The following is a 57671-nucleotide window of genomic DNA, read 5'->3' on the forward strand; positions in this document are numbered from 1 at the left end:
GCGCCCAGGATTCATAGACCTCATCGAGCAGGTGCTCGATCAATTTTGTGTCGCCTGCTGTCAGAAAGGTTGAGGACATCGAGTCCTCCCCGGTCAGGGCCAGAGCGTGAACGCCCTCAGCCGACAGCGCCCTGATAAGAGACTGCCGATAAGGGCATCATAGGCCGCCCTTAAAAGAAAACAAAATAGTAAAATCAAAAGACCATCGATATCTCTAAATAAAATGATGAAAATGGACTTTTCAATGCCCAGGTGTTATTGTCCAAAAACGCCTCATATGACCGTTCTTATTATTTGAAGGTCATTTTGATGACTCGGCAGGCTTTCTGCCCTGGGCCCAGGATTTGGAGCCCGATATGACAGCGATCTCAATACGTTGGTATTTCTATCGCGTCTGGATAGCTGCGCGATATCTCGGCTGGATGGCCCATCTGGGCTTGATCGCGGCCTTCGCTCTCGCCTTCGCTATCGTGCTGCTTTGACGAGGTTTCGAGCGGCGCAAGAATGACGCCCCGGAAGTCGACGATGAGGGGCTCCCTTGGCATCTCGCCGCTCGATGTCGGGCTGGGGCACGAGCCGCTGCAAAGCGGAAAAGCTGTCAAATTCGGGCCTGCCGAGCGGAATTGGATCGACAACCCGCAGTTCATGCCGGCCCAAGGAGAGAAGCGAAAAGAGCGAGACGCCTTTCACTCATCTCGCATCGCATGGACCCGCAATCTCGACGGCGTTGCATGGCCGAAATGGACCGTGTTGCGCGCGATGTTCCTGGCGCGCCCCTTGCCCTCAGGCGCGCCTGTATTCGGATTCACGTCGAACTTCGGAAAGTTCGAAGACGAAACGTCGAGGCGGATGCGGTGCCCGGCCTTGAACAGGTTGGCCGTCGCAAAAAGCTCAATAACGATCTCGAAACGTTCATCGCTCCGGATTGCTTCGGGGTTCTCCCACGAATGCCGATAACGGCATCGAAAGATCCCATCGCTGAGATTCATCGCGAAGCCCGTCGGATAATCGACGCTCGGCGGATGGACATCGATGAGCTTGGCCGTGAAGTCGGTGTCGGGCGCATCGGACGAGACCCAGAGATGCAGCTTGACCGGTCCGATGATCGTTAGATCTGCGGCCAACGGTTCCGTCTCGAACATCAGCACGTCCGGGCGCGACGACAACGGCAGGCCCGGTGTGCGGCAGCCGAAGAAGCGCGTGTCTTCGCGCTGGTCGAAAGCTCCACCTTCGAAGACGGGCTGGCCGCTCGTCAACGCGCCGCCGATCGTCGGCACCGGGTCGCGCGGATCGAAATCATAGGAGAGCGCTTCATCCGTCGCCGCGGCAGCGTTGGCGGACAGCGTTCCGTTCGCGTGGAGGTGTAACGCCGCCTCGCAGACCTGCGGAGGTGGCCATGCGGTGGTTTCGATCCAACGCCCGCCATGATCGATAAAGCCGGCCTCCGTCTTCCTCCCTGTCCCGCCCCCCATCACGAAGAGCCGCACCGAGGCGCTTTCCGTGGCGTCGGTTCCCTTCAGCCACCGATCGAAGCAATCGATCCGGAACCGCAGCCAGTTTTCGCCGATGTTTCCGTCGAAAGGCGCGGCAGGGCCGAAATCCACGTCGCCGAAAATCCTGTCCTGTTGCCGTGTGTCCACGGGCCCATCACCAGTTCCGGTCGGTGGTTGCCGCGGCTCAGCCCGGCGAGGTTCTCGAACGTCGTTGGAACATAGACGTCGTACCAACTCGACATCAGCAGGATCGGAATATCCGGAATTTGATCGTAGTAGCCGGCAGCGTAGATGCCGAGCGCCTTCCAATAATCACCAAAGGCGCCGTTCTGCCACTGCTCCAGCAGATAGCTTTCGTACTCTGGCTCCCACCGAATAGGGGAATTGCCGCGGCTCCAAGGCATGCGGCCGAACCAATCGATGATATTCTCGGCGGCAAGCGCAGCAGCCAGATTGGGGTCATCGGCGCAGGCGCGACCTTCCCTCGCCCGACTATAGGCCCAGGTTGCCTGCTTTAACTCGAACGCTCCCCCCTGCCGGATCCCGCAGCGATAGGCATTCGAGAAGCCGCCGGAGTCGAGGATCATCCCGGCAAGCGCCGGAGGAGCGAGGCAGGCAGCAGCCAATTGCGTGTGGGCGGCGTAGGATAGCCCCATCGTGCCGACCTTGCCTGAGCACCACGCCTGCTCTGCGATCCACTGGATGGTGTCGTAGCCATCGGCAGCTTCCGACAAGTACTTCGTGAATTCTCCCTCCGATCCGTAGCGACCACGGCAATCCTGGAAAATCACAGCGTATCCCGCGCGGCAGAACGCAGCCGCGACTTCCATCCGGGACATCGGGCGATCGTTGCCGAGCGTCAACTCCGACCGAGAAGCCAGGTGCTTTCCATAAGGCGTCCGCTCCAGAATTGCATGAAACGGCCCATCCTGCTGGGCGGGCAGATAGATATCCGTGGCCAGACGGACGCCATCCCGCATCGTGACCATCACGTCACGAAGCATCTTCGGGACGTCCGCCGAAGCGCTTGGCTGTGCAGTCGCGCGCATAGCGTCAGGCTCCAGGCTGTCCGGCGGCCTCGCGAACGACCGCAGTGGCCGTCGAAGCCTCGAGGCTTGCCGACCGCAACAAACTTGATGCTTCGCGCAGGCTGTGGCTCAGGCGGTTGCGGGCCCGGACAGCATCCACGGCCGTGAAGCGGTAGTCCTCATCCAAAGAATCCGAAGTCAATCGCCTGATCGGGTCCAGAACCGGCCAGGGGGAGAGCGACAGAGCGGGATCGTGAACAAAGCGATCCCCCTTGGTGTAATCCAGGGGTACCAAAATGCGGCTCAACCGCATCAGAACGTGATTGTGCGTGGCCGGATCGAGTCGCCCGCTGTTCAGGTCGGCGATGGCGCCGGCAAGCGACCCGGCTTCCTCGGTAACCTCTTCGATATCCAATCGCCCATTCAATTGCCGGCCGAGCTTGGCGAGTTCCTCGACAAGCGCACCAACTTGACCGGCATAGTCGACCGGCAGCCGCTCCTCAGTGAGCAAGCCCTGAACCACCCTCAACACGACCTTGGTATCTCGGACGAGAAAGTCGGGATCGATCTTGTCGAGAAGGTCGTGCTCGGTATGCCACCACCAGCCGAGGTCGTTGCGCATCTTGAGCGGGCTCGGCTCCTGCAGGCTGAGGCTGCCGAAGACGGAGGGAATCCCGATTCCTGGAAAGGAGTCGTCGGCGGAGCGCGCCTTGCGCCGCCCGACCAGTTCCTGACCGGTCTCTGCCGCGATCGCATCCGCCGCGATCCGGAAAAGGCCGCCGGCTGAACCGGTTCTGGTCAGATCGTTCGCGCCGATCCCACCGGGGCTGTCGAGATTGACATGCGCGGCACAGCGGGCGTCGAGCTCGGCCCAATGGTTGTCGGCATACCAGGCCGAGCCCGAATAGCGGCCCTGTGAATGGCCGGACCAGAAGCAGATGCGAAGCCCGCGCTTCCATTCCTCATGCTTCTGCGCGCAGAGCCGCACGACCTCCAGCATCGCGATGTTGGCCGAGCCATTGTCCATGACGCCGTGGAACCAGGTGTCCACATGGCAGGAGAGCAGGATGAAGGGACCTTGTGGATCGTCGGCGCACGGGAGATCGGCGACGAGAAGCGGGGTCTTGCGCCAGCCGGTATCGACGGCCGCGTGAAGCGTGACCTCCCCCATGCCTGCCTTCAGCGTATCCCGCAGAGCTTGGCCTGCCTCGTTGCTGACGGTGATGACGACGACCTTTGGCAATGCCGGGCGCGTCTCGGCCGAAGGGCTACCCCAGATTGGCGAAACGCACATCTCATGCAGCAGATGGTGGGGACTGATCTGCACCACGCCTATCGCGCCGGCCTGCGAGGCGAGCAATGCGATACCGGGACTGGCGATCCCATCGACCAGGACGATCCGGCCGCGGACATCTCGCTCGGCAAAGGATTTGCGAGCCCCCTCGCCGAGATCGACCAGCAATCCTGTCAGGCCGCCTTCCGGAGAGGAGAGCGACATCGAATGCGTAATTGCCGGCACGGTTCGCCCGTCGACGACAAGCCGGGCAGGCCCGGGAATGCTGATGTAAGCGTCATGGGCGATGAGCTCTGCCTTCAGACCAATCTGATCGAGCTGCTCCTTGAGCCAAGCGAAGCTCGAGGCTTCGCCGGCGGTTCCCGCAACTTTGGGCCATCGGGCCAACGCCCTGAGCCCGGTCATCATGCGGTCCGCCGAGACTCTGTCGACAAGCGCCCCCTCCACGCCCCCCTTATTTTGCGTTGCTAAAGCCATGGTGATGGCATCCTCGTCCGTGGGTTCTGCATGGAAGGGGGCACCGCCGAGAACTCAGGCGGTGGATCGTGATGCGCTCAGCAGCACCGAGAGTTCCCGGGCTGCGCTGCGAACTGTTTCGATATGACTAGGGAGAAGGCTCTCGCTCACCCGCCCTGTTGGCGCACCGATGTGGATCGTTGCGATGATTTTTCCGTCCGGGCCCATTACTGGCGCGGAAATCGAGATCAGGTCGGGGCTCACTTCGCCATGGCTGACGTAGAAGCCTTGCTCGCGAACGTTCGCGAGAACCTGCCGAAGGCGTTCCGGGTCAACGCAGGTGCGGTCCGTGAATGCCTTGAGCGGCTCTCTGAGAACCGCTTCTCGAAACGTTTCATCCTGAAAGGCAAGAAGGACGACGCCAGAACCGGCGTGCATTGGCCGGCTTCCGCCGATGCCGGCCAGGACTTTCACTGCTCTTTCTGGCTCCCAGCCAGCCACACATAGGCTGTTTCGACCATCTCGCACGCGAAGTTGGACCGTCTCGCCGGTGCTGCTTCCGAGCTTCGCGATGATCGGTCCGGCTACCCTCGCTATGTCGATTTGCCGTTCGGCTGCATTTCCAATCGCCAGCGCAGCCAACCCCAGCCGGTAGGTGCGTTTTTCCGGCGTGGAGCTGACGAAACCACTGGCCTCGAGGCTGCATAGAAGCCGGTAGACTCTCGCCTTGCTCTGTCCCGAACGGCGCGTGATTTCCGAGAGTCCCAGGTCCGGTGTCTCCGCAATGAGCTGGAGGACGCCAAGCGCGGCATCAACCGCATCGACCCGGTATTTCTCGATCTCTTTTGGCGGGTCAGCACTCATCTTCGGCGCACTCCTTCTGCTCAGCCCCTGGCTGACGGGGCCAACTCCTCGTGAGTTCGCCATTAGCACAGCTCGATTCGGTTCGCTAGGTGAACCATCGGTTCAATAATTTGACATCAGCCTGGCGCCGACGCAGGGTTCCTCGAAATCGACCTTTGGCAGCCGCCGGACGAAGCGGCGCGCCATCGAGATCGAAGGGAACGAAAAGCCGATGGCTTCAGATGCAAAAGATCGCGTTGGCGGGATCCAGTGGCCGAACCAGGCGCGGGCAGTCGTCTGCGTGACGATCCATGTCGACGGCCCGGCGGTAGAGGCCGGCCGCGGCCAGAACGCGCTGGGGATCAACAGCCGCGGCAATTACGCGCTGCGGCGAGGCGTTCATCGCTACCTCGACATGCTCGATCGTCACGATGTGAAAGGCACGTTCTTCTGCTGTGGCTATGATGCCGAGCATTGGCCCGAGCCATTTCACGACATTCATCGAGCCGGCCACGAGATCGCCGCGCATGGCTACCGGCACGAGGGTTTCGACCTCGGAGACCGAGAGCCGGAACTCCTGGAAAAGACCCACAGGATCCTCTCCGCTTTCGGTTCTCGCCCCCTTGGCTGGTGTTCGCCTTCCGGCCGCAAAAGCCAACTGACGCTGCCGACGTTGCGTCGCCTCGGGTACATCTACGACGCAAGCGAAAAGGACGAAGACATCCCCTACCTGCTGGAGGATGGCTTCATGATCCTCCCCAACAACACAGTCTCGCTCGATGACTTCCCGCTGTACTTCAGCGGCGGGGCCTCAGCTGCCGAGGTCGAGCGCAATTTCGTCCAGGAGTTCGACGCGGCGCTGGACCGCGACGGGTATGTTCATCTCACGGTTCACCCGCGAGCAGGCGGTGGATCAGGTACGCCGGCGCGTGCGGCGGCTATCGATCGCTTCCTGTCCTATGCGAAGGCGACGCCCGGCGTGCAGTTCATGACCTGTCGTGAGCTGGCGGAATATTGCTTGAGCGAGCCTGCTCGCTGGCAGGAGGCGCGGGCATGACCGGCGCATTGCTGATCACCGTGAATGTGCACGGCATCGGTCCCGAAGCCGCCAACATCCCGGAGGCCGAGCTCTTCGGACGCGACGCCCACGGCCGCTACACTTATCGGGTGGGGTTAGCCCGAGTGCTGGACGCGCTCCGGAATTACAATCTTCCGGCTACATTCTTCTGGCCGGCGGCCGAGGCTGAAAGGCTGCCCTGGCTCGTCGAGCGCTGCCTGCAGGAAGGCCACGAGCTCGCCTGCCATGGCCGCGCTTTCGAAGATCATGCCAAGCTTGAACGCGATGAGGAGTCCTCTGTCATCGGCGAGGCTCACGAAACGTTGCAACGCCTGAGCGGTGCCGCCCCTCGCGGATTTCGGTCTCCAACCGGCACGCTGTCCGAGAATACGATCTCCATCCTCCAGGGTCTCGGATACCTCTACGATTCGAGCTTCCTCGACGACGATTGCCCCTACGCGCTTGGCCAATACGGCGGCCATCAGATGGTCGAGCTTCCGATTTCGGAAGGCCTCACCGACGCCACTCATTTCCGCCGGCGTGTGACCCAGGACCGGGCGGAAGAGCTCATGTGCGAGGAGCTTTCAGCGCTGCTCGCGGTCGATGGCTATGCCTGCCTGACGTTCCATCCGCGTGCCGACATCGGGGTCGGCCGGCTTGCCCGCCTGCCCTTGATCGAGCGCCTCGCCAAGCTGGCAGTCGACCACGGCGTCAGCCCCAAGCTTTGCAGCCAACTGGCACAACACGTCCGCGCCACGAGTGCCGCGAACGCAATCGAATATGTCGGAGAATAACATGCGAGCTGTTGCGGTTCTCACCTTCGGAATCGCCGCATTTGCGGCTGCTGCCGGGGCAGGTCATGCCCAAACGCTTCGGACGATGATCACCTCGGATATTCGCGGCGTCATGCCTGGGCGCAGCCCGGACACCGCGACGGGAAGTGTCCTGCAGAATATCTACGAGGGTTTGGTCGCATGGCGCGCAGACGGCAGCGTTGCGCCGATGCTGGCGGACAGGATTGACGTCTCCGCCGACGGCAAGACGTATATCTTCACCCTTCGCGAGGGGGTGAAGTTTCATAACGGAGCTCCGCTGACGGCGAAGGAAGTCGTCTGGACCTGGGAGCGCTTTCTCGACCCCAAGTCGGCGTGGCCGTGCCGAGGAGCCTTCAACGGTACCAACGCCACGAAGGTCGAGTCCGTGAAGGCTCTGGATGACCGTCGGGTCGAATTCCAGCTTGCAGAACGGAGTGGTTCGTTCCTGAGCGCGATGGCCCGCGGCGATTGCGACTCCTCCGGCATCGCTCACCCCGATGCGGTCGATGCAAACGGCAACTGGACAACGGCTATCGGGACCGGCCCGTTCAAAATGACCGAGTGGCGCAAAGGCCAGTTCGTCGAGCTCTCGAAATTTGCCGATTACAAGTCGCGAACAGAGCCTTCGGATGGCCTCTCCGGTGCGAAGGAAGCCAAGGTCGAGAAGGTCAGGATCAACCTCGTTCCGGACGCCCAGGTCGCAAAACTCGGCATCCTGCAGGGCCAGCTCGATCTGTGGACCGACGTCGATGCCGCTTCGATCAAGGACTTCGCCAACGACAAGAACGTCACCGTCACGACCACGCCCGTCGCCGGCATCTACACGATCCCGCTGCAGTCACGCGACCCGGTGCTGGCCGACCCGCGTATCCGTCAGGCGATCAGCCATGCCATCGATCGGTCGAGCCTCGCCAAGGCGGTTCTGGACGATGACAGCATCGCCTCGCCATCCCTTATCCCGCTGACAAGCCGCTTCTACGGCAAGGTCCAGCGCAGCGGTGCGGAATACGACCCGGACAAGGCCCGCGCCTTGATCAAGGCCTCGGGCTACAAGGGCGAGCGAATCGCCCTGATCACCAGCAAGGCTTCGCCGATCATGGGCGATACGGCGATCTATCTCCAGTCGATGCTGCAGGCTGTCGGCCTCAATGTCGATGTCGAGATCATGGAGTTCGCGACGCAGTTCGAGCGCTTCTACAGCGGGCGCTACCAGATGATGGTCTGGAACCTCACTCCCTATCTCGATCCACTTTTCATCATCGAGCGCTTCACCGGCGACAAGGCGCGCCAGGCCGACAAGGTCTGGGATAGCCCGGCCTCGAAGGAATTGCTGAAGAAGCTCATCCTCGCAGATGACGGCCAGGACAAGCGGTCGCTCTACGACGAGTTGCACCGTCTGCAGATGGCCGAGGCACCGCTCATCGTATGGGGCACTCGCGCCACGACGGTGGCCCTGCGGAAGAACGTTACGGGCTTCCAGCCCTGGCCGGGTCAAAAGCCGCGCTACTGGAATGTTTCAGTCGCGCAGTGAACCCCGCAAGGACAAGGCGATGGCACGGCCATCGCCTGGAATTCCAACACGCTACGGCCGAGGGCCCGATGACGCTTGCGACACTCTCCGATCCGGCAGCCGCCGGTATTTCCTCCGAACGGTTGAAGCAGACGGTAGCCACTCTGGCTGCTCTCGGTCGCAAGCTCCCCGGTTCGGACAGCGCCAACGCAGCCTGCCGCCATATCTGCGAGCAGCTGACAGCGCTCGGGGTCTCGAACGAGGTTCTCGAACTCGATGCCTTCGTCAGCTGGCCTGTTTCGGCATCGCTGACCGTCGGCAACAAGGTGCTTCCCGCTAATGGCTCCGCCTTCACCACCTCCGCCAACGGCCTGACCGGTCGCGTCACCCGTTCCTTGGAGCTGGAAGACCTGAAAGGCGCCTTTCTGCTGATCGACGGCCTGCCGCGCTGCGATGCCTGCATCAGCGCGCAGCGAGCCGGTGCGCTCGGCGTCATCGCGATCTCGCATGGCCCTCAGCGCCATTACGTCCAGGCCTCGCCGCTTTGGGGCGCGCCGACCTGCCCGGACGACCTTGCTCTGCTGCCCACTGTGCCGGCCATTCAGGTCTCGCGCGATGACGCGGCGGTTCTGGAGCAGGCAGTCGCCGAAGGCTCGCAGGTCACGATGGCCAGCGAGATCCGCACCGAATGGCGCGCCGCGAAGCAGCCTGTCGCCGAGATCGAGGGGCGCGAGCCGGCCTATGTCCTGCTCGGCGCTCACTACTGCACATGGGGCGACGGCGCGACTGACAACACGGCTGGCGTCGCTCTGCTCATTGAGCTGGCGCGGCTGATGAAGCAGCTACCCAAGCCTCGATACGGCATCAAATTCGCGTTCTGGACCGGGCATGAGCAGGGCGGTTACGCCGGCTCGTCCTGGTATGCGGACGCGTTTCGCGACTCGCTCTACCGCGACGCCATCGCCTATCTCAACGTCGACATCGTCGGCAGCCGGGGCGGCACCACCAAGGCCCTGCGAAACACCACAGCAGAGCTCGCCGATTATGTCCGGCAGGTTCTCGACGGGACGGTCGGCAAGCAGACGCCGGAGGAAGAAGAGTTCGTCGATCGCTCGGTCAAGCGGCTCGACCCCTATATCGATCCCAGGCGCTCCGCCCGGAACTCGGATCAGAGCTTCAGCGGCATTGGACTCGCCACTGCTCAGGTCAGTGCATTCCTCCCGGCTGCCAGCCCGGAACATCTTCACGGCAGCGGGCTCGCCTGGTGGTGGCATACCGATCAGGACACGATCGAGCATATGGATGCCGACGTCCTGGCCGTCGACACGCTGATCTACCGAAACCTCGTCGAGGGATTGGTCGACGCGCCCGCCCTGCCCTTCAGGCCCGGCGCCATGGTGGGTGACGTGCTAGCGGGCCTGCGTGCCTATCGCGAGGCCGCGCCCGACCTCGACGACATCGCGCGCCTGACCGGCCTCGCCGAGAGACTGGCCGATGCGCTCGCAAACTGGACGCCGACGGGAGCCGACGACCGGTCCCTCCTGCGGCTCGGCCGCCATCTCAACCCGGTGCTCTATCACGCGCGCAGCGCCTTCGAATTCGACCTCGGCCGAGCCAGCCGCATCCTGCCCGGGCTGGCGCCGGTGCTGACGCTCAATCGTCTCGATGCCGATGCCTACCGGATGGCACGGGTGCAATTGCGCCAGCGCGCCAACCGCATCGCACACGGTCTCTCGGAGGCCATCGAGCTGGTCGAAGCCAGACGCGGCAACGCTCTCTGACGACTCGTATTTGGATCAATCTCCGCTGCCCCTCGGGCGGTGCAAAACGATGGGGACCATCATGGATCGACGCAGTTTCATGAAGGCCGGCGCGGCCGCCGCACTGGCAGGCATCGGCGCTCCGGCTCGTTCACAGTCATCCCGGCAGAAGGTGCTGCGGTTCGTGCCTTACACGGACCTGACGATCTTCGATCCGATGTGGTCGACGGTCGACGTTACCCGCGACTACGGGTACATGGTCTACGATACGCTGTTCGGACTGGATGCGAACTTCCAGCCGCAGCCTCAGCTCGCGGAGGGCTTGCTCTGGGGCGATGACGGGCGCAGCTGTACCATCACCCTGCGGACCGGCATCACCTTTCACGATGGCGAGCCGATCCGCGCCCGCGACTGCGTCGCCAGCCTGAAGCGCTGGTCGCAAGCGGCCCCCATGGGCGCCACGCTTTTCGCGCTGACTGACGAACTCGTGGCCGTTGACGACCGGACGCTGCGCTTCCGCCTCAAGCGGCCGTTTCCGATCCTGCCTGCCGTGCTGGGGCAGCTCAGCGCTCCCGTCCCGCTCATCATGCCCGAGCGGGTCGCGCAGACCGATGTGAGGACCCAGATCACCGACCGGACCGGCTCAGGCCCATTCAAGTTCAAGGCGGACGAATTCCAGCTCGGCAATCTCGCGGTCTTCGAGAAGTTCCAAGGCTACCAGCCTACGCCAAACACAGCGCGGGGCCTCACGGCGGGCCCGAAGACCGTTCATTTCGACCGCGTGGAATGGCGCCGCATTCCCGATGCCGCGACTGCTGCGGCAGCCCTCCAGACCGGTGACGTCGACTGGATCGGAGGCCCCACCTCGGAAACGGTCGAGCTACTTGCGGGCTTCAGGGATATCGATCTGCCACGCCTCGAGGACATTCCTTCGATGGCGATGATGCGGATCAACGCACTCCATGCGCCATTCAACAACAAGAAGATCCGGCAGGCCCTCCTCCCTGCTATCGACCAGGCAGAATTCTGCATGGCCGTCGCCGGCACCAACCCGCAGAACTTCGCCACCGGGAGCGGCTTCTTCCCACCGGGCACCGCTCTCGCCAGCGAAGCCGGTCTCGATCCGCTGAAGGGACCGCGCAGCATCGAGAGGGCCAAGCAACTGCTGAAGGAGGCCGGCTACGCGAACGAGCGCGTGCGCCTGCTCGGCGCGGCAGACAGCCCAGCCTCGACCACGCCCCTGGCTCAGGTTGCCGCCGATATGCTGGGCAAGCTGGGCCTGAATCTGGATATCGCACTCCTCGACAATGCGTCGGTCGCCCAGCGCCGCCGTTCCGAAGAGCCGATTGACAAGGGCGGCTGGTCGTTGAGCTGCTGGCTGTTCCCCGGCACCTGGTTCGTCGATCCCGGCACGAACATCATGCTGCGCGGCAACGGGCGCAATGCCTGGTTCGGCTGGCCGACGATCCCGAAGCTGGAGGAGCTCCGCGACGCCTGGTTGAACTCGCCGTCGGCCGACGATCGCAAGCGCATCGCTCAGGAAATGCAGGTCGTGGGCATGGATGAGCTGCCGGCTATTCCGCTCGGCGCCATCTATCGGCAAACGGCGCTCAAGAAGTACCTCGTCGATCGGGTGCCGACTGCCACGGTGTTCTGGAACATTCGGCGTGGCTGACTTCGCCACCCTTACGGCGCGGCGGAGTTGATCCCATGCTCGCCTACATCGTGAAGCGCAGCCTCGCGACGATTCCGGTCATGCTGGTCGTCGCGCTGACCGTGTTCTCGCTGCTGTTCCTGGCGCCTGGCGATCCCGCAACGATGATTGCCGGAGACCAAGCCTCGGCGGCGGATATCGAACGGATCAGGCAGAGTTTGGGCCTCGACCAGCCCTTCCTTGTCCAGTTCGGCAACTGGCTGTGGCGACTGGCCCATTTCGACCTCGGCAATTCTGTCTTCACCGGCCAGCCGGTCACGGCGCTGATGGCCGAGCGGGTGGGGCCAACCGTGTCGGTGATGCTGCTGACGCTTCTGTTGTCGATTTCCATCGCCGTTCCGCTTGGCGTAGTCGCGGCCTGGAAAAGCGGAAGCTGGATCGATCGGGCGATCATGAGCATCTCCGTCGTCGGTTTTTCGGTGCCGCTGTTCGTCGTCGGCTACATCCTCGCCTGGACCTTCGCGCTGAAGCTGCAGTGGCTCCCGCCGCAGGGATATGCGCCCCTATCCGAGGGCGTTTGGGCCTGGCTTGAGCGCCTCATTCTGCCGGCCATCACGCTGGGCCTTGTCTACATCGTGCTGATCGCCCGGATCACCCGGGCATCGATGCTCGAAGTGCTGCAGCAGGACTATGTCCGCACCGCGCGCGCCAAGGGCTTGGGACCTCGCACGATTCTGTTCCTGCACGCGCTCAAGAACGGTGCGGTACCCGTCATCACCGTCATCGGCATCGGCTTCTCCGCCCTGATCGGGGGCACGGTCGTGACCGAAACCGTCTTCACGATCCCTGGCATGGGACGCCTCACCGTCGATGCCATCCTGCGCCGTGACTACCCGGTGATTCAGGGCCTCGTGCTGGTCTTTTCCTTTATCTACGTGCTCGTCAATCTGGCCGTGGACCTCGTCTACACACTCGTTGATCCGAGGATCCGATATTGAGCTCCCCCACAATCCACGTTGGAGCCGCGGCAACGCGCACAGAGGGATCCTTTGGTGCCGAAGCTCTCAAGCAGATGCGTCGCCATCCCACCATTCCGCTCGGGGCGGCCGTGCTGATCATCATGGTCGCGATCGCGGTGCTCGCTCCTGTGCTGGGCACAACCGACCCAACGGCCACGTCCCTGGCCCGCCGGCTGCGCGAGCCCTCGGCGCTGTTTCCGTTTGGCACCGACATGCTCGGTCGCGACCTTTACTCACGCGTCCTGTATGGCGCCCGTATCTCGCTTCTGGTCGGTTTCTCGGTCGCGATTTTCTCGTCGATCGGTGGTCTGCTCCTGGGTCTGATCGCCGGCTTCATCAAACGCGCCGATGTTGTGGTGATGCGCATCATGGATGGCCTGATGTCGATCCCGTCGATGCTCTTGGCGATCGCGCTCATGGCTTTGACAAAAGGGTCGGTGATCAATGTGATCGTCGCCCTGACGATCGTCGAGATCCCGCGTGTGACCCGGCTCGTGCGCTCGACCGTTCTTTCCTTGCGGGAGCAGCTCTATGTCGAAGCTGCCGTCGCCGCGGGCGCGAGCACGCCGAGGATCATCTTCCGCCACATCCTGCCGAACTCGCTCTCGCCCCTGATCGTTCAGGCGACCTACATCTGCGCGGCGGCGATGGTCACCGAAGCGGTCCTTTCCTTCATCGGCGCAGGCACCCCGCCGATCACCCCGTCATGGGGAAACATCATGGCTGAGGGGCGCACTCTGTGGCAGCTCAAGTTCTATATCGTGCTGATACCGGCCGCATTTCTCTCGGTGACAGTCCTCGCCGTCAATCTGCTCGGGGACGGTCTGCGGGATGCTTTGGATCCTCGCAGAATCTATTGAATTAAACTCCACTCCAATGTCGCAGAATCACCAGCAACGCCGCAATTCCGGCAACACAAGCGATTGCTCCAACTGCGGGCACTGACTTATCGCCAAGAAGCGGACGTTCCGGAAATGAGGTTGCCCCTTGTGTGAGGCGCGGTCGGCTAGTCGTTGACGATCGCCCGGAGGAAGCGCCGGGTGCGTTCCTGGGTCGGATTGGCGAAGAAGCTGCGGACCGGCGCCTCCTCGACGATCTCACCGGCATCGAGCAGCATCGCGCGACTGGCGACGCTCCTGGCGAAACCGATCTCGTGCGTCACAACGACCATGGTCATGCCGTGGTCGTGATGAACCTGGCGGATCACCTGCAGCACCTCCTCGCGCATCTCGGGATCGAGCGCCGAGGTCGGCTCATCGAACAGCATCAGCGTCGGCTTCATTGCGAGCGCACGGGCGATGGCGACGCGCTGGCGCTGGCCGCCGGAAAGCTGAAACGGGTAGGAATTGGCCTTGTCGGCCATCCCGACGCGTTCGAGGAGCCGGCGGCCTTCGTCGCTGGCCTCTCGTGCCGGTTGGCCCAGGATCTTCATCGGCGCAATCGTGATGTTCTGCAGCGCCGTCATATGCGGGAACAGGTTGAAGTTCTGGAAGACGAAGCCGGTCGAGAGCCGGATCGCCTGAAGTTCCTCCGGCGTTGCAGTCGCGACATTGCGGCCGCCGACCGTGATGGCGCCGGCGTTGATCGTCTCCAATCCGTTGATGCAGCGCAGCAGCGTGCTCTTGCCGCAACCGCTTGGCCCGCACAACACCAGAACCTCTCCCTCGGCGACATCGAGCGAGATCCCGTTGAGGACTTTCACATCGCCATAGGATTTATGGACGTCGTGGATCCGAATGAAGTCCTGCGCGGCAGGCATGGCCGCCGCCGCCCTCAGATCGCTTGCCATTGCTGCAGCCTTTCGATCATCCGCATCAGGATGGTGTAGCCCCAGATCAGCGCGACATAGAGCAGCGCCGCGCCGGTGTAGAATTCGAGCGGGCGGAAGAACTGGACCGTCAGTTCCTGCGCACGGAACATCACTTCGGGGACCGCGATCAGTACGGTCACGGTCACGTTCTTGATCACGGTGATGTGGACGTTGGTCAGCGAGGGCAAGGTGGCGAAGAAGGCCTGCGGTAGGGTGATGTAGCGCATCACCTTCCAGCGCGAGAAGCCGAGCGACTGCGCCGCCTGCACTTGCGTCTGCGGGATCGCCTCGAGCCCGCCGCGGAAGGCTTCGCAGGCCAGCGCCGCGCCGTTGAGCGAGAGTGCGATGACCGAGCTCGCCGTCGGCGACAGCGAAGCGCCCGTCAGGATCGGCAGCACGTAATGGATCCAGATCAGCAGGACCACCACGGGCAGCGTGCGGAACAGATCGACGAAGACGACGGAGGCACTGCGTACCAGCCTGCGTTGCGACATGCTCATCGCAGCCAAGACGACGCCAAGCAGGGTCGAAAACAGGATGGCCGGGAAACTCGTCCACCAGGCATGCCAGAGGCCGCCGGCGAGATACGGCCCGTAATCGCTGAGAACGCCGAACTGGAAAGTGTAATTCATGTCCCGACCCCGGCCGGAAATCCAGGCAAAAAGGGACGCGCCGACGAACGCAGCGCGTCCCTGGGTGAGATCAGCGCGGCCCGGTCGCGAGTTCGGGCGGCAACTTCCACTTCTCTGCGAGGGTGCGGTACCAACCACGAAGCTGCATCGCCCGGACATAGGTGTTGAGGAACACCACGAGATCGAGATCCGAGTAGCGGACGGCGTGGTTCATGGTCGTCCACTCGGTCTTGTCGGCTGCAAACTTGACGTTGCGCAGCTCGGTCGGGCGCTCCTCGGCGCGCATCGCGTTCGAGACGGAATCGCCGATATAGGCGGTCGACCGCCCCTGCATCACCTCCAGCACCGCGGCGGCGGTGTCGGAGAGCGGGTTCACCTTGGCGTTCTTGAAGGTTCGCTGGGCGAATTGCTGGGCGGCCGTGCCGCTGACGACCGAGACGACATTGCCGGGCTTGTCGAGATCCTCGAAGCTCTGCACGGAGCTGTCGGCGCGCACCATCGCGGTCGACGACAGGTATCCGATCGGGTCGGTGAAGGCGACGGCGATGGCGCGCTCGGGCGTGGCGCCGAGGCCGCTCATCACCACATCCCATTGCCCGGCCTGGAGCCCGGCGACGAGCCCGCTCCAGGTGGTATTGACGAACTGGACCTTGATCCCGGTCATCTGCTCGAAATTATGGATGTCATCGGCGATGAAGCCCTCGTATTCCCCGCTCTTCGGATTGAGCAGGACGAAGCGGTTCCAGGGCGCGACGCCCACGACCATCTTCTTCTCCTTGATGATCCGGTCCAGCGTCGGGCCGGCCTTGGCGGCGGAGGCCGTCAGTGCTGCTATGGCCGTGACGGCAACGGCCATCGTCATGGCTGCGATATGTTTCAACATGCTGTTCCCTCCCTGTTTGAGGCTGTCTCTCCGGCAGCCCTTTGATCTTGTGCGAGCGTGGCGTCAGTGAACGGCGTCGGCGGCGAGGATGGTCTCGAAGCCGACGATCGGCGCCGTGGCGTCCGGATCGATCACGACGTCGAGGACGTAAGGCGCTCCCGCCGCCTGCCCGCGCGCGAGGCCATCTGCGATCCCCGTCGGATCGGTGATGCGCTCGCCCTTGCATTTCAGCGCGCGGCCGAGCTCGCCGAAGTCGATGTCGAGGAAGTCGCATTCGAGATAGCGGCCCATCGCCTTCTGCTCCCAGTGCCGCTGAAAGCCGAGCGTGCCGTTGTTGAAGACGACGACCAAGACCTCGACGCCGTAGCGGGCTGCAGTTTCGAGCTCGTTGAAGACATAGCCGAAGGCGCCGTCGCCGGTGACGCAGACGACCTTGAGCGAGGGGTCGGCCATCTTGGCGCCGATCGCGGCCGGCAGGCTCCAGCCAATGCCGCCGGTGCCGCGCGGCGAGAGGATGAAGCGGCCGGCGCCGGGCACGTCGATATGGCTCATCGCCCAGCCGGTGACGTAGCTGGCATCGGTGACGATCAGGGTTTTCTCGTCCGTCCGCGCCGAGATCTCGGCGAGCAGCCGCTCCGGCCGGATCGGCGTCTGGCCGGAGGTGGCGACGGGGCGGAATTCCTCGCGCCAGGCCCGGGTCAGGGCGTTGAGGCGCTCGCGGGTCGCCGCGTCGGTGCGCGCCAGCCCGTGCTCGGCGCAATGGGCGAGGAGGTCGCGCAGCGTGTCGCGGATATCGCCGACCATGGCCACGTCGGTCGCGAAATTGCGGCCGATCTCGGCCGGGTCGATGTCGAGATGGATCAGCTTGGTGCCGGGCTTGGGCAGCGACCAGTCGCTGTAGCAGATCTGCCCGGTGCGCGAGCCGAGCACGAAGACGACGTCCGCCTCGGCGAACAGCGTGTTCGAGATGCGGCCGCGGCCATAGCGCCCGCCCGTGGTCGAGCCGAGCGGGCCCGCGGCGAGAGGATGGGTGTCGGGGATGGCGCCGCGCCCGGTCATCGTCGTCGCGACCGGCATGTCGAAGAGCTCCGCCAGGATCCGGATCTCCTCCTCGGCGCCCGAGATGATCGAGCCGCCACCGGCGATCAGCAGCGGTCGGCGCGCGCCCGCCAGCAGTTGGGCAGCACCGGCGATCGACTCCCGGCTCGCCCGGACGCGGTTGGCCGGAAAATGGGCATAGGCCGGGTCCGCCCAGGTCTCGGCCTCGGCCTCCGCCGCCATCACATCGCCCGGGCACAGCAGCACGACCGGGCCGGGGCGCCCCGTCGTCGCGATCCGGAACGCCTTGCGCACCGCATCGCCCGCCTGCTCTGGCATGTCGATGCGAATGACTTCCTTGACGTAGGGACCGAGCGCCACGGCGTGGTCGAGCGCGCTGCTGGCATGCTTGTTCTTCAGCCGCAGCGCATGGTCCTGCACCAGCGCGATCACCGGCACGGACGAACGCTGCGCCTCGAGGAGCCCCGTGATCAGGTTGGTCGCGCCGGGGCCGAAGGTCGCGGCACAGACGCCGGGACGGCCGGTCACCTGGGCATAGCCATGCGCCATGATCGCCGCATGCTTCTCGTCGCGGACGGTAACAATCCGGGTGAAGGACCGATCGACCGCATGGAAGACGTGGATCGGATCCTCCATCCCGAAGAGGCACCTCACCCCATGGCTCTTCAGGGTCGCATAGAGCAGCGCGCCGCCGGTTCCTCGCATCGTCTTCTCCCTTGACGTTTTGATTGTGTTGCGTATTGTGCAACATGTTGTTTATTCATCGTGGCGGCGCTTTGTCGCCACGTCAAGCCGCAATGCGAGGCTGGATGAAATCGATCGAGAAGGCCGTCAGCGCGTTGCAGCTCATGGTTGAATCAGGCGGAGAGCTGCGGGTCGGCGACGTCAGTCGCCATCTCAAGGTGAATCGCAGCACGGCTTCGCGTCTGCTGGCTTCACTGGCAGGTGGCGGCCTGATCGAGCAGGACCCGCTAACCCAGCGCTACGGCGCAGGAATTCTCGCCGTCCAGCTCGCCGCCGGCTTCCACCGCAAGTTCGACATCGTCGAGCAGGCGCAAAAGGAAATGGAAGCGCTCGCACGCGAAACGCAGCACACGGTATGGTTGGGGGTTCTCTCAGGAGCGGAGGTCGTCGTGCTCAAGACGGTGCGCGGCTCGCAGCCGATCCAGTTCGCCGTCGAGCCCGGACACCGCCTGCCGGCGCATGCAGCGGCGATGGGCAAGGCCCTTCTCTCGCTCAAGCCCGATGCGGAGATTCGCGGCCTGTTTGAAGGCTCCTTGGCTGCGACCACCCGGCAGACGCTGCACTCGGTCGACGAATTGCTGCGCGAGCTGGCCCTGACGCGACTGCGTGGTTACGCCATCTCAAATCAGGAGCTCTTCGACGGCGTAAAGGCGGTCTCGATCGCCCTCACGGAGAAGCACAAGGGCACCTCGATCGCCGTCAGCGTCTCGTATCCGCTCTTCGCCCTGGCTGACGGTAACGATCAGCCGATCATCGATGCGCTGCTTGCCTTTGGCCGTCATTTCGGCGCCCGCATCGGTGACGCCCGATGGACGCGTTAGGCTGTCGAACCGAGAGAAACCGCGCAGTTCGAAACGCGGAGATCCATGTATCGAGGTTCTGCCAGTTGGAGGGCCTTGAAGCGACAAGAGCGGAAGTTTGCACGTCGTCCGGAACCGGACGCTCACAAATCCGCAGCCAAGTCCGCTGGCAACCCTGATGCGACCTCCGGAACGCCTTGCCCGGCCTTTCCAGCATGCCGCCCCGCGTGCTCGCGCTGCCGGAGGCGAACGCTCTGTCAGCCCGGCGGGACCGGCGCAACTACAATGCTGCTCCGGAACCCTCGGCGGACTCTCCCTTTAGCACCCGGGAGCAGAGCGGCTGGAGCAGCGCGCATATGGTGTCGGCGCCGCGTTCGCCGGTGCGCAGCATCTGGAACATGGGGAAGCTCGTCAAAGCGAAGAGCAGGTCGACAACGTCTTTCTGCTTCGCTTCGTCACCGCCCCGGCGGCGAACAATCACGCCCAGCGCCATGCGGCGGCGCTCGTTGCGCAGCGCCAGGCTTTCCGCCAACTCCGTATCGATGGCAGCTGTCGCGAACAGCCCGGCCAATGCATCATCTGAACTCCAGAAATCGCAGAAGACCCGGACCAACCCGGCAAGAGCCTCGTGCGGATCCGCGAGCGCCATCGCTTCCGTCAGCGTCGCCATCGCGCCCGCTGCCGCCAGATTGTCGAACGTCTCCTCGAGGAGGCCGCGCCGCGAGCCGAACTGATTGTAGACCGTGAGCCGGGTTACCCCCGCGGCTGCGGCGACGGATTCCAGCGAGAGCGCCCCGCCGCCCGGCTGGCGGAGCAGCGCCGTAGCGGCTGCGAGCAGCCGACTGCGCGTTTCCGCCGCCTTTGCATCACGCTTGGTGCCCGAATAGGGCCTTGACGTACCGTTGCGAGTCATGACTATACAGTATGTATATCTAAATTTGACGCATGTTCAATCTGCGCCACCGGAGCTTAGCCGATGCAGCCCCTGCCGATCATCATCGCCGTGCATCTTCTCTCCTCTGTTTTTTGGGCTGGGACGACCTTCGTTCTGGCGCGGGCCGGCGGAGCGGATGCCGCCGGGCTGGCCAAACCCCAGATGGGAGCCGCCTTTGTCGCGATGGGCTCCGGCATACTGCTTTGGCAACTCGCTCACGCAGGTGGTTTCGGCAGCATGGAGGCGACCCTCGCCGTGGGAGCGGCGACGGCGCTGACGGCATTCGCAATCCAGGCGATCGGCGCCCTATGGGCTTTGCGATCTGGTGCCGCCGGTCCTGCGGCCACGCCCGGTCGCATCCAACGCGTTGCCGCCGCCCTGCTGATGGTCACGGTGGTCTGCATGGCTATCGCGCGTTACGCCTGAGGAGCGGTGAATGTTTTCGATCCCGATCTATCCCGATCTCGCCGCCAAGACGGCCGTCGTCACCGGAGGCTCCGGCGGCATTGGCGCTGAAACGGCGCGCTGGCTTGCCTGCAACGGGGTGCGCGTCACGGTGGCGGGGCGTGATCCGGGCCGGCTCGACGCAACGCTCCGCTCGCTGGAAGCAATCTCAGCCGGGCATGCCAGTGTCTGCCTCGACTGCACCAGTCGCGAGGAACTGGAAGCTGCGCGCTCTGTGTTCGCGGAACGAGAGGACAAGCTCGATATTCTGGTCGCGTTTGCTGGCGGCGGGAGTGGTCGCCCCGCGCCGCTGGAGGACGTAACCGAAGCGGACTGGCGCTCCAGTCTCGACCACAATCTGACCGCGACCTTCCTGACGCTGTCCGTCTTCTTGCCCAGCCTCAGGCAAGGGCGTGGAGGGGCCGTCATCACCATGGCCTCCTCCGCGGGCCGCGCGCCCTCACAGGCGCCGCTCGGCTATGGCGTCGCCAAGGCAGGCATCATCATGCTGACGCAGCAAGCGGCACATGACCTCGGCCCGAGCGGGGTGCGCGTGAACTGCGTTGCGCCCTCCGCCGTTCTGACGGATCGCACGGCAGCGCATATGCCACCCGACATCCAGGCGCAGGTTGCCCTTGCCCACCCGATCCGGCGGCTCGGCTCCCCGGCGGACGTAGCGGCAGCAACTCTCTTCCTCGCCTCCGAAAGCGCGAGCTGGCTGACGGGCGCGACACTCGATATCGCGGGCGGGCGGCTTATGCATTGAAAGCAGCCGCTGCGGCCCCGCGCCGGCATCGCCGAGCCGTCCCGTCACGGGTGGATCGAGCATCAACCGCAAGAACGGGTCGGATGCGGCATGCGCCATCGCGGCCGCCGCCATATGCAACTCGCGCGACAGGCTGTTCACCGCAGCCGGGATTGATGCCGCGGCAGGTCAATCCGAACTCCGCTTCACACGACCTTTACGCGTCCGCCGAACCCGGACCCAAACAGGGCCTCGTGCGCATTCTGATCAGGGTCGTAGCAGCAGTCCCGGACCAGTCTCAGATCGTAATCCGCATCACTGGCCCAGGCGACACTCGAAAGAACCACGCCGGTCGTGCTTATCCCGGCCATGACGAGCGTGCTGACACCGCGCGCCCGAAGGTCGGCGTCGAGCGATGTGCTATAAAAGACGCTGGCGCGCGGGCATGCATAGACAAGATCGCCCCGTTCGATTGCGAGGCCTTCTACGGGCAGGCCGGTGCGAAATCGTCCGCTCGAGAGATAGGGCGTGATCTGACGGTTTTCAGCCGGCGGCGCATGTTCATAGCCTTCACCCAGCGAGAAGTTGGGGAACAGCACCGGTCGACCGGTGGCGCGCCAATGCCGGATCAGTGCGTTGCACCGATCCAGCAAGGGCGATGGCTGCTGCCCGAACAGGATGTCGAACACATCGACCTGATAATGCATGACGACGAGGGCCGCCCTGTCGATGTAGCTGCCGTGGAAATCGACCGACATCACGATCACCCAAGGTTGAATTTGAAACAGGCATCTAGTCTCATCGGCAGAGATATCGGCCTGGGCCTAGGGATCTCTCGCCATCGAAAGATTCCGGCGCCACGTATTCAATTGCTCGACTGTCGATGTCGCCCCGCCGCAGACGATGACCAAGATTTTTTGATGATCGGCGAGGTCCGCGACATTCTGGTAGAGCGTGGCGAGGCTTGCCCCGCATGCCGGCTCGACCAGGATGCGATGGTCGTCCAGGAATCGCAGGCAGGCATCAACCGCCTGAAGATCCGAGACGACGGCGCAGTCGATGCGATGCTCTGCAAGGAGAGCGAAGGCATGCTCCGAGACCTGGCGTGCACCGAGCGAAGTGGCGATGCTTCCGATCGCCGGTAGAACGATGCGCTCGCCCCGGGCAACCGACTGGGCAAATGAGGACGCACCCGTCGTCTCCACCGCAAGAACGGGAATGTTCAGCTTGTGGCGCTGCAAGCCTTCGACGACGCCGCTCAGCAATCCGCCGCCACCGACGGAGAGCACGACGAGGTCCGGCTGCACTCCGTCCTCGACCATCTCATCGATGATCGTCGAGTGCCCTCGCCACACGACCGGGTCGTCGAAGGGGTGGATGAACGCGTCGCTGTCGCCCAGCATCGAAAGCGCGCGCTCGTTTGCCTCCTGCCAGGACGCACCCTGTACCAGGACATCGGCATTCATGTCCGAGATCAGGCGACATGCCCTTGGCGATGTCGTCTCGGGAACGACAACCGTCACCGGGACGTCGAGTTCACGCCCGGCATAGGCGACGGCGATCCCGGCGTTGCCGCCAGACGAGCTGACGAAGCGCTTGACCCCGCGCTTTGCATGTTCCTGACACGCAAGCCCGATGCCGCGGAGCTTGAAGGATCCGGAGGGTTGAAGGGATTCAAGCTTCAGCCACACCTTGCGCTCGCTCGCCCGAGAGAGAGAAGGCGAGCAGTAGGTCGGCGTTCTGACATGGAGGGACATCATGACCTTCCCCAGCATAGTCGATCAGCGATCAGCAGCACTATGCGCATGCTGGACAGGCCCGCTGCCACGATCGTCCAAAGGCGCGGTGGAGTGCCGGATCTTGAGTTGCATCCCCACGGACAAGCGCTCCGACGCCGCTTGCGGTTGCTTGTCGGACATTTTCTTCAGCAGAAGAGTGGCTGCGAGCTGGGCCACTTTCGTACCATTGCCACGCACGGCCGTAATCGACGGCGTCATGACTTCCAGGATACTGGCGTCACCGATCGACACGATCGAAAGGTCGCGCGGCAGCACGAGGCCGCGCTTCGCGCAGAAATGCAGGATGCCGGGGATCTCGTCGATATTGGCGATGATCGCTGTGATGGGCCGCTCTCCACGGCACAGGGCCTCCAATTTGCGAGCCCCGAACGCCCCCACCTCGAAGATGCGACCTGCCGGCGGCTCCAGCCCCCTGTCAGTGAACGCCGCATCGAAGCCTGCCCGTTGCTCCCGTCCGACCCAGGTATCGAGGTGACCGGCAACAAGCGCGATCTCGCGGTGCCCCAGCTCCAGGAGGTGCTCGGTTGCCCTGCGGGCACCGGTGCGATGCTCCGTCAGGACGGTATCGAATCCGCCATCGGGGCTGCGCTCCCAGAGCACCATGGGAATCGTGATGGCGGCGAGCCGTCGCGCCGTCTCCGGATCGTTGTCCCGATTGACCGCCAGGAGCATGCCGTCGACGACGCGGTTCTGCAGCAATGACAGGATCTCGGCCTCGCGGCTGTCGTCGAAATGCGTACTGGCGACAATCAGCGTGTATCCCTCGCGACGCAGGGTGTTTTCCGCAGCCGCGATCATTTCAGCCGCTATGGGCTGGCGGATGTCCGTGACGAGGCAGCCGACGGCGTAGCTCTTTCCGAGCCGCATGGAGCGCGCCACGGAATTGGGGTGATAACCCAGATCCTGTACGGCCTTGAAAACCTGCTCGCGCAAATGAGGCGCGACATTCTCGTTGCCGTTGAGAACCCGCGAAGCGGTGCCGAGCCCGACACCGGCCCGGCTCGCGACATCCTTGATCGTGATCGGCCTGGGCTCGTCCGCCGACTGCCTCGTCCCCATTTTAGCCACGCCCGTCCCTCTCCTGCCCCAGGCCGACATACACGTGCGGCAATGAGCGCGCGAGCCGCGGGACCAATTCGATGACCGTGATGCCGATGGCCCTGGCGAGGTCATGGATCGAAATCTCTTCGGCTCCCTGCCGCCCGAGGACCACGACCTCGTCGCCGGGCGCGGCGTCGGCGATCCCGGTGACGTCGATGACCGAATGCTGGAAGGTCCGGCGCCCGAGCACCGGGCAGCGCCGTCCTCGGATCAGCACCTCGCCAAGAGGCGGAATATGGTTCAGCCCATCCCAGAAACCGATCGGCGCGACCGCCGTGCGCATGCTGCGTTCGATGGCGATCGGCGCACCATAGCCGATCCCCAGCACTGTACCCGGAGGATGCTCCTGGACCTGGATGATCCGGGACTTCACGGCCGCGAGCAGAGGCGAGAGGCCACCAATCTCCATCCAGTTTTCATCGAGCCCCCCGCCATAGATCAATCGCCCGGGGTCGACCGCATTGAAGAGCATCTCCGGATAGGCCAGCACCACGCGGCTCGACGCCAGCATGAGAATGAGATCGTCATGGCCGGCGGCCGCAGCATCGGCTGCCGCCTGCCGGAAGAGTTCGGCCTGGGCCCGGCTGATCTCGGGATCATCCGGCGTGCTGAGATGCGAGTACAGGCCCCGCACCCTGACATGATCGGCGGCGCGAAGGCACTGCAGGACGCCGGGCCACTGCTCGGGGCGCAGACCGTAGCGGCCAAGCCCGCAATCGACCTCGACAAAGACCTCCATCCTATCGCTCGCCGCAAGCACCGCTTCCATATCGGCTATGCTCTGCACCGTCACCGTGGCACCGAGCCCGGCAGCGGCCGGCAGGTCGTCCGGCGTGGTCGAAGCGAACAGCAGGACGGGAAGCGTCGTGCCGGTGCTGCGGATCGAGACGACCTCGTCCGGGCTGCCGGCGCAGAAGCCGTCGACGCCGGCGCGTTCCGCGGCCTTCGCGACCGCAGCGGCGCCAAAGCCGAAGCCGTCGCCCTTGCAGACGAAGTAGATGCGAACATCCGGGCCGACCAGGCTGCGCGTTGCCGCGACATTCCGGCTCAATGCGCCGAAATCGAGTTCCGCCCAGCTTGGCCGCAGGAGCCGGGCGCGATCGTGCCGGCGGCAATCGGTCCGGCGCTCGCCCGGGCCCGTTACCGGAAATGCGGCTAGCGCTGTCATGCCAGTTCCCCCTCATGTTCCCGGCTCAGCGCCGCCCGGCTTCGATCGCCCTGCATGAAGAGGCGCAGCTGCGCCTCCGCCAGCTTCGGCAAATCGGCTGCCAGGCCTTCGCGACAGGCCTCCGTCGCGATCGGATCGGGGCGCCCGTTCGCGCCTGTGACGACGCCATAGACGTCGCGAGCGAACTGCGCGGTGAAGCGGCCTTCGCGGACATCGGCGGCGACATGATCCGGGTCACGCTCGAGCGGGTCACCATTGCCTGCCCCACCGGGGGCGACATGGGTGAACAGATCCCCCTTGCTCAGGGCAAGCGTCCGCATCGGCATCACCGGCAGGAGTTCGGTCTTGCCGTTCCGATCGATGATGTTGAGAGACGGAGAGCCCGGACATCCGCCGAAGAGACCCGGCGGCAAATGCGCGCGCCGATCCGAACGGATCGTCAGTTGCGCGTCATCCCCAAGGACACGGTACGAGCGCGTGATCGCCATGCCGCCACGGCGACGGCCGGCGCCGCCCGAATTTGCGACGAGACCATAGGTCTCGATCCTCAGCGGATAGCGCGCCTCGATCAGTTCGATCGGCATGTTCGAAAGGTTGGCGCCGGGGTTGGCGATGCCGTCGACCCCGTCCTTTGTGGCTCGGCCACCCCAGCTTCCGAGAATTCCGTCGGTGATCAGCCAGGTCTTCCCCTCGTGAGTGCCGCTGAGCGACACTGCGGAGGGGCCACCTTCGCCCGCGGCCGGCATCCGGTCCGGCACGATCTGGGCGAAGGCGTTGAACAGCACATCGAGCATGCGATAGGCCATGACGCCGCGGGCCGCGCAGGCCGCGGGCGGACGCGGGTTGACGATGGTGCCGAGCGGAGCCACGACCCGGACCGGTCGCGTATAGCCCTCACAGTTTGGCACGGCCGCCTGGACTGCGCAGCGCAATGCGGCATAGGCGACCGAATAGGTGATCGCCACGGGTCCGTTGATGGCGCCCGGCACCTCCCCGCTGGTCCCCGTCCAGTCGATTTCGAGCTCGTCGCCTGCGACGGTGATCGTGACCTTGAAGCGGATCGGCCCGCCGCCCTCGCCAAGGCCGTCGATGAAGTCCTCGGCCTCGTAGACGCCGTCGGGCATCGCGCTGATCTCGTCGCGGACGAGCTTTTCCGCATAGTCGTGCAGTTCCGCGAGCATGCCGCGCATGGCCGGCGCGCCATATTTTTCGAGCACCTTGCCGAAGCCCCGTTCGGCAGCGGCGCAAGCGGCGATCTGGGCACGAAGATCGCCCAGAACCTGCTCCGGCACGCGGGAATTGACCTCCAGGAAAGCCAGAAGGTTCTCGTCCATCCGGTCCTCGTGCATGACCTTAATGAGCGGGATCCGCAATCCTTCCTGGAAGATCTCCGTGGCATGCAGCGCCATGCTGCCCGGCGCCATTCCGCCGAGGTCGGTGTGGTGGACAAGGCTGGCAACGAAACCTTCCACATTGCCGGCGTGGAATACGGGCTTGACCAGATAGACGTCCGGCAGATGCATGCCGCCGGCACCGTAGGGGTCGTTGGTGATGTAGCCGTCGCCCGGCTGCATCGTCCCGCCGAACCGCTTGAGGATGTTGACCATCACGCTCGGGAACGAGCCGAGATGCACGGGATTGGTGAGGCCCTGAGCGATGATCAGACCGTCTCGATCGCAGAGCGCCGTCGAGTAGTCCATCGAGTCCCGGACGATCGGAGAATAGGCGCTGCGCAGGATGACCAGCGCCATCTCGTCCGCGATGGACGCGAGGGCATTCTTGACGATCTCCAGCGTCACCGGATCGGAGCGCGACAATGCGGGGGCAGAATGGGGGGCGAGCATGACGTCACCTTTCCGAGGCTGTGAGTACGAGGTTGCCCAATTCGTCCAGGCCCGCTGTCCAGCCAGGCGGAACCACGCATGTGGCGTCGTATTCCTCGACGATCAGCGGGCTTTCCCGGTCGCCGGCTGCGAGGTCGAGGCGCGTGACGATCGGCGTCTCCAGATGCCCCCACTCCGCTCCGAACCAGCATTTCCGCACCGGGGGAGAGCCAGACGTCACGGTTCGCGCGCCCGGGGCCGACGGCCGATAGGCGCCGGTCCTGTCGTTGCGGGGGCGGCCGGTCACGCGAATATTGACGATTTCCAGCGGATCGCTCGTCGATGCATGGCCGTAAGTCAGCTTGTGCTCGCTGCGGAAGGCCTCGCCCATGGCGGCGATGTCGATGGGGTCGCCGGGGCGGTCTGTGAGCCCGATCGTCAGCTCATAGGCCTGCCCGGCGTAGCGCAGGTCCGCAATCCGCTCGATTTCGATGTCCGCTCTGGCGAAGCCTTCGGCCTCGAGGCCGGCGAACATGCTGGTCTCGAGCTTACGGTAGGCCGTATCGAGCTTGTCGCCATCGACAGCGTCGAGCGCGCAGAAATAGGTCTGCATCAGGTCGTGCTCAGTCGTCGAGTAGAGCAGGCCGAGCGCGCTGAAGACGCCGGGATGGGACGGAACGACGACGCGCTTCATGTCGAGGAGACGCGCGATCTCGGCCGCCACCGCAGGGCCGTTGCCGCCAAAGGCGAACAGGGTGAAGTCGCGCGGATCGCGTCCGCGATAGGTCGAGACGGCCTTGACGGCCCGCATCATCGTCGAGGCTGCGATGGCATAGACGCCATAGGCCGCCGTCTCGAGGGCGAGCCCCGTGGGGGCACAGACCTGCTCGCTGATCGCGCGCCGGGAGCGCGCCGCGTCCAGGCGCACGGCACCGCCGGCGATATGCTCGGGATTGATGTAGCCCAGCACGACGAGCGCGTCGGTCAGTGTCGGGCGGGTGCCGCCCGTGCCGTAGCAGGCGGGGCCCGGGACGGCACCGGCACTGTCGGGACCGACCTGGATGAGGCCTCCGGCATCGACCCGTATGATGCTGCCGCCGCCGGCGCCGATCTCCGACACGTCGATGAACGGCAGCTTTACCGCGTGCCCGCCGCCCTTGATCAGCTTGCTTGAGATGTTGATCCCGGCCCCGACTTCGTACTCCGTCGTGCGTGCGGGCTGGCCCTGCTCGATGATCGCGGCCTTGGCGGTCGTCCCGCCCATGTCGATGGTGATGACATCATGGGCGCTTCCCGCCGCGCCAATCCGGGCGGCGGCGATGACGCCGGCGGCGGGACCGGACTCGATGATGCAGGCCGGCTTCTCGCTGGCGGCCAGCGCACTCATCACGCCTCCGCTCGATTGCATGACCAGCAGCGGTGCGTGAATGCCGGCGTCGCGTAGCCGCGTCGACAAGGCACGCAGATAAGAGCGTACGACAGGCCCGAGATAGGCGTTGACCACCACCGTGCTGGTCCGCTCGTATTCGCGGATCTCCGGCAGCACGTCGCTGGAACAGCTGACGAAGATCTCGGGGCCGAGCATCCCGGCGAGAATCTCGCAGGCCCGCCGCTCGTGCTGCGGATTGGCATAGGCGTGCAGGAAACTGACCGCGACGGCCCGCGTATCGCTGGCCGCTATACCGCGCGCCGCCTCGACCACGCTGTCCTCGTCCAGGGGCAGGACGATGTCGCCATGCGCTCCGATGCGCTCGGCGATCTCGTAGCGCCGATGGCGTGGCACGAGCGGCGTCGGCTTTTCGTAGTTGAGGTTGTAGAGTTCGGGCATGCGCAGCCGGCCGAGCTCCAGGACATCTCGGAATCCGCGCGTCGTCAGCAGCGCGGTCGTGGCGCCCTTGCCCTCCAGAATGGCGTTGGTCGCCACAGTCGTGGCGTGCACGACCTCCTCGATCTCGGTGGGCTTGCCGCCGATGCGGTCGAGCAGCGCGAGGACGCCTTCGACGATTCCGCGACTGTAATCGTCCGGCGTCGACGGGCGCTTGAACGAATGCACCGTCTGACCGTTTTCCAGGAAGGTGATATCCGTGAAGGTGCCGCCGATATCGGCCCCCACGCGAAACGAGCGCGCTGTCATAATTTGGTCTCCGCTAGGTTCTGGACCGAGCTCTGCGCGACGTGGCAACGGACGAGCCGGTCGCCGAGGTGAACCTCGGGGGGCTCGCTTTGCGCACAGATCGGAATTCGGTTGCTGCAACGGGGCTCGAAGGGGCAGCCGGCATGGCGGGCCGCTTCGGGCAGTGGCGGTTCGGCGGGGCGATTGCGCCCGGCGAGCCCGCGCGGAATGGCGGCTACCAGGCGCTGCGTATAGGGATGCGCCGGCGCCGCCAGGATCTTCGCGGCAGGCCCCATCTCGACGATCCGGCCGGCATACATCACCAGCACGCGGTCGCAGAACGCCCCGACGAGCCCGAGATCGTGACTGATGATCACCAGCGTCAGGTGTCTGTCGCGATGCAGCTGCTGAAGAAGCGCAATGATTTCGCTCTGCACGGAGACGTCGAGAGCCGATGTCGGCTCGTCGGCGATCAGGACCTCCGGCTGCCGCGCGAGCGCGCGGGCGATCCCTATCCGCTGCTTCTGGCCGCCGGAAAGCTGATGCGGCAGCCGATCGAGCAGTTCCGGCCCGAGACTGACCTGCGCCAGCAAGGCATCGAGCGCTCCGGGTGCGAGCGGGCCCGCGAAGGCTTCGCTCAGGCTGCGCGCGACGGTCTTGCGGGGGTTCAAGGCGGTGTGTGCGCCCTGGAAGACGAACTGGACGCGGTTTCGGAAACGCTGCCAGTCCGCGGCCGCAAAGCTGGCAAGGTCGCGCCCTTCGAACGAGACCTGGCCGCTGCTCGGGCGATCGAGCCCGACCAGGAGCCGCGCGAGCGTCGACTTGCCGCTGCCGCTTTCGCCAACGATGCCCATGACGTCGCCGGCCCGCACCTCGAAGCTCGCCCCGAGAAGAGCAGATGTCGTGCGCCGGTCGAGCAGGCGCGCCAGCGCCGAACGCGCGACGCGATAGCTCCGGCTTGCGCCTGCGGCGGCAAGGAGCGGCGGCGGGAATGCTTCGGCTTGGCTCATCTCAGGGCGCTCCGCCAGCAGGCACTCAGATGGGCCCCCTCGCCTCGCAGGCTGGGCCGCGAGGTGCAGTCCACATCCGCCTGAGGGCAGCGGGGCAGGAAATCGCAGGCGCCTTCCTTGGGGCTCCCGGTCGGGCGGCCAGGCGCTGGCGCGCGCAGCGGACGACCGGGTCGCGGGACGGCATCCAGCAGGAGGCGCGTGTAGGGGTGGCGCGGAGACGTGAAGATCGCCTCCGTGCTGCCGGTTTCAACGATCCGGCCGCGATACATCACCGCGATCCGGTCGCAGAACTCCGCGACCAGATCGAGATTATGCGAGATGAACAGCAGGGCGATGCCGAACGTCGCGCTGATATCCCGCAGCAGCGCAACGACCTGGGCCTGCACGGTCACGTCGAGCGCGGTCGTCGGCTCGTCGGCGATCAGCAGGTGCGGCCGGCAGGCGATGGCCATCGCGATCAGGACACGCTGACGCATGCCGCCGCTGAGCTCGTGGGGATGCTGGCCGCACCGGCGGCGCGGGTCGTCGATACCGACCTTGCCGAGGAGCTGTTCGGCCTCCGACCAGGCCTCCCTCGGGCCTGGATCGTCATGGCTGCGGATGGCATCGACGAGCTGCCGCCCGATCGTGAAAGCGGGGTTGAGGGCGGTCATCGGATCCTGGAAGATCATCGCCACCTTGCGACCACGCAGGTCGCGGCAGGCGCTCTCGGGAATGGACGTGATGTCCTCGCCCTCGAGGCACATCGAGCCACCCACGACCCGGCCCGAGCGTCCAAGCAGGCGCATGATCGCAAGCGCGGTGACGCTCTTGCCCGAGCCCGACTCCCCCACGATCGCCAATTTCTCGCCGGCCCGCACCTGCAGGGTCACGCCGTGAACGACCGTCCGGGCCGCGGCTCCCTGACCAAATGCGACGGACAGGTCATTCAGGGATAGCACAGGGGCGGTCATAGCGCCGGTCCCCCCTCACGCCGCCGGGGGTCGAGCACCGTGCGGAGTGCGTCTCCGATCAGGTTGAAGCCGATCACGGTCAGAAAGATCGCCAGACCCGGCCAGGTCGCGACCCACCATTCGTCCGAGAAGGCGAGCGAGCGCGCATCGGCCAGCATTCCGCCCCAGCTCGGGGTCGGCGGTTGCACACCGAGGCCGATGAAGCTCAGCGACGCCTCGATGATGATGCCGATGCCGATCAGCACGCTCGCCTGGACAAGGATCGGCGAGAGGATGTTCGGCAGGATGTCGCTGGCCATGATGGACCAGGAACCCGCGCCTTGCAGGCGCCGCGCCGCCACGTAATCGGCCCCGGCCTCGGCCAGCGCCAGGCCATGGGCGACACGCGCCAGCCCGGGGATGAAAAGCAGGCCGACGAGGAGAACGATCTTGGCTTCGTTGGGCAGCGCGAGCGGGCCGACCTGCACCGATCCGGTGCCGAAAATCCCCACGATCGCGATAGCCCAGACGAGCAGAGGAATCGCCGCGAAGATATCCATCACGCCGAGCAGGACGGTTTCGACGAGCGTTCCGCTGTAATATCCGGAGAGGATACCGACGAAGAGCCCGCCGCAGAGCCCGATCGCGACGGTCAGCACGCCGATCATCAGGGACCCGCGCGCACCCCAGACGAGCCGGGCGAGGATGTCGCGGCCGACCTCGTCCGTGCCCAGGAGGAACGCCGGCCCCGGCGGCTCCAGCCGATGCTCCATCATCAGATCGAGCGGGTCATGCAGCGGGAGCCAGGGAGCCAGAAGCGCGGCCAGGGCGACGAAGCCGACGATGACCAACCCCACCAGCCCGATGTGCGTCTGCGCAAGGCGACGCATGGTGCCGGTGAGCCCGGACAGCCGGCGCAGGGCTGGGATGCCGGCGACCGCGGCCACTGGCGCAGATCCAGGTGAGCGCACAGCGTCAAGCATGTCTCAGCCTCGGGTTGATCAGCCGCTGGATGAGATCCGCAGCGAGGTTCGACAGGATGAACATCGCCGTGACGACCAGGACGGTGGCCTGGATCATCGGATAGTCGCGTTGCGTGATGGCGGTCAGCAGGGCGCGCGAAAGACCCGGTATGTTGAAGACCAGTTCAATGATGATCGCCCAGCCGAACATGTAGCCGAACGACATGCCGGCGACGCTGACGAACGGTGGAAGAGCGTTCTTCACGACGTAGCGAGCCACCAGACTGCGCCTCAGGCCGAGCGCATGCGCGGTGCGGACGTAGTCCTGGCCCAGGATCTCGATGACGGAGGCGCGCATCAGGCGGCTGAGCGCGCCGATATAGTAGAGCGCGATCGACAGCGCCGGCAGCGCCAGGGAGGCGAGATGGGCGTGCCAGCCTTCCGAGAGCGGCGTGATTCCGATCGGCGGCACCCAGCCGAGCCTCACGGCAAAGACACGGATCAGGACCAGGGCGAGCCAGAATCCCGGGACCGATACGGCCATCAGGGACAGCACCCGGATCAGGTGGTCCGGCCAGCGGTCTTCCGTCAGTGCAGCGACGAGGCCGAGCGGAATCGCGCCGGCCAGCGTCAGCAGAAAGGTGACCACCACCAGCTCGGCGGTGACAGGAAGGCTCTCGCGCAGCTCGACATCGATCGAGCGGCCGGTGATGTAGGACGTACCGAACCCCGCCCGGGGAAGCTGTGCAACCCACGCCGCATATTGGGCGGGCAGAGCGCGATCGAGGCCGCGATCGTGCTCGAACTCATGGATCTGCTCGACGGTGGCATCGGCGCCGAGCACGATCCGCGCGGGCGAGAGCGGCGTCAGCCGCGTCAGCGCGAAGAGCACCGCGCTGACCACGACGAGCACTGCAAGACTGCTGAGTATGCGACTGGCAAACCACATGGTTTTTCGCCTCAGCGGAGGTCGGATACGGCCGCGTCGGTCAGGCGGAGCGTGATGCCGGTATTCGGCTCGAAGCCCTGCACGTTGCTGCGCCAAAGGTTGAAGCTGTGGACCGCTCCGATCCAGGTCGAGGGCGAGTCTGCGGCCAGAATCGCCTGCATGTCGGCCAAGATGGGCCCCAGCGATTTCTCGTCATCGACACGGAAGCTGTCGGCCAGGAGCGTATTGAGCCGCTCGTTGTTGTAGCCGGAGCCGCGCGTCATCACCTGGTTCGGCGTATAGATGCCCTGGATGATGAAGGTTGGATCGGAGGGGCCGATCACGGCCATGAGCGCGGATGTCTGATTTCCGCCGAAGACCTGCTCGATGAGCTGGCCCGTCTCGAGCGGCTGGAGTTTTACCTTGATTCCGAGCCGGGCCAGGGATGCCTGGATGAACAGGGCCGCATCGCCGACGTCGAGCAGATAGCCCTGCGAGGAATAGAGCAGCTCGAATTCTGCCCCGGAAGCGTAGCGGGATTTGGCGAGGTGAGCCTTCGCTTTTTCCAAATTGAAGGTCAGGCCTTCCGCTGCCTTGTCATTGTACCACCACGCCGAGGCTGGAGTCGGCACCGCCGAGGGCTCGACCAGACCGTTGAAGATCTTCTCGGCGATGGTCTTGCGATCGGTGGCCAGCGACACGGCCTTGCGGAAATCAGGATCGTCGAAGGGGGGCTTTCGGGTGTTGTGGATCATCAGCATCATGCTGCCGAGCGCAGGACGGCTCGCCCCGACGATGCCCTGTGCCTTGGCCTGCCGCAGACGCAGATAGTCGCGGACGGGCGGCGCGCCGATGATGTGCACCGATTTCGACATGAGCGATGCGATGCGAGCGGCCTCCTCTGAGACGATCCGCACACGCAGCCGGTCCCAGCCGGGGAGATCCTTGCGCCAGTAATTGGGGTTGCGGCGAAATTCGACGACATCGTTGGAACGCGCCGAGACGAAGATGCCGGGCCCGGTTCCGAGGCCTTCCGGCCTCTGCTGGAAGATCTCGTTGCCGTATTTCTCACGACTTCCGGCGGGAAATATCCCCATGTACTTGGTCATGTAGTCGAGGAAGGGCCGGAACGGCGCTTTCATCTTGAAGCGTACCTTATGGCGCGCCAAGACGTCGACGGATTGGATATTCGTCCAGACCGAGCGCCGCAGCGCCTTGTTGGCCGGGTCGAGAATATAGTCGTAGCTGTATTTCACGTCCTCAGCAGTGAATGGCTGCCCGTTCTGGAACGCGACGTCGTCCCGAAGCTCGAATGTATACTCGGTCCGGTCTTCGGAGATCGCAGGCAGCGACTTGGCAAGCAGAGGCCGGCGCCGGCCCTCCCCGTCGATCTCGATCAGGTTCTCGAAAATGAGCTGATTGACCACCATGGCATCGTGGTTGCCCTGGTTGATCGGATCGAAGGTCGATGGGTTCGATGGGATCGCCACGACCAGGGATCGCTCATCCGCCGCTCGCGCCGTGAGTGGAAGACCAAGCCCACCGACGGCCGCCGCACCGCCCTGAAGGAAAGCACGTCGATTGAGAGAGTCATAAGCCATGGCGATCCCTCGTGGAAACGTTTCCATCTTTAATGGAAACGTTTCACCATGAAACTTCTTTGTCAAGTGGCCCTGTCCGACCTCGATTGAGTGGCGCGGCTGCAATCTCCTGCAGAGACGGCTTTTCAGCCATGTTCGACGGCGGCACGATAGCGGCCGGCGCCGGCGGCTTGCAGCCGAGCGAAGAGTGCGGGCGCCTGGTGTGGCCGCGCTGACGCCAGCCCTCGATAACGGCCTTGCCCCCGGCGCGACTGGAAAAGATCTCGCCGTTCAGGAGCTCTTCGTAGATATTCGAGCTGAAGCTCTCGCGTCATAGGCGAATGCCGTCACCCCGATCGTGCGGATCACCTCGGCCACAGGACAACGTCGGGACAACAACACGTCGGCCTGCCGCAGATTCGCGACGATCTCTTCGGGTTTGCGCTTCTTCTGCGCCATAGCCGCATCCGCCAAAGGCTCAACGCCTACTTCACGGAGGGCCACTCTTCAGGGGCATGCCATAGGGGCTACCTGTGAAGCTCTCATTTCCCGTGGCGAATGCCCGCGCAGACCGCGGCAAGCACCACTCACCAAAGGCTCAACGCGATCTCGATCTTCGACAAAATCAGATCCCGGCGTGTCGAACACCTAGCCTTCGGCGATCCGCGCCGGGCGCGCCGAAGGTCTGTGTAAGAATAGCGAGATCCGATCCGCCGTTCAGTCGTGGGCGCCTATGTGGCTCGGCACGTCAGATCGGCAGCAGCGAAGAAGCTGCGCGGGCGTTGAGCGTTTCGCTCTCATCTATATCCAGACCGTCCTCACTCAGCGCGACCTTGTAGAGACTGGCCGCAGCATGGGCCGAAACCAATCCCTGCCTCACATCTCTCAGAACTGCCTTGGCATCGCGCCTGGCCGGATCGCCGAAACCACCTGCGCCGGCTGTCCGCATGCTGAGCACATCTCCCTTCCGCAGAGGGTACGTCCCCTTGGAATGCAGGTTGCGCTCGTCAGGTCGGCCCGGGTTCAAGATCGTGGCCGCGAGCGCGCCTGACGCACCGCCTTCCAGCCCATACGGCGCATTGACATAGCGATCGCCGAGATTGGTGACGAGCCCGGCATCGGCTAACAGCCGCACATCCTTCCGCACCGCCATGCCGCCTCGAAACCGCCCTGCCCCACCGGTATCGGGGATCAGTTCCATCCGCTCGATGAAGACCGGCGCGTTCATCTCCTGAACCTCGACCGGTGTGTTGGTGCCGTTTGTCGGTGAGGTCGTGGCCTCCTGGCCATCACGATGGCGATGCGCGCCGACACCCCCGATCGCCGTCATCCAGGCCAAGAAGGGCTTGCCCGTATAGGGGCTGACGAAACCGCTGACCTTGGGGTTGCAGAAGCCGGAGCTGGCAGCGATCACGCGGTCGGGCACGATTTGTGCGAGTGCACCCATCACCACTTCGTAGATGCGGTTGGCGTTGACGGCGCGGGCGCCGCTGGCCGCTCCAGGGTTGGGATTGACGTAGCTACCCTTGGGTGCGCGGATTTCGATGCAGCTGATGATGCCGAAATTCTGCGGTGAACGCGGCAACGTAACCGCCTTGATGGCCGCGATACAGTAGGATCGCGTGTACTGCATGTAGGCGTTGATGCCGGCTGGCCGCTGGGGACCGGTGCCGCGCCAGTCGCAGATGATGCGACCGTCCTCGATCGTGAGGGCGAGCTGGAACGGCACAGGTTCGGTATCCGGCCCAACATCGTCCAACACATCGTTGAAATGGTAGGTGCCTTTCGGTAGCTCCGCGATCGCCTCAACCATGGCGTCTCGGCTGCGAGCGACAATCTCGCGCATGCATTCGGCGAGCTGGGCGGCTCCGTACTGCCGCGCGAGCGCCTGCATCCGGGCGACGCCAGTCATGTTTGCCGCGTACTGAGCATGCAGATCGCCGAGAACGTCCTTGATGCGGACGTTTCCCTCGATGATGCGCAGGATTTCCCGGATCGGCTCGCCGGCCTTGTAAAGCAGAACAGGCATCAGCTTGATGCCCTCCTGGCAGGTTTCGCTAACGCCGACCACCTCCTCGCTGCCGGGTGCGCTGCCACCGACGTCGATATGGTGAGCGATGTTGACGGCATAACCGATCAGTTCGCCGTCATGAAACACAGGCGTCACCATGAAGATGTCCGGAAGGTGCCCGGAACCGATCGTCGGATCGTTGCAGATCACCGCGTCGCCCGGGCCGAGAGAGCCTTTGGGGTAGTAGTCGAGCATCTGACGGACAGTGAACGCCATCGAACCGAGATGGCCAGGGCTGTAATCGCCCTGTGCGATCATGTTGCCGTCGGCATCGAAAACACCCGTCGAGAAGTCGGAGCCTTCGCGCACCGTCATCGAATAGGCGGTGCGCAGCAGCGTGCTGCCCATCTCGGCGGCAGCTGACAGAAGCCCGCCCCACACCACGGAGAACGTGACTGGATCGATCGTGCTCATCGCAGTTTCCTCAACTCAGCGTGGTAATCAGGTTGCCGTGCGGGTCGACGGTCGTTTGGCTGCCGGGAGGCAGCACGATGGTGGACTCTCGCTCCTCGACGATTGCCGGCCCGGCGAAGGCGTCGTTTACGCTCAAACTGTAGCGATCATAGACGTCGCAGAGCGCGAAACCGTTGGTCTCGGGGAACCAGACCTGACGCTGTCCGCGCTTGGCGCGTTCAACGCCGCCCGGGAGCTTCGGCAGTTCGTCCATGACCAGCGTCTTGCCGACGGCGATCGCCCGCAGGCGCCAGTGGACCGCCACGATCGTCCAATCCGGATCGAAAGTTCGGGCACCATAGGATTTGGCGTAGGCCGCGTGGAAGGCCTTCCGCAGGGTTTCGAGATCGGCCTTCGCGTAAGGATAGGCAGGCAGATCCACGGCAATCTCGAAACCTTGGCCCGCAAAGCGCATGTCGCAGCTCGCCGAGAAGCTCTGCCTGTCGCGCGGGACGCCCGCCTCATCGAGCTGCCCGCGAGCCTGTTCCTCAAGGTCACGGTAGAGGGCGTTGATCTCCTCGATGGCGTTGCCATCGAGGTTCAACACGTGGGTGCGCGCCAGATCCAGCGAGGTCTCCGCCATCAGCAAACCGACGGCGGACTCAACGCCCGCTGCGCGGGGGAAGACGACCTTCGGACAACCCAGCATGCGTGCGAGACGGGTGCCGTGGACCGGGCCTGCGCCGCCGAAGGGCACGAGAGCGAACAGGCGCGGGTCCTTTCCGCAATTGATCGTCACAGCGCGCGCAGCCTGCGCCATCTGCGCGGTGACGATCTCGTGGATGCCCCAGGCGGCCTGCATGACGTCGATGCCCAGCGGGACGGCGACGTCCCTCTCGATCGCCGTCAGGGCCGCCTCGGCGTCCAGGCTCATCTCGCCACCGAGGAAGTAGTCGGGATTGAGATATCCGAGCACGAGGTCCGCGTCCGTCACGGTCGGCTTCGTGCCACCGCGGCCATAGCAAGCCGGGCCGGGCACCGAGCCGGCGCTTTCCGGCCCGACGGCGATGGCGCCAAGCTCGACCTTGGCGATGCTGCCGCCGCCCGAACCGATCTCGATCAGATCGACGGCGGGGATGCTGACCGGCAGCCCGCTGCCCTTCTTGAGGTGGGTCATGTCCACCTCGAACTGGCTCGTCAGCAGAGGCTTTCCATCCTCGACCAGGCAAAGCTTGGCGGTGGTGCCGCCCATGTCGAATGAAATCAGATTGTCAGTGCCTGCAGCGGGTGCGAAACGCGCCGCAGTCAGGACGCCGGCGGCGGGACCGCTTTCGATGATGCGGATCGGGAAGCGTTTCACCGTCTCGGCGGTCGCTACCCCCCCGTTGGACTGCATGATCAGCATCGGCACTTGCGCGCCCAATGCCCGGAGCTGCCGGTCCAGCCGCTCCACATAGCTGGCAACGCCCGGCATGACGTAGGCATTCATGACCGTCGTGCTGGTCCGCTCGAACTCCCGATAGAGTGGCGAGACCTCGCAAGAAATCGACACCATCAAATCGGGGGCTTCTTCCCGCAGGATCTCCGCGACCCGCTTCTCATGTGAGGGATTCGCGTAAGAATGCAGGAAGCAGACGGCCGCGGCGATCACTCCTCTCGCGACCAACTCGTGTGCGATCGAGCGGACTCCGTTCTCGTCGAGCGCAGTCTCGATCTCTCCGGTCCAGAGCATTCGCTCCTCGACCTCGAAGACGAAGTCCCGGGGAACCAGCGGTGCCGGCCGCCCTGCCATGTTGTCGTAGAGCTCGTACCGCTTCTGGCGGCCGATCAAGATCACATCGCGAAACCCTTTGGTGGTGATCAGCGCGGTCGGCGGTCCCTTGCGCTGGATCACCGTATTCGTCGCGATCGTCGTTGCATGAACGACCTCGGCGATCTCGCTCATCGGCCGGCCGCTCTGGGCCATCCGTGCTTTGAGGCCTTCAATCACCGCCTCGGCCGGATCAGCCGGCGTACTCAGCACCTTGCCGATTTCGAAATGCCCGGTCTCCGGGTCGAGCACCGCAAAATCGGTGAATGTGCCGCCGATATCGACGCCAACGCGCAAGCCCATCGTAAGGACCTCCAAGTGGAACGGCTTTGAGCCGGATCAGTGAGTGAGACTGGGCGCGAGGCCCGACGACCTGGGGGCGGAGGCCGAGACATGCTCTCCGCCAAGATATGCTTCCCGCACAGCCGGATTCTCGCGCAGTTCGTCCGCGCGGCCCTCCATGATCACGATGCCGTTGCGCAGGACGTAAGCGCGATCGACCAGCTCAAGCGCTTTGTTGGCGCTCTGCTCGACCATGAGGATGGTCAAACCTTGCGACTTCCAGCGTGCGAGGATTTCGTAGACCCGATCGACCATCAGCGGCGACAGGCCCATGGAGGGCTCGTCGATGCAGAGAATCTGGGGCTTACGCAGCCAGGCCCGCGCCATCGCGACCATCTGCTGTTCACCGCCCGACAACGTCCCGGCGAGCTGGTCCAGTCGGTTGGCCAGCCAGGGAAACTCGGCGACCGCCGCATCGATGTCGCGATCGAATTGCTGGCGCGGCAAGCGACGTCGCGCGTAACCACCCATCAGGATGTTGTCGCGAACCGTTAGCTCGGCAAACATGCGCCGGCCTTCCGGGATCGAGGCGATGCCCTGATCGATCACTTCAGCCGTGGATCGAGCCTCCAGAGGCCGCCCATACAGGAACACCTCGCCGCTGCGCGGTGTCGTCAGGCGGAGCACCGTCTTGACGGCGGTGGACTTGCCCGAGGCGTTGCCACCGAGAACAGCGACCGCTTCGCCACGGCCAACGTGCAAGGACACGCCGAAGAGAGCCTGGATCGAGCCATAGAAGACATCGACGCCCCTTAGTTCGACGGCCGGGCTATCCGGCTCTCCCGGCATCGCAACTTCGGGCTGGTGGTCGATATGCCCTTTCACGATCACCGAGCTGCGGGCATTGCCGCCTTGGCCGAGATAGGCAGCAGCCACCTCCGGATTGGCGAAAGCACGGTCGGGCTCGTCATCGACGATAACCTTCCCTTGCGCCATGACGATCGTTCGCTGCGTCAGCTTTCGCACGATATCGAGCTTATGCTCGACCATGACGATCGCCATCTGGGGGAAGCGTTGGCGCATATGCAGCAGCAGGTCAGCGAGTTCGTGGCTTTCCGTGGGGTTCATCCCGGCCGTCGGCTCATCGAGCAGCAGGAGATCGGGCGACGTCGCCAGCGCTCTGGCGATATCCAGGCGCCGTCGGTTCGCATAGGAAAGGCTGTGGGTCGGCCGGTCCCGGCGCGGCCAGAGCCGATCTCCGAACATCTTGAGGACAGCCTCGACCTTTTCGTCGGCCTCTAGGGTTGCCGCTCGATATCGCGGGAGGCCGAGAATCGCCCCGAGCGGCTCGGTGACATGCCCGAAGCGAGTGCGCTGACGACCACCGCCGATAAGACCGCGCTGCGTACCCACGCGAACGCTTTCGGCGATCGTCAGGGCGGGAAAGACGCGGCTGGTCTGGAAGGTACGGGCTACGCCCAATGCCGCGATGTCCTCCGGCGCGAGCCCGTCCAAGCGGTGCCCCTTGAACATCACGGATCCGCCGCTCGGTTTGACGAAACCCGTGACCGCCTGGATCAGCGTCGACTTTCCGGCGCCATTGGGCCCGACGATTCCGACAAATTCGCCCGGCGCTACAGACAGATCGACACCGCCGATTGCCTTGAGCCCACCGAAGCTGACCTTAAGGTCCGTCAGCTCTAGGCGGTGGTTTGAGTTCATGGTTCGCGTCCCGTGCATCAGCGGACTCCCGCAATCCCCTGCGGACGGAACCGCAGCGTGAGGTAGAGGACCGCCCCGAAGAGGATCATGCGGAATTCGGCCGCATCCCGGAGCATCTCGGGCAGGACGATGAGAGCGGCCGCGCCGAGCATGGCCCCCGTCAGATTGCCGAGGCCGCCGAGCACGATGATCGCGATCATCAGGAACGAGGTGTCGAGCCGAAAGCTGTCCGGGCTGATGAAGCGCTGAAGGAAGGCAAAGAGGCCTCCAGCCAATCCGGCACAGATGCCGGCCATGACGAAAGCGGTGACGAGATAGCGACGGACTGGCAGCCCGGCCGCGTGGGCCGCCACGCGGTCCTCCCTGATCGCCCTCCAGCTCAGCCCGATGGGCGAAGCGAGAAGTCGTCCCACGACGACCACCGCCACGATCAGCAGGGCTACGGCGAGCCAATATTGCGCCGAGACCGAAGACATGGGCACGTCGGGGAGAAAGGACAGCGATGGGYGCGGAATACCGAAGATGCCGTTGGGACCGCCGGTGACATCCGTCCAGTTCAGGAGAACGAGCCAGATCAGGACCCCGATGGCGAGAGTGGCGAGCCCGACGACATGCCCGGTCAGCCCGGCACAAACGAGGCCGACAATCCCGGCCAACGCGGCGCAGACGGCAGCGGCCATGAGAAGCGCGAGATCGGCCGGTGCTCCCTGCTTTGCGCTCAGTGCCGAGACATAGGCCCCGACCCCGAAGAAGCCCGAGAAGCCCAGGAACATGATGCCCGCAGCGCCCGACAACATCGTCAGCCCGGCAGCCAGCAGCCCGAAAATCGCGATGATCACGCCGACCTGGATGACGTAGGCCGAGACTGGAAGGACGGGCAGGATCAAGCAGGCGGCAAGGCCGAGGGCCAGTAGAGCGTAGGGCAGATTCAACGCCCGCACATGCGGCAACGGCTGGCCGCCCTGCCCGATCAGGATACTGGTCGAAGGCATGACACCGGAGGCGCCTCGCGAGCCGCCGAGGGCATCGAGCCGCTTATCGCCGAACAGGCCTTGGGGCCGGAATGTCAGGATGACCAGCAGGATGCCGAAGGCGACCATGTCGCGGAAGCCTTCACCGACGTAACCAACCGCGAGCGCTTCCAAGATGCCCAGCAACAGGCCGCCGGCGACAGCCCCGGGAATGCTGGCGAGGCCGCCGAGCAAGGCCGCAGTAAAGCCCTTGAGACCGAACGGCACGCCCATCTGCGGGTAGACGGTTTGATAGTACATCGCGACCATCACACCGGCGACGGCAGCCAGCGCAGCCCCCAGACCGAAGGCGAGGAGCCGCAGCCGATCGGTCCTGACGCCCATCTGCCGGACCGCGTCCATATCCTGCGACATGGCACGCAGCGCCCTGCCCGCCCAACTGCGGGTCAGGAACAGGTACAGCGCAACCATCGAGGTGAGCGATATCACGAGGATCGCTGCATCCATGCCGGTGACATAGGCCGCGCCGACAACGACGCTGTAGGCTGACAACGGGTTTGGAAACGGATGTGCTTCCGGCGTCCAGATGATCTCGGCCGCCTGATCGAGCATGAAGGTGATTGCCAGCGTCGAAAGCAACGGCGCAATCCAGGGCGCATTCTCAAGCGGGCGCAGCGCCACCCGCTCGATCAGCATCCCGACTGCTGTGGTAAGCGCCAGGGAGCACAGAGCCGCCACGGCCAGCGGCAATCCAAGCCGCACGCCGGTATAGGCGAAAAAGGCGCCGAGCATCAGGAGGGACCCCTGAGCGAAGTTGATCAGGTTCGTGACGCCGAAGATCAGCGAAAAGCCGATTGCGACGAGCGCATAGACATTCCCGATCACCAGTCCGTTCAAGATCTGACTGAGGAACTCGATCATGGTTGCGGCATCCCTTCTGAAGCCGGCGCCGATGGACGTTCAGTTGAAGGGCTCGTAGCCCTTGCCCTTCACGACGATGTAGTTGATCTCGCGCTCGCCAAGGTCGCCCGAGCCCTCGTATTTCAAGCTGCCGCTGACCCCCTGAATTGGTGCAGCGCTCGCAATCTGGTCGCGAATTGCCTGGCGGGTCAGCGGCTTGCCCGCTGCGGCCAGTTGCTTCATCGCACCGGTGACGATCAGCATCGCATCCCAGGTAAAGGCGGAGTAGTAGTTCGGCTCCTTCCCAAACTTCGCCTCATAGGCCTTCGAGAACCTCGCAGCCTCCGGCGCGGAAGCCAGGAAAAGTGTCGGCATCACGACCCCCTCGGCTGCACCGCCCGCCAACTCGATGAATTTGGGATCGTTCAGGGTATCGGTGCCGGCGACCTTGAGTTTCGGATCGGCTTGCCGAAGCTGCTGCATGAACAGCGCGGATTCCGCGTAGTGGCTGACCAGGAAGACGCCATCGGGAGCCGCAGCCTTGATCTTGGTGATCAGCGGGCGGAAATCCCGGGTCTCCGGGATCATCGCCTCCGACAGCACGACCTCGGCGCCAAGCTCCTTCAAGCGCTTGCTCATCATGGTGTTGGTCACCATGCCCCAATCGTCCTTGAAGTAGACGATCGCGATCTTCTTCATGCCGAGCTTCTTAAGCAGCATGTCGGCATGGGGCTGCACCATCGAAGCGTGTGTCGGCGTGGTGCGGAACTGATAGGGGCTGATCTTCACATAGTCCGGATGACCGGCGGTGGGCGCAACTTGCGCAAGTTTTGCCTCGGCGAGAATTGGGCCTGCCGCCATCGATTCCGTCGAGGTCTGCCCGCCGACCACCGCGAGCACGGCAGCATCCTGCGCAAACTTCTGCGCCAATGTCGCAGCCTCTCTGGGGTTGCCTCGGCTGTCCTCGATGCGGATCTCTACCGGTCGCCCCCCTATCCCGCCGGCACCGTTCAGTTCATCGGCGAACATCGTCGCCGCCTCCTTGAAGCGCATTCCTAGCGCCGAGCGCTCGCCGGACATCGGCCCAAACAGCCCGATGACGATTGGCTCGGCAGCTTTCGCGGTGAATTGCGCCGAGGTGGCCAGTGCGACGGCAACGGCCGCGCCCATCAAAAACGCAGAACCCTTCATGTGACCCCTCCCAGGGCGATGAGAACCATCGATGAAAGTTTATTGACTAAACTTATCGGACGGCAAGCGAAAATATTAGCCGCAAGAGCACTCACCCTGAAATACCTGCGATACACACCATTTAACATATTGCAATTATATGCTTTTTTTGAGAAATCGACAGAGGCTCCAAGAACGAGAATGGCGCAGCTTTGATGCGAAACTCAACACTACCGCTTAAATTTCGAGCGCGAGTCGCACTCCTGCCTGGCGCCACCTCGCGCACTGTCTACTAAACATTCTTCTTGATCGTGAGGCGATAATGGCGTTTGGTTGCACCATGACGAGAGCCAAGAAAACGGCCCCATCGACGGCCCGAGAATTCGAACTGTTTGACGAGCGCATGCCCGTTCGACGCTACAAGCTGCTGCTGCAGGCATTCCTGAAGCGCCGCGGCACAGGCGCGCGCCAGGCGATTGCCGAGTCGTTGGGTCACACACGCAGCTTCGTGACGCAGATAACCAGCCCCGCCTACGATCTCGCGATCCCGAGCAACCAAGTCAGGGCGATTGTTAAGCTCGCGGAATTGACCTCCGAAGAAGAGCGCATCTTCCTCGAAGCCTATGTCGAAGCGCACCCCGACCGCGCCTCCGAGGTTTACGCACCGACGCATCGCTCCTTGAGCATCGCACTTCCGGATCTCGGCGATGCTGGCGCGCAGGCGCGGCTCGAAACCCTCATCCGCCGCCTTGCCGAAAGCGCGATTGCGAGCTTCCTGGACGAGCCGCGCGCTCAACAGGTCGATGACGCGGCATGAACATCGATCTGACTCACAAAGGCACGATGCTCAGCGTGCTGGCACGCGATCCGCGCGACCGTACGCTCGGCATCGCCCTCGCATCGAGCTCGATCGCGATCGGTGCGCGCTGTCCTCATTTGGAAACGGAGCGAGCTGCGATCGCGAGCCAAGGCTTCACAAATTTAAAAGTCGGGCCTTTGGCGCTGGACCTGGTGCGTTGCGGGTTGACCGCCGCAGAGGTTCTTGAGGCGCTGCGTCAGCACGACCGCTGGCTCGAGTATCGCCAAATCGGCATTCTGACCGCCGACGGACAGATCGGTGCGCATACAGGCAAAGAGGCAACCGGATGGGCCGGCCACCGGATCGACGATGATCTTGTCTGCCTAGGCAACGGGCTTTCAGCTGGCGCAGCGGCACTCGACGCCGTCGCGGAGGGCTTCAAGGGCTCCTCACCCGGACTGCCGCTCGCAGACCGCCTGTTGACCGGCCTGGAGAACTCGAAGCGACTGCTGGGCGAGAGCTTTCCGATCACCTCTGCTTCGCTTCTCGTGCGCTCGCCTGGTGCAGAAAGTCAGATCGACCTGCGCATCGATGTGCCCAATCGGCCGGTCGAAGACGGCGGCAATGCTCTTGCCGACCTGCGTCGTCTCTATGCCGAATATCTACCACTGGTCGACATTTACGCCGCCCGCTCGGTGGCCCCCCGCGCCTTCTGACCCAAGCTGGGAGATCGCTCATGACCTTCACGATTGTCGCCCGCTGCCCTGAAACCGAACTGCTTGGCGTCTGCCTCGCCACCAGCCCGCTTGCGGTGGCTTCCCGATGTCCGCATGTGCGTGGCGGCGTGGCTGCGATTTCCTCGCAATGCCATTCCGACTGGCGGCATGGACTGACCGGCCTTGAACTCGCCAGCAAGGGCTGGAGCCCCGATGAGATTCTCGTTGCCTTGAGGCACAAGGATCCGTTCTTCGACTACCGCCAGATCGGTATCGTCACCGCCGACGGCCGTGCTGCGGCTCACAGTCCGATAAACGGGGCGGCCTATACGGGGCACCGGGTCGGTGACGGATTTGTCGCCATGGGCAACGGCCTCGCCGGTCAGCAGGTCGTCGACGCAATTCACGATTCCTTCGCCGCGAATGCAGCACTTCCATTCTTTGAGAGATTGGTGCGAGCGATCGAAGCCGGCGCTGCTGCCGGCGGTGAACCGATTGGGCATAAGTCCGCCGGACTTATTGCCTGCGCTCCAGGCGTGGAGAGGCCATTGGTCGACCTGCGCATCGATATGGCGAACCCCTTGCCGGCCGAGGGAGGAGACGCGGTAAGGGACCTGCGCCGCGTCTTCGACGCATACGAGCCGCTCGTGCCTTACTATGCAGACTATTGGTTGGAGCATCCGGACGTCTCCTATGCCCAATACCTCGATCTCGGCGCACAGGACCGGGAGCGCCCGACTGTCATGTGATGGGTCTGCTGCACGTTCCGCCGTTTTCCGATCAGCGCGGGCGCGCCCAGGTTTCTCGGCAGGAGGGAATTCTGATGTCCCTGCGGGAGCGGTTTCCGCTATCGACGAGGACGGCGTTGGGCGAGTCGGATGAAGCAAGGTGCAGGTGAGCTGCAAGGGGGAAATAGCGTGAAGAAGCTCATCAATGATCCCCGCCGGGTCGTCAGGGAAATGCTCGAGGGCATCGTCTCGCTCAACCCCAACTTGGCGTTGCTCGCGGAGCATGATGTTGTAATTCGTAACAACCTGCCCGAACCCGCTCTTCGCGGCGTCGCCGTCATTTCCGGCGGTGGCGCTGGTCACGAACCGGCGCACGCAGGGTATGTCGGCGCCGGCATGCTGCACGCCGCCGTTGCGGGAGACGTGTTCACGTCGCCTTCCGTTGATGCGGTGCTTGCCGCCATTCACGCAGTCGCCGGCCCAGCGGGTGCCGTTCTCATCGTCAAGAATTACACCGGCGATCGCCTCAATTTCGGTCTGGCTGCCGAAATCGCCCGATCGGGCGGAATCCCAACCGAGATCATCGTCGTTGCCGACGATATCGCCCTGCGCGAAATCGTACCGAAGGACCGAAGTCGCGGACTTGCGGGCACCGTCCTGATTCACAAAATTGCAGGAGCGCTGGCGGAACAAGGGCAGTCACTGCAGACGATTGCAGCAGCAGCTCGGGCTGCCGCGGCTTCGATAAGAACGATGGGTGTAGCGCTCGGTGCCTGCACGATTCCGGCGATCGGCGTCCCAAGCTTCGAACTGGGAGCCGACGAGATTGAGTTCGGCCTGGGCATACATGGCGAGCCTGGCATGGCGCGGCAGAAGATCGACTCGGCCGACGCCATCACCGACCGGTTGTTGAGTTTGATCCTTGACGATGGCGGCTATCCGGCGGGCGGGCGCGTTGCGGTGCTCATCAATAACCTGGGTGGCACGACGCAGATGGAGCTGTCCGTCATCGCCCGCCGCGCACTCGCCTATTTGCGCGAGCAGGGGCTGAAGGTCGAACGCGCCTGGGCTGGCACCTTGTTAAGTGCGCTCGAAATGCCCGGATTCTCGCTTTCCGTCATCGCTGTCGATGAGGAGCGACTGGATCTGTTTGATTCTGCGACACAGGCACTGTCATGGCCAGGGCCGGGAGCACTTTCGCAGACGATAGCAATAGCAACGTCGAGCGATGTGGGCTCTGCTGAAGAAGGAATGGCCTCGTCGGACAGCCTGGGAGCTTTGGTGCGAACGGCAGCGCTCGCTTGCGCGACGGCGTTGGAAGCGGCTGAGCCGCAACTGACGGAGCTGGACAGGAAGGCGGGAGATGGAGATCTCGGCGTGAGCATGTGCCGCGCCGCAGACGCTATCCGTGCTTCCTGCAATGCAGACAAATCCGACAGCGCCGCAGCTGTGCTCTCCCTTCTCGCAAAAGAACTGCGTCGCGCGATCGGCGGCAGTTCGGGACCGTTCTATGCGATAGGTCTTTTGAGAGCAGCGCGCCGCCTTGCCGCAGGGCCGAGCACCAGCCTGGGCGATTGGTCTGACGCCTTTGCACAAGGCGTCGAAGCTGTGTCGGAGCTGGGCGGCGCACGACCGGGGGACAGGACGATGCTCGATGCTCTTGTGCCCGCCGCGGAGGCCCTGGCCGACGCGGTTCGCCGGAATTTACCTCCGGCCCAAGCCTGGAGGCTGGCAGCCGAAGCTGCCACGGCCGGCGCGAAAGCTACGGCTGCAATGCGGCCGCGCCTTGGGCGGGCGAGTTATCTTGGAGATCGTGCCCTCGGTTCCCCGGATGGTGGGGCGGTCGCGGTTTCAACATGGCTTGAGGCGATTGGCGGTCGCTGAATGCCATGCATGTGCCCTACAGCCCGGTACTCGGCGGCGACAAAACTGCCGGAATCGAACTCGGAGCCGGATAAAGCCTGGGGGCAACGTCTCTGGCTGAAAGAGCCGTTGCAGACGTCGCGATTGGTCGCCTGCGGTTTCATCGTCGCCGCGCTTGCGCCGATGCGGCTTGCCTGACCTCAGCGCGCCATCATGGCTTCGGCCTCGACGAAGTCCTGGACCGTCTCGAAGAAGCCGCGCACCAGCGGAATGCGCCGGCGCTCGGCACGGCAAGCCGCATATTCGCCGACCGAGAAATCGGCGCCGGTGATGATCAGCCGCTTCAGCAGGGGATCGGACCGGAACTCCGCCTCGAAGATCACGCCAATGCCGAATCCGGCGGCGACGGCCTCGCGCACCGCCTCGCGCGACTGGACCTCGAGCAGGTTCGCCGGCTTGATTCCGGCCTCGGACAGGCGGGCCTCGAACGTCTCGCGCGTGATCGAGCCGCGTTCCCGCAACACGATGTCCTGGCCCGCGAAGGCCTCGATCGGGATGCTGTCGTGCTGCGACAGGCGGTGGTCGCTCGATGCGAAAGCGATCAGCCGGTCCGAGCGCAGCTTCACCGTATGGAGGCGCGGATCCGAGCTCTGCCGCGCGGTGATCGCCACATCGGCGGCAAAATCCATGATCTGGTCGACGACTTCGGACGAATTTCCGATCGTCAGCGAGAACGTCAACCCGGGGTAGCTTTCGCGCATCCGTGCGAGCGCGGCCATGACATGGGTGGCGCTGTCGGCGGCAATGCGTAGGTGCCCACGCTGCAGCGTTCGGCTGCCGGCAAGAAGCGATTGCGCCTCGTCCTGAGCGGAGAACAGCCGGGCCGTGATGACAAAGAGGCTCTGGCCGAGCGGGGTGAGCCTGGTCTTTCGGCCGACGCGATCGAACAGGCGCACGCCATAGGCGTCCTCGAGCGTGCGAACCTGCGCCGAGAGTGTCGGCTGGCTGACATGGCGCGCCTTGGCGGCGCCGGTAAAGCTCTCGGCTTCCGCCACCGCGTGGAACGCCGACAAGCCGGAATAGCTGATCGCCATGACATAGACACCCTCTATGGATCGCATGGATAAGATGTATTGGAGCTATGTCAAATCTCGCCCTACCGTTTCGCCATCCGCTGCAACGCAAAAAGCGAGATCGACATGGTCCACGCCCGCCGCCCCGCCGTTTCAGAGACCGGTGATCCCCTCCTCCTCACGCCCGGACCGCTGACGACCAGCAAGGCGATCAAGGAGGCCATGGTGCATGACTGGGGCTCACGGGACGCCACCTTTGTCGGCATCAACAAGGCCGTGATGGAGGAGCTTCCGAAGGTCATCCATGGCGAGGGCAGCTTTGTCACCGTGCCGATGCAGGGCTCGGGCACCTTCGCGGTCGAAGCCATGCTGACGAGCTTCGTGCCTCGCGGCGGCAAGGTTCTGATCCTGATCAACGGCGCCTATGGCCAGCGCGCCAAGCGCATCCTCGAGATCGCGGGTCGCGATGTCGCCGTCCACGAGACTGCCGAGGACATGCCGCCCGACCTCGCCGAGGTCGACCGAATGCTCGTCGCCGATGCCGCGATCAGCCATGTCTTCGTGGTGCATTGCGAAACGACGAGCGGCATCCGCAACCCGATCGAGGCCGTGGCGGCGCTGGTCAAGCGCCATGGCAGGCGCCTGCTGATCGATTCGATGAGCGCCTTCGGGGCGCTGCCGCTCGACAGCCGGGAGGTCTATTTCGATGCGGTGGCCGCCTCTTCGAACAAGTGCATCCAGGGGGTGCCCGGTCTCGGCTTCGTCATTGCCCGCCGGAGCGCCCTGGCCGAGACGAAAGGCAACGCCACCACGCTCGTGCTCGACCTCCACGATCAGCACGCGACCTTCGAACGCACCGGGCAGTACCGCTTCACCCCGCCGATCCATGTCATCGTCGCGTTCCATGCGGCGCTGCAGGAATTCTGGGCGGAAGGCGGCGTCGCCGGGCGCGGCGAGCGCTATGCCGACAATGCGCGCATCCTGATCGAGGGCATGCAGGAGCTCGGCTTCCGGACGCTGCTGCCGGCGGCCCGGCAGGCGCCGATCATCGTCACCTTCCACATGCCTGAGGACAAGAACTTCGTCTTCCAGCGCTTCTACGACACGCTGAAGGATGCCGGCTACGTGATCTATCCTGGCAAGCTGACCGTCGCCGACAGCTTCCGCATCGGCTGCATCGGCGCCCTCGGTGCGCAGGACATGAAGGCCTTCGTCGCCACGGTCTCGGACGTCCTGGCCGAGATGGGCGTCGGCCTGAAGTCGGCAGCGTGAGGATCCAGCGATGACAATGCACACGAAGATCGGCGCGGATGTCGTTGTGAATGGTCGCGAATATGCGCGGCCGCAGCGTCCGACGGTGGTGATCTGCATGGACGGCTCGGAGCCGGCCTATATCGAGGCTGCCAGCGCCAAGGGGCTGACGCCGAACCTCGACCGGATCATGAAGACCGGCGCCAGCACTCACGCCTATTCGGTAATCCCGAGCTTCACCAACCCGAACAACCTCTCGATCATCACTGGCCGCCCGCCGGCCGTGCACGGCATCGCCGGCAACTTCTTCTACGACCGCGAGGCCAAGGAAGAGGTGATGATGAACGATGCCCGCTTCCTGCGGGCGCCGACCATCCTGGCCGCGTTCCAGAAGGCCGGCTTCAAGGTCGCGATGGTCACCGCCAAGGACAAGCTGCGCACCCTGCTGGGCAAGGGCCTCGATTTTACCAGCGGCACGGCGATCGCCTTCTCCTCGGAGAAAGCCGACAAGGCCAACAAGGCGGAGAACGGCATCGCGGACGTGCTCGATTTCGTCGGCATGCCGGTGCCATCCGTCTACTCGGCCGATCTCTCGGAGTTCGTCTTCGCCGCCGGCGTCAAACTGCTGGACAGCTTCAAGCCGGACCTGATGTACCTCTCGACCACCGACTATGTGCAGCATAAGGCGGCGCCCGGCTCGGAGATGGCGGACTCCTTCTATGCCATGTTCGACGGCTATGTCGGCAAGCTCGATGCGCTCGGCTGCACGCTGGTCATCACCGCCGACCACGGCATGAACGACAAGCACCTGCCGAACGGCGAGCCGGATGTGGTCTATCTGCAAACGCTGATGGACGAATGGTACGGCAAGGGCACGATGCGCGTGATCCTGCCGATCACCGACCCCTATGTCGTCCATCATGGCGCGCTCGGCTCCTTCGCCACGGTCTATCTGCCTGATGGTGCCGACCAGTCCGAGGTCGCTGCCCGCATCTCCGGCATCGACGGCATCGCGCTGGCGGTGACCTCGGCGGAAGCCTGCGAGCGCTTCGAATTGCCGGCCGACCGGATCGGCGATGTCGTGGTCGTCTCGACGCGCCAGAAGGTGATCGGCACCTCGCCCGACAGGCACGATCTCTCCGGCCTGACCGAGCCGCTGCGCTCCCATGGCGGCATCACTGAGCAGCGCGTGCCGATGATCGCCAACCGGCCGATCACCGTGCCGCAGGGCCGGACCTTGCGCAATTTCGACGTCTTCGACGTCGCCCTGAACCTGGTGAACTGAGATGAACGCGACGGTGAAGCCGCCGGTGCGGCGCGAGACGATGCGGATCGCCGGCAAGCTGGTCTCGGCAGACGACATGGTCGAGGTCCGCAACCCCTATGACGACAGTGTCGTCGGCCTCATTCCAGCCGCCCGCCCCGAACATGTCCGGGAGGCCTTCGCGCAGGCCAGGGCCTTCAAGCCGAAGCTGACGCGCTACGAGCGCCAGCAGATCCTGCAGAAGACAGCCGAGCTGCTGCGCGACCGCAAGGAGCTGTTCGCGAAGCTGATCACGGCCGAGGCCGGGCTATGCTGGAAGGACTCGCTCTACGAGGCCAGCCGCGCCTATGACGTCTGGTCCTTCGCCGCGCAGCTCACCATCAAGGACGATGGCGAAATGTTCTCCTGCGACATCTCGCCGAACGGCAAGGCGCGCAAGATCTTCACGACGCGCCAGCCGCTGCTCGGCGTGATCTCGGCGATCACGCCCTTCAATCACCCTCTCAACATGGTCAGCCACAAGCTGGCCCCGGCGATCGCGACCAATAATCGTCTCGTGCTGAAGCCGACCGAACTGACCCCGCTGACCGCGCTGGCGCTGGCCGACGTGCTCTACGAGGCCGGGCTGCCGCCGGAGATGCTCTCGGTCGTCACCGGCAACCCCTCAACCATGGGCGACGCGATGATTACCGATCCCGATGCGGACCTGGTGACCTTCACCGGCTCGGTCAGGGTCGGCAAGCACATCGCCGCCAATGCCGGCTACAAGCGCATCGTGCTCGAGCTCGGCGGCAACGACCCGCTGATCGTCATGGAGGATGCCGATCTCGACAAGGCGGCCGAGCTCGCCGTCACCGGCGCGACCAAGAACTCCGGCCAGCGCTGCACGGCGGTGAAGCGCATCCTGGTGGTCGAGAGCGTCGCCGACGCCTTCTCCAAGCTGGTGGTCGAGAAGGCCAGGAAGCTGAAATGCGGCGACCCGATGGACCCGCAGACCGATGTCGGCACCGTTATCAACGCCCGCTCGGCCGCGCTCTTCCAGGCCCGCGTCGACGATGCCGTGACGAAGGGGGCCGAGGTGCTCTACGGCAAGAGGGCCGAGGGCGCGCTGTTCCACCCGACGGTGGTCGACCGCATCCCCTATGACTGCGAACTGGTGCACGAGGAGACCTTCGGCCCGGTGATCCCGATCGTGCGCGTGCCCGACGACATCGCCGAGGTGATCCGGATCTCGAACTCGACCGCCTATGGTCTCTCTTCCGGCATCTGCACCAACCGCTACGACTACATCCAGCGCTTCGTCGCGGAGCTGGAGGTCGGCACCGTGAACCTCTGGGAGGTTCCCGGCTACCGCATCGAGATGTCTCCCTTTGGCGGCATCAAGGATTCCGGCCTCGGCTACAAGGAGGGCGTCGTCGAAGCCATGAAATCCTTCACAAACGTCAAGACCTGGTCGATGCCCTGGACCGCTTGAAGACGAAGAAAGACCAAAGCCGGCGGCTCGACCCGCCGGCTTTTCCAAATCCAGGGGAATGAAGCGCCGCAAGAGTGCCCAAACTGAACATAACGAGGGGATGAGAACAATGAAGAGCTGGCTTGCTTCCTGTGTTATCGGCGCTTTCGCACTCGCGCTTCCCGGCGCCGCGCAGGCCCAAAAGACGAAGGTGACGATCTACACCGCGCTGGAGAACGACCAACTCGGGCCGTTCAAGGCCTCGATCGAGAAGGCAGTGCCCGAAGCGGAGGTCGTCTGGGTCCGCGACTCCACAGGCGTCATCACCGCCCGCTTCCTGGCCGAAAAGGACAATCCGCGAGCGGACATGGTGATGGGCCTGGCCGCATCGAGCCTGCTCATGTTCGAGAAGGCCGGGCTGCTGGAAACCTACAAGCCGGCCGGCGCCGATGCGCTGAAGCCGGTGTTCCGCGATGCCAACAGCCCCTATACCTGGACTGGCATGGACGCCTATCTCGGCGTGGTCTGCTACAATACCGCCGAGGCCAAGGGCGTGCCCGTGCCGAGCTCGTGGAAGGACCTGCTCAACCCGGCTTTCAAGGGCAAGATCGTGATGCCCCATCCGGCCTCCTCCGGCACCGGCTATCTGATGGTCGCCGGCTGGCTGCAGAGCATGGGCGAGGCCGAGGGCTGGAAGTTCATGGACGGGCTGCACGAGAACATCGCGGCATATCTGCATTCGGGTTCCGCGCCCTGCGTGCAGGCGGCGCGCGGCGAGCGCACCATCGGTCTGGCGCTCGACATGCGCGGCGCTTCCGAGAAGAGCAAAGGCGCGCCGATCGAGGTCGTGATTCCGAAGGAAGGCGTGGGCTGGGAAATGGAAGCCAGCGCCATCGTCAAGGGTAGCAAGAACCTCTCCGTCTCCAAGAAGATCGCCGACTGGTCGACGACCAAGGAGGCGAACGAACTCTACTCGAAGACCTACGCCATCGTGGCTGCGCCGGGTGTCGAGAACAAGCCGGCGAACTATCCTGCCAATGCCGAGGCGGGGATGATCAAAAACGACCTGACCTGGATGGCCGACAATCGCGAGCGCGTGCTCGCCGAATGGTCGAAGCGCTACGAGTCCAAGGCGGCGCCGAAGAACTGAGCCTTGCCATGCCGCCGGCCCGCGCAAGCGGCTGGCGGCATGGTCTGTGCAAGACGCAAGAGAGCGGCTTCGCCGTTGCACGCGAGCCTGATCACTGCCTGTTCAGATGAAGGTCGGCACGATGTCCACGACTACGGCCCCATTCCTCTCGATCCGAGCCCTCGCCAAGAATTACGGCGCGTTTCGGGCGTTGCACGATATCGATCTCGACATCCGCCGCGGCGAGTTCGTCTGCTTTCTCGGGCCGTCCGGCTGCGGCAAGACGACATTGCTGCGGGCCATCGCCGGCCTAGACCAGCAGGATGGCGGCACCATCCATATGGGCGGGCGCGACGTGTCGCGGGCAAGCCCGTCGGAGCGCGACTTCGGGATCGTCTTCCAATCCTACGCGCTCTTCCCCAATCTCACCGTCACCGACAATATCGGCTACGGTCTCGTCAACCGGCGTCGCTCCTCCGGCGACATCGCCCGCCGTGTCGAGGAGCTGCTGACGCTCGTCGGCCTGCCGGACCAGGGCAAGAAATACCCGATTCAGCTTTCAGGTGGGCAGCAGCAGCGGGTGGCGCTGGCGCGCGCGCTTGCCACCTCGCCGGAACTGCTGCTGCTCGACGAGCCGCTCTCCGCCCTCGACGCCAAGGTCCGGCTGCGCCTGCGCGACGAAATGCGATCGCTGCAGCAGCGGCTCGGCGTGACCACGATCATGGTGACGCACGATCAGGAGGAAGCGCTTGCGATGGCTGACCGCATCGTCGTGATGCGGGACGGTGCCGTCGAGCAGGTCGGCACGCCGGAGGAGATCTACCGGCGCCCCGCCACCCCCTTCGTCGCCGATTTCGTCGGGCACATGACCTTCATGGATGCGATCGTGACGGGGCCCGGCCGGGTCCGTGTGGACGAACTCGACCTGCTCGTCGCCAATGCGGCCCCCTTCGCCGTGGGAACGCCGGTGCGGCTGGCGATGCGGCCGGAGGAGGTTCGCACCCGCAGCATCGGTGACGATACGCCGAACCGCTTCGAAGCGCGGATCGGGGACCTGTCTTTCCTCGGCTCCTACTGCCGGGCGCATCTGGAGCCGACCGGCTCCCGTTCGACCCGGATCGCAGCCGATTTCTCGGCCAATGCGATGCGCGATCTCGGCATCACCGCGGGACAGGTGCGCGCCGTCGCCTTTCCGCCTGAGGCCCTGCACGTCTTTGCGGGGGGCGGACGATGAGCGACCTCGCCCCGCCGCTGACGATGATCGATGCGTCCGTGAAGGTATCGCCGGTGCGGATCAGCGAGCGCCATGTCGCCGCGGTTCTGATCGTCGCGCTTTGCGCGGTGCTGGTCCTCATCATCGCCCTGCCGCTCTGGGCGCTCCTCTCCAAGAGTCTCGAGGATACGCAGGGGCGCTTTGTCGGGCTGGCGAATTTCGTCAGCTATGCGACGACGCCGACGCTGTTCTTCTCTCTGCTCAACAGCCTCGCGGTCGCCAGTGCGACCACGGTGATCGTAGTGCCGCTCGCCTTTCTCTATGCCTATGCGCTGCGCCGCAGCTGCATTCCGGCGAAGGGCGTCTTCTATGCGGCGGCGATGATCCCGGTCTTCGCGCCGTCTCTGCTTTCGGGCCTCGCGCTGATCTATGTCTTCGGCAACCAGGGGCTGCTCAAGTCCTGGATGATGGGCGCCTCGCTCTACGGCCCGGTCGGCATCATCGCGGCGGAGGCGCTCTACAGCTTTCCGCACGCCATGCTGATCCTCGTCACGGCGCTCGCACTTTCGGACGGCCGGCTGCGCGAAGCGGCGGAGGCGATGGGCACGTCGCGCTGGCGCATTTTCCGGACGATCACCCTCCCGGGCGCGCGCTACGGCGTGATCAGCGCCGTCTTCGTCGTCTTCACGTTGGTCGTCACCGATTTCGGCATTCCCAAGGTGATCGGCGGGCAGTTCAACGTGCTGGCGACCGACGCCTACAAGCAGGTCGTCGGCCAGCAGAATTTCCCGATGGGCGCCGTGGTCGGCATCATCCTGCTGGTCCCGGCAGTGCTCGCCTTCTTCGTCGATCGTGTGGTGCAGCGGCGCCAGGGCGCCATGCTCTCCGCCCGCGCCGTTCCCTATGTGCCGCACCCAGACCGGCGCCGCGATCTCGCCTTGCTCGGCTTCGTCGGCGTGATCGCTTTCGCGATCGTCAGCCCCTACGCGATCGCCTTCTGGGGCTCCTTCGTCAAATATTGGCCCTACAACCTGTCCCTGACGCTGAGCAATTACGACTTCGCCGCGGTCGAGCCGGACGGCTGGAAGACCTATGGAAACTCGTTGCTGCTCGCGTCTCTGACGGCGGTGATCGGCACGGCGCTGATTTTCACCGGCGCCTATCTGATCGAGAAGGTGAAGCTGTTTCCGCGGCTGCGCGCCTTCGCCCAGTTTCTGGCGATGCTGCCGATGGCCGTGCCCGGGCTGGTGCTCGGCCTGGGCTACGTCTTCTTCTTCAATGCGGGCTGGAATCCGCTCGGCTTCCTGTACGGGACGCTGACGATCCTCGTGATCAACACCATCGCCCATTTCTACACTGTCGGGCACATCACAGCACTGACGAGCCTGAAGCAGCTCGACAGCGAGTTCGAGTCGGTTTCCGCTTCGCTCAAGGTGCCGTTCTGGTCGACGTTCCGGCGGGTGACCGCGCCGATCTGCATGCCGGCGATCCTGGACATAGCGGTCTATGTTTTCGTCAATGCACTGACCACGGTCTCTGCCGTGATCTTCCTCTATGGCGCCGACACCAAGCTCGCCTCCATCGCGATCGTTCACATGGACGAGGCGGGCGCCATGGCGTCGGCGGCCGGCATGGCGAGCATCATCATGTTCACGGCCATTGCCGTGAAGCTCGCCCATGCCGGCCTCGACCGCTTGGTCTTCGGCCGACTGCAGCACTGGCGGCAACGCTAGCGGCGCGCGGGAGAACGCGATCATGGCAGGGCAGACGCCGACCCAGATCCTGCTTGCGCTCGCCGGCGAGGTCGCCCTGCTGCTCTGGAGCGTGCAACTGGTGACGGCGGGGGTATCGGCCGCATTCGGCAGCCGCTTGCGAGCGCTGCTGGCCACCGGTCTCGACAGTCGTTGGAAGGCCTTCTGCGCAGGGCTGCTGGTGACGGCCGGACTTCAATCCAGCACAGCGACCGCGATGATGATCGCCTCGTTCTCCGGCGCCGGATTGATCGCGCTGGCGCCGGCATTGGCGATGATGCTCGGCGCCAATGTGGGAACGACGCTGATCGTCCAGCTCGTCGGTTTCGACACGAGCATCATGGTGCCGCTCCTGCTCCTGTTCGGCTATGCCGGCATGCGCCGCTTCGGCCGGTTGGCAGCCAACGAAATGGCGAAGGCGCTCTTCGGACTGGGCCTGATGTTGCTGTCCTTGCGCCTGATGCAGGGCACCATGGCGCCGGTTGAGCACTCGCAGGTGCTGCGCACGGTTCTCGGCTCGCTCTCTGGCGATCCGCTGATTGCCTTGCTCCTGGCCGCGGTGCTCAGCTTTGCCGCCCATTCCTCCCTCGCGGCAATTTTGATCGTGATGAGCCTCGCTGCGACCGGGATCGTCGGAACCCAGACCATGCTGGCGATGGTGCTGGGCTGCAATCTCGGCACGGCACTCAATCCCCTTGTTCAGGCCATGAACGGGA

49 protein-coding genes and 2 pseudogenes (2 of these 51 only partly in view) are annotated in these 57671 nt (G+C 64.4%); 22 read left to right on the forward strand and 29 right to left on the reverse strand.

The window, feature by feature from the left end:
* Window positions 1-79, reverse strand: partial view of a hypothetical protein gene (locus tag AB4Z10_RS09175; RefSeq protein ID WP_441470087.1) — the start only. 788 nt of this gene lie to the left of the window's left edge; only the first 79 of its 867 coding nucleotides appear in the window; it begins with the start codon at window positions 77-79; its stop codon lies off the left edge, out of view.
* A gap of 277 nt (window positions 80-356) precedes the next feature.
* On the opposite strand from AB4Z10_RS09175, the gene AB4Z10_RS09180 reads away from it, so the two are divergent.
* Window positions 357-482, forward strand: coding sequence for a hypothetical protein (locus AB4Z10_RS09180; protein WP_441470088.1), 126 nt, complete (start codon window positions 357-359; stop codon window positions 480-482).
* Window positions 483-686: 204 nt separating this feature from the next.
* Here the strand turns inward: AB4Z10_RS09180 and AB4Z10_RS09185 are convergent.
* The 3 genes and pseudogenes from AB4Z10_RS09185 to AB4Z10_RS09195 form a co-directional block, all read right to left on the reverse strand.
* Window positions 687-2542, reverse strand: a pseudogene (locus AB4Z10_RS09185) (CocE/NonD family hydrolase).
* Between the two features lie 4 nt (window positions 2543-2546).
* Window positions 2547-4220 carry a M28 family peptidase gene (locus AB4Z10_RS09190; RefSeq protein ID WP_441470089.1) on the reverse strand — a complete coding sequence of 558 codons (1674 nt, stop codon included), beginning with the start codon at window positions 4218-4220 and terminating at the stop codon, window positions 2547-2549.
* A gap of 126 nt (window positions 4221-4346) precedes the next feature.
* Window positions 4347-5135 (reverse strand): IclR family transcriptional regulator, encoded by a 789-nt coding sequence (locus AB4Z10_RS09195; protein WP_441470090.1) that lies wholly within the window; start codon window positions 5133-5135, stop codon window positions 4347-4349.
* Between the two features lie 211 nt (window positions 5136-5346).
* Between AB4Z10_RS09195 and AB4Z10_RS09200 the strand changes: the two genes are divergently transcribed.
* The 7 genes from AB4Z10_RS09200 to AB4Z10_RS09230 all read left to right on the forward strand — a co-directional run bounded on the left by AB4Z10_RS09200 (window position 5347) and on the right by AB4Z10_RS09230 (window position 13789).
* Window positions 5347-6171, forward strand: coding sequence for a polysaccharide deacetylase family protein (locus AB4Z10_RS09200; protein WP_441470091.1), 825 nt, complete (start codon window positions 5347-5349; stop codon window positions 6169-6171).
* Complete coding sequence (locus AB4Z10_RS09205) at window positions 6168-6965, forward strand: polysaccharide deacetylase family protein (protein WP_441470092.1); 798 nt, start codon at window positions 6168-6170, stop codon at window positions 6963-6965. Before AB4Z10_RS09200 ends, AB4Z10_RS09205 begins: the two co-directional genes overlap by 4 nt.
* A 1-nt stretch (window position 6966) precedes the next feature.
* On the forward strand, window positions 6967-8517 hold the full coding sequence (locus AB4Z10_RS09210; RefSeq protein ID WP_441470093.1) for an ABC transporter substrate-binding protein: 1551 nt from the start codon (window positions 6967-6969) through the stop codon (window positions 8515-8517).
* Window positions 8518-8585: 68 nt separating this feature from the next.
* On the forward strand, window positions 8586-10277 hold the full coding sequence (locus AB4Z10_RS09215; RefSeq protein WP_441470094.1) for a M28 family peptidase: 1692 nt from the start codon (window positions 8586-8588) through the stop codon (window positions 10275-10277).
* On the forward strand, window positions 10162-11931 hold the full coding sequence (locus AB4Z10_RS09220) for an ABC transporter substrate-binding protein (protein WP_441470095.1): 1770 nt from the start codon (window positions 10162-10164) through the stop codon (window positions 11929-11931). Before AB4Z10_RS09215 ends, AB4Z10_RS09220 begins: the two co-directional genes overlap by 116 nt.
* A gap of 35 nt (window positions 11932-11966) precedes the next feature.
* Window positions 11967-12908, forward strand: coding sequence for an ABC transporter permease (locus tag AB4Z10_RS09225; RefSeq protein WP_441470096.1), 942 nt, complete (start codon window positions 11967-11969; stop codon window positions 12906-12908).
* Complete coding sequence (locus tag AB4Z10_RS09230) at window positions 12905-13789, forward strand: ABC transporter permease (RefSeq protein WP_441470097.1); 885 nt, start codon at window positions 12905-12907, stop codon at window positions 13787-13789. The genes AB4Z10_RS09225 and AB4Z10_RS09230 overlap by 4 nt, the downstream gene beginning before the upstream one ends.
* A 146-nt stretch (window positions 13790-13935) precedes the next feature.
* On the opposite strand, the gene AB4Z10_RS09235 is transcribed toward AB4Z10_RS09230, so the two are convergent.
* The 4 genes from AB4Z10_RS09235 to AB4Z10_RS09250 form a co-directional block, all read right to left on the reverse strand.
* A complete protein-coding gene (locus AB4Z10_RS09235) occupies window positions 13936-14718 on the reverse strand; it encodes an amino acid ABC transporter ATP-binding protein (RefSeq protein WP_441470098.1) in 783 nt (260 codons plus the stop codon).
* Window positions 14703-15371 (reverse strand): amino acid ABC transporter permease, encoded by a 669-nt coding sequence (locus AB4Z10_RS09240; RefSeq protein WP_441470099.1) that lies wholly within the window; start codon window positions 15369-15371, stop codon window positions 14703-14705. Before AB4Z10_RS09240 ends, AB4Z10_RS09235 begins: the two co-directional genes overlap by 16 nt.
* Before the next feature lie 70 nt (window positions 15372-15441).
* Complete coding sequence (locus AB4Z10_RS09245) at window positions 15442-16254, reverse strand: transporter substrate-binding domain-containing protein (protein ID WP_441470100.1); 813 nt, start codon at window positions 16252-16254, stop codon at window positions 15442-15444.
* Between the two features lie 63 nt (window positions 16255-16317).
* A complete protein-coding gene (locus AB4Z10_RS09250; RefSeq protein WP_441470101.1) occupies window positions 16318-18018 on the reverse strand; it encodes a thiamine pyrophosphate-binding protein in 1701 nt (566 codons plus the stop codon).
* A 104-nt stretch (window positions 18019-18122) separates the two neighbouring features.
* On the opposite strand from AB4Z10_RS09250, the gene AB4Z10_RS09255 reads away from it, so the two are divergent.
* Complete coding sequence (locus AB4Z10_RS09255; RefSeq protein ID WP_441470102.1) at window positions 18123-18878, forward strand: IclR family transcriptional regulator; 756 nt, start codon at window positions 18123-18125, stop codon at window positions 18876-18878.
* Between the two features lie 259 nt (window positions 18879-19137).
* Here the strand turns inward: AB4Z10_RS09255 and AB4Z10_RS09260 are convergent, their stop codons facing one another.
* Together AB4Z10_RS09260 and AB4Z10_RS09265 are read right to left on the reverse strand one after the other, a co-directional pair.
* Window positions 19138-19527, reverse strand: coding sequence for a hypothetical protein (locus AB4Z10_RS09260; protein ID WP_441470416.1), 390 nt, complete (start codon window positions 19525-19527; stop codon window positions 19138-19140).
* Window positions 19528-19569: 42 nt separating this feature from the next.
* A pseudogene (locus AB4Z10_RS09265) lies at window positions 19570-19770 on the reverse strand (TetR family transcriptional regulator); the annotation flags it as partial.
* A 63-nt stretch (window positions 19771-19833) separates the two neighbouring features.
* On the opposite strand from AB4Z10_RS09265, the gene AB4Z10_RS09270 reads away from it, so the two are divergent.
* Together AB4Z10_RS09270 and AB4Z10_RS09275 are read left to right on the forward strand one after the other, a co-directional pair.
* Window positions 19834-20217, forward strand: a complete 384-nt coding sequence (locus AB4Z10_RS09270) for a hypothetical protein (RefSeq protein ID WP_441470103.1) — start codon at window positions 19834-19836, stop codon at window positions 20215-20217.
* 10 nt (window positions 20218-20227) lie between these two features.
* A complete protein-coding gene (locus AB4Z10_RS09275) occupies window positions 20228-21001 on the forward strand; it encodes an SDR family NAD(P)-dependent oxidoreductase (RefSeq protein WP_441470104.1) in 774 nt (257 codons plus the stop codon).
* A 185-nt stretch (window positions 21002-21186) separates the two neighbouring features.
* Here AB4Z10_RS09275 and AB4Z10_RS09280 read toward each other — a convergent pair whose 3' ends face one another.
* The 18 genes from AB4Z10_RS09280 to AB4Z10_RS09365 form a co-directional block, all read right to left on the reverse strand.
* On the reverse strand, window positions 21187-21738 hold the full coding sequence (locus AB4Z10_RS09280; RefSeq protein WP_441470105.1) for a cysteine hydrolase family protein: 552 nt from the start codon (window positions 21736-21738) through the stop codon (window positions 21187-21189).
* A gap of 66 nt (window positions 21739-21804) precedes the next feature.
* The gene (locus tag AB4Z10_RS09285; protein ID WP_441470106.1) at window positions 21805-22737 is read right to left on the reverse strand and encodes a pyridoxal-phosphate dependent enzyme; all 933 of its coding nucleotides are present in this window, start codon (window positions 22735-22737) and stop codon (window positions 21805-21807) included.
* 24 nt (window positions 22738-22761) lie between these two features.
* Window positions 22762-23838, reverse strand: a complete 1077-nt coding sequence (locus AB4Z10_RS09290) for a LacI family DNA-binding transcriptional regulator (protein ID WP_441470408.1) — start codon at window positions 23836-23838, stop codon at window positions 22762-22764.
* Between the two features lies 1 nt (window position 23839).
* Window positions 23840-25048: an alanine racemase gene (gene alr / locus AB4Z10_RS09295; protein ID WP_441470107.1), complete on the reverse strand. Its 1209-nt coding sequence runs from the start codon at window positions 25046-25048 to the stop codon at window positions 23840-23842.
* Window positions 25045-26892 (reverse strand): hydantoinase B/oxoprolinase family protein, encoded by a 1848-nt coding sequence (locus AB4Z10_RS09300; protein WP_441470108.1) that lies wholly within the window; start codon window positions 26890-26892, stop codon window positions 25045-25047. Before AB4Z10_RS09300 ends, alr begins: the two co-directional genes overlap by 4 nt.
* 4 nt (window positions 26893-26896) lie before the next feature.
* On the reverse strand, window positions 26897-29005 hold the full coding sequence (locus AB4Z10_RS09305) for a hydantoinase/oxoprolinase family protein (protein WP_441470109.1): 2109 nt from the start codon (window positions 29003-29005) through the stop codon (window positions 26897-26899).
* On the reverse strand, window positions 29002-29994 hold the full coding sequence (locus tag AB4Z10_RS09310) for an ABC transporter ATP-binding protein (protein ID WP_441470110.1): 993 nt from the start codon (window positions 29992-29994) through the stop codon (window positions 29002-29004). Before AB4Z10_RS09310 ends, AB4Z10_RS09305 begins: the two co-directional genes overlap by 4 nt.
* On the reverse strand, window positions 29991-30866 hold the full coding sequence (locus AB4Z10_RS09315; RefSeq protein ID WP_441470111.1) for an ABC transporter ATP-binding protein: 876 nt from the start codon (window positions 30864-30866) through the stop codon (window positions 29991-29993). The genes AB4Z10_RS09310 and AB4Z10_RS09315 overlap by 4 nt, the downstream gene beginning before the upstream one ends.
* Before the next feature lie 77 nt (window positions 30867-30943).
* Window positions 30944-31873, reverse strand: coding sequence for an ABC transporter permease (locus tag AB4Z10_RS09320; RefSeq protein ID WP_441470112.1), 930 nt, complete (start codon window positions 31871-31873; stop codon window positions 30944-30946).
* Window positions 31874-31901: 28 nt separating this feature from the next.
* Entirely contained in the window at window positions 31902-32837 is a 936-nt protein-coding gene (locus AB4Z10_RS09325; RefSeq protein ID WP_441470113.1) for an ABC transporter permease, read from the reverse strand.
* Between the two features lie 11 nt (window positions 32838-32848).
* Window positions 32849-34522 carry an ABC transporter substrate-binding protein gene (locus AB4Z10_RS09330; protein WP_441470114.1) on the reverse strand — a complete coding sequence of 558 codons (1674 nt, stop codon included), beginning with the start codon at window positions 34520-34522 and terminating at the stop codon, window positions 32849-32851.
* The gene (locus AB4Z10_RS09335) at window positions 34461-34706 is read right to left on the reverse strand and encodes an integrase core domain-containing protein (protein ID WP_441470409.1); all 246 of its coding nucleotides are present in this window, start codon (window positions 34704-34706) and stop codon (window positions 34461-34463) included. Before AB4Z10_RS09335 ends, AB4Z10_RS09330 begins: the two co-directional genes overlap by 62 nt.
* Window positions 34688-34855: a hypothetical protein gene (locus AB4Z10_RS09340; RefSeq protein WP_441470115.1), complete on the reverse strand. Its 168-nt coding sequence runs from the start codon at window positions 34853-34855 to the stop codon at window positions 34688-34690. Before AB4Z10_RS09340 ends, AB4Z10_RS09335 begins: the two co-directional genes overlap by 19 nt.
* Before the next feature lie 289 nt (window positions 34856-35144).
* Window positions 35145-36881, reverse strand: coding sequence for a hydantoinase B/oxoprolinase family protein (locus tag AB4Z10_RS09345; RefSeq protein WP_441470116.1), 1737 nt, complete (start codon window positions 36879-36881; stop codon window positions 35145-35147).
* Window positions 36882-36891: 10 nt separating this feature from the next.
* Window positions 36892-38973, reverse strand: coding sequence for a hydantoinase/oxoprolinase family protein (locus AB4Z10_RS09350; RefSeq protein WP_441470117.1), 2082 nt, complete (start codon window positions 38971-38973; stop codon window positions 36892-36894).
* A gap of 36 nt (window positions 38974-39009) precedes the next feature.
* A complete protein-coding gene (locus AB4Z10_RS09355) occupies window positions 39010-40692 on the reverse strand; it encodes an ATP-binding cassette domain-containing protein (protein ID WP_441470118.1) in 1683 nt (560 codons plus the stop codon).
* Entirely contained in the window at window positions 40692-42566 is a 1875-nt protein-coding gene (locus AB4Z10_RS09360; protein ID WP_441470119.1) for an ABC transporter permease, read from the reverse strand. The genes AB4Z10_RS09355 and AB4Z10_RS09360 overlap by 1 nt, the downstream gene beginning before the upstream one ends.
* 39 nt (window positions 42567-42605) lie before the next feature.
* On the reverse strand, window positions 42606-43736 hold the full coding sequence (locus AB4Z10_RS09365) for an ABC transporter substrate-binding protein (RefSeq protein ID WP_441470120.1): 1131 nt from the start codon (window positions 43734-43736) through the stop codon (window positions 42606-42608).
* A gap of 319 nt (window positions 43737-44055) precedes the next feature.
* Here AB4Z10_RS09365 and AB4Z10_RS09370 point away from each other — a divergent pair, with 319 nt between their 5' ends.
* From AB4Z10_RS09370 to AB4Z10_RS09385, 4 genes are all read left to right on the forward strand, one after another.
* Window positions 44056-44532 carry a hypothetical protein gene (locus AB4Z10_RS09370; RefSeq protein ID WP_441470121.1) on the forward strand — a complete coding sequence of 159 codons (477 nt, stop codon included), beginning with the start codon at window positions 44056-44058 and terminating at the stop codon, window positions 44530-44532.
* A complete protein-coding gene (locus AB4Z10_RS09375; protein WP_441470122.1) occupies window positions 44529-45230 on the forward strand; it encodes a DUF1028 domain-containing protein in 702 nt (233 codons plus the stop codon). Before AB4Z10_RS09370 ends, AB4Z10_RS09375 begins: the two co-directional genes overlap by 4 nt.
* A 20-nt stretch (window positions 45231-45250) precedes the next feature.
* Window positions 45251-45979, forward strand: a complete 729-nt coding sequence (locus AB4Z10_RS09380) for a DUF1028 domain-containing protein (RefSeq protein ID WP_441470123.1) — start codon at window positions 45251-45253, stop codon at window positions 45977-45979.
* A 129-nt stretch (window positions 45980-46108) separates the two neighbouring features.
* Window positions 46109-47842 carry a dihydroxyacetone kinase family protein gene (locus tag AB4Z10_RS09385; RefSeq protein WP_441470124.1) on the forward strand — a complete coding sequence of 578 codons (1734 nt, stop codon included), beginning with the start codon at window positions 46109-46111 and terminating at the stop codon, window positions 47840-47842.
* 179 nt (window positions 47843-48021) lie between these two features.
* Here the strand turns inward: AB4Z10_RS09385 and AB4Z10_RS09390 are convergent, their stop codons facing one another.
* Complete coding sequence (locus AB4Z10_RS09390; RefSeq protein ID WP_441470125.1) at window positions 48022-48915, reverse strand: LysR substrate-binding domain-containing protein; 894 nt, start codon at window positions 48913-48915, stop codon at window positions 48022-48024.
* A gap of 105 nt (window positions 48916-49020) precedes the next feature.
* Between AB4Z10_RS09390 and AB4Z10_RS09395 the strand changes: the two genes are divergently transcribed.
* From AB4Z10_RS09395 to AB4Z10_RS09425, 7 genes are all read left to right on the forward strand, one after another.
* On the forward strand, window positions 49021-50166 hold the full coding sequence (locus AB4Z10_RS09395) for a 2-aminoethylphosphonate--pyruvate transaminase (protein ID WP_441470126.1): 1146 nt from the start codon (window positions 49021-49023) through the stop codon (window positions 50164-50166).
* A 16-nt stretch (window positions 50167-50182) separates the two neighbouring features.
* Window positions 50183-51430, forward strand: coding sequence for a phosphonoacetate hydrolase (gene phnA / locus AB4Z10_RS09400; protein ID WP_441470410.1), 1248 nt, complete (start codon window positions 50183-50185; stop codon window positions 51428-51430).
* A gap of 1 nt (window position 51431) precedes the next feature.
* Entirely contained in the window at window positions 51432-52883 is a 1452-nt protein-coding gene (gene phnY / locus AB4Z10_RS09405; RefSeq protein ID WP_441470127.1) for a phosphonoacetaldehyde dehydrogenase, read from the forward strand.
* A gap of 109 nt (window positions 52884-52992) precedes the next feature.
* The gene (locus AB4Z10_RS09410) at window positions 52993-54012 is read left to right on the forward strand and encodes a putative 2-aminoethylphosphonate ABC transporter substrate-binding protein (protein WP_441470128.1); all 1020 of its coding nucleotides are present in this window, start codon (window positions 52993-52995) and stop codon (window positions 54010-54012) included.
* Between the two features lie 121 nt (window positions 54013-54133).
* Window positions 54134-55225, forward strand: coding sequence for a putative 2-aminoethylphosphonate ABC transporter ATP-binding protein (locus AB4Z10_RS09415; protein WP_441470129.1), 1092 nt, complete (start codon window positions 54134-54136; stop codon window positions 55223-55225).
* The gene (locus tag AB4Z10_RS09420; RefSeq protein ID WP_441470130.1) at window positions 55222-56937 is read left to right on the forward strand and encodes a putative 2-aminoethylphosphonate ABC transporter permease subunit; all 1716 of its coding nucleotides are present in this window, start codon (window positions 55222-55224) and stop codon (window positions 56935-56937) included. Before AB4Z10_RS09415 ends, AB4Z10_RS09420 begins: the two co-directional genes overlap by 4 nt.
* A gap of 22 nt (window positions 56938-56959) precedes the next feature.
* Window positions 56960-57671 carry the 5' portion of a Na/Pi cotransporter family protein gene (locus tag AB4Z10_RS09425; RefSeq protein ID WP_441470131.1) on the forward strand. The gene runs 953 nt beyond the window's last position, so 712 of the gene's 1665 nt are visible here — the first part of the coding sequence; the start codon lies at window positions 56960-56962; its stop codon lies off the right edge, out of view.

The organism is Allobosea sp. RAF48 (assembly GCF_052114025.1).
Lineage (GTDB): Bacteria > Pseudomonadota > Alphaproteobacteria > Rhizobiales > Beijerinckiaceae > Allobosea.

What these genes read in the sequence shown, in the direction of transcription:
- AB4Z10_RS09180 (WP_441470088.1), top strand. Translation starts at nt 357, where the DNA reads ATGACAGCGATCTCAATACGTTGGTATTTCTATCGCGTCTGGATAGCT.
- AB4Z10_RS09190 (WP_441470089.1), bottom strand. Translation starts at nt 4,220, where the DNA reads ATGACCGGGCTCAGGGCGTTGGCCCGATGGCCCAAAGTTGCGGGAACC.
- AB4Z10_RS09195 (WP_441470090.1), bottom strand. Translation starts at nt 5,135, where the DNA reads ATGAGTGCTGACCCGCCAAAAGAGATCGAGAAATACCGGGTCGATGCG.
- AB4Z10_RS09200 (WP_441470091.1), top strand. Translation starts at nt 5,347, where the DNA reads ATGGCTTCAGATGCAAAAGATCGCGTTGGCGGGATCCAGTGGCCGAAC.
- AB4Z10_RS09205 (WP_441470092.1), top strand. Translation starts at nt 6,168, where the DNA reads ATGACCGGCGCATTGCTGATCACCGTGAATGTGCACGGCATCGGTCCC.
- AB4Z10_RS09210 (WP_441470093.1), top strand. Translation starts at nt 6,967, where the DNA reads ATGCGAGCTGTTGCGGTTCTCACCTTCGGAATCGCCGCATTTGCGGCT.
- AB4Z10_RS09215 (WP_441470094.1), top strand. Translation starts at nt 8,586, where the DNA reads ATGACGCTTGCGACACTCTCCGATCCGGCAGCCGCCGGTATTTCCTCC.
- AB4Z10_RS09220 (WP_441470095.1), top strand. Translation starts at nt 10,162, where the DNA reads ATGCCGATGCCTACCGGATGGCACGGGTGCAATTGCGCCAGCGCGCCA.
- AB4Z10_RS09225 (WP_441470096.1), top strand. Translation starts at nt 11,967, where the DNA reads ATGCTCGCCTACATCGTGAAGCGCAGCCTCGCGACGATTCCGGTCATG.
- AB4Z10_RS09235 (WP_441470098.1), bottom strand. Translation starts at nt 14,718, where the DNA reads ATGGCAAGCGATCTGAGGGCGGCGGCGGCCATGCCTGCCGCGCAGGAC.
- AB4Z10_RS09240 (WP_441470099.1), bottom strand. Translation starts at nt 15,371, where the DNA reads ATGAATTACACTTTCCAGTTCGGCGTTCTCAGCGATTACGGGCCGTAT.
- AB4Z10_RS09245 (WP_441470100.1), bottom strand. Translation starts at nt 16,254, where the DNA reads ATGTTGAAACATATCGCAGCCATGACGATGGCCGTTGCCGTCACGGCC.
- AB4Z10_RS09250 (WP_441470101.1), bottom strand. Translation starts at nt 18,018, where the DNA reads ATGCGAGGAACCGGCGGCGCGCTGCTCTATGCGACCCTGAAGAGCCAT.
- AB4Z10_RS09255 (WP_441470102.1), top strand. Translation starts at nt 18,123, where the DNA reads ATGAAATCGATCGAGAAGGCCGTCAGCGCGTTGCAGCTCATGGTTGAA.
- AB4Z10_RS09260 (WP_441470416.1), bottom strand. Translation starts at nt 19,527, where the DNA reads ATGGCGACGCTGACGGAAGCGATGGCGCTCGCGGATCCGCACGAGGCT.
- AB4Z10_RS09270 (WP_441470103.1), top strand. Translation starts at nt 19,834, where the DNA reads ATGCAGCCCCTGCCGATCATCATCGCCGTGCATCTTCTCTCCTCTGTT.
- AB4Z10_RS09275 (WP_441470104.1), top strand. Translation starts at nt 20,228, where the DNA reads ATGTTTTCGATCCCGATCTATCCCGATCTCGCCGCCAAGACGGCCGTC.
- AB4Z10_RS09280 (WP_441470105.1), bottom strand. Translation starts at nt 21,738, where the DNA reads ATGTCGGTCGATTTCCACGGCAGCTACATCGACAGGGCGGCCCTCGTC.
- AB4Z10_RS09285 (WP_441470106.1), bottom strand. Translation starts at nt 22,737, where the DNA reads ATGTCCCTCCATGTCAGAACGCCGACCTACTGCTCGCCTTCTCTCTCT.
- AB4Z10_RS09290 (WP_441470408.1), bottom strand. Translation starts at nt 23,838, where the DNA reads ATGGGGACGAGGCAGTCGGCGGACGAGCCCAGGCCGATCACGATCAAG.
- alr (WP_441470107.1), bottom strand. Translation starts at nt 25,048, where the DNA reads ATGACAGCGCTAGCCGCATTTCCGGTAACGGGCCCGGGCGAGCGCCGG.
- AB4Z10_RS09300 (WP_441470108.1), bottom strand. Translation starts at nt 26,892, where the DNA reads ATGCTCGCCCCCCATTCTGCCCCCGCATTGTCGCGCTCCGATCCGGTG.
- AB4Z10_RS09305 (WP_441470109.1), bottom strand. Translation starts at nt 29,005, where the DNA reads ATGACAGCGCGCTCGTTTCGCGTGGGGGCCGATATCGGCGGCACCTTC.
- AB4Z10_RS09310 (WP_441470110.1), bottom strand. Translation starts at nt 29,994, where the DNA reads ATGAGCCAAGCCGAAGCATTCCCGCCGCCGCTCCTTGCCGCCGCAGGC.
- AB4Z10_RS09325 (WP_441470113.1), bottom strand. Translation starts at nt 32,837, where the DNA reads ATGTGGTTTGCCAGTCGCATACTCAGCAGTCTTGCAGTGCTCGTCGTG.
- AB4Z10_RS09340 (WP_441470115.1), bottom strand. Translation starts at nt 34,855, where the DNA reads ATGGCGCAGAAGAAGCGCAAACCCGAAGAGATCGTCGCGAATCTGCGG.
- AB4Z10_RS09345 (WP_441470116.1), bottom strand. Translation starts at nt 36,881, where the DNA reads ATGAGCACGATCGATCCAGTCACGTTCTCCGTGGTGTGGGGCGGGCTT.
- AB4Z10_RS09350 (WP_441470117.1), bottom strand. Translation starts at nt 38,973, where the DNA reads ATGGGCTTGCGCGTTGGCGTCGATATCGGCGGCACATTCACCGATTTT.
- AB4Z10_RS09355 (WP_441470118.1), bottom strand. Translation starts at nt 40,692, where the DNA reads ATGCACGGGACGCGAACCATGAACTCAAACCACCGCCTAGAGCTGACG.
- AB4Z10_RS09365 (WP_441470120.1), bottom strand. Translation starts at nt 43,736, where the DNA reads ATGAAGGGTTCTGCGTTTTTGATGGGCGCGGCCGTTGCCGTCGCACTG.
- AB4Z10_RS09370 (WP_441470121.1), top strand. Translation starts at nt 44,056, where the DNA reads ATGACGAGAGCCAAGAAAACGGCCCCATCGACGGCCCGAGAATTCGAA.
- AB4Z10_RS09375 (WP_441470122.1), top strand. Translation starts at nt 44,529, where the DNA reads ATGAACATCGATCTGACTCACAAAGGCACGATGCTCAGCGTGCTGGCA.
- AB4Z10_RS09380 (WP_441470123.1), top strand. Translation starts at nt 45,251, where the DNA reads ATGACCTTCACGATTGTCGCCCGCTGCCCTGAAACCGAACTGCTTGGC.
- AB4Z10_RS09385 (WP_441470124.1), top strand. Translation starts at nt 46,109, where the DNA reads ATGAAGCAAGGTGCAGGTGAGCTGCAAGGGGGAAATAGCGTGAAGAAG.
- AB4Z10_RS09390 (WP_441470125.1), bottom strand. Translation starts at nt 48,915, where the DNA reads ATGGCGATCAGCTATTCCGGCTTGTCGGCGTTCCACGCGGTGGCGGAA.
- AB4Z10_RS09395 (WP_441470126.1), top strand. Translation starts at nt 49,021, where the DNA reads ATGGTCCACGCCCGCCGCCCCGCCGTTTCAGAGACCGGTGATCCCCTC.
- phnA (WP_441470410.1), top strand. Translation starts at nt 50,183, where the DNA reads ATGCACACGAAGATCGGCGCGGATGTCGTTGTGAATGGTCGCGAATAT.
- phnY (WP_441470127.1), top strand. Translation starts at nt 51,432, where the DNA reads ATGAACGCGACGGTGAAGCCGCCGGTGCGGCGCGAGACGATGCGGATC.
- AB4Z10_RS09410 (WP_441470128.1), top strand. Translation starts at nt 52,993, where the DNA reads ATGAAGAGCTGGCTTGCTTCCTGTGTTATCGGCGCTTTCGCACTCGCG.
- AB4Z10_RS09415 (WP_441470129.1), top strand. Translation starts at nt 54,134, where the DNA reads ATGTCCACGACTACGGCCCCATTCCTCTCGATCCGAGCCCTCGCCAAG.
- AB4Z10_RS09420 (WP_441470130.1), top strand. Translation starts at nt 55,222, where the DNA reads ATGAGCGACCTCGCCCCGCCGCTGACGATGATCGATGCGTCCGTGAAG.